The 57671-nt window shown below is 72.7% G+C and carries 24 protein-coding genes (2 of these 24 cut by a window edge); 9 read left to right on the plus strand and 15 right to left on the minus strand.

Annotated elements, in window-relative coordinates:
• Nucleotides 1-10645: the 5' portion of a non-ribosomal peptide synthetase/type I polyketide synthase gene (locus C2L58_RS31460; RefSeq protein ID WP_233226045.1), read on the minus strand. It extends 2759 nt beyond the left edge of the window; the window shows 10645 of its 13404 coding nt (coding positions 1-10645); it begins with the start codon at nt 10643-10645; its stop codon lies off the left edge, out of view.
• A 226-nt stretch (nt 10646-10871) separates the two neighbouring features.
• Here C2L58_RS31460 and C2L58_RS31465 point away from each other — a divergent pair, with 226 nt between their 5' ends.
• A complete protein-coding gene (locus C2L58_RS31465) occupies nt 10872-12299 on the plus strand; it encodes a cytochrome P450 (RefSeq protein ID WP_199191536.1) in 1428 nt (475 codons plus the stop codon).
• Nucleotides 12300-12749: 450 nt separating this feature from the next.
• On the opposite strand, the gene C2L58_RS31475 is transcribed toward C2L58_RS31465, so the two are convergent.
• Complete coding sequence (locus tag C2L58_RS31475) at nt 12750-13520, minus strand: tryptophan 2,3-dioxygenase (protein ID WP_199191537.1); 771 nt, start codon at nt 13518-13520, stop codon at nt 12750-12752.
• 250 nt (nt 13521-13770) lie between these two features.
• On the opposite strand from C2L58_RS31475, the gene C2L58_RS31480 reads away from it, so the two are divergent.
• Together C2L58_RS31480 and C2L58_RS31485 are read left to right on the plus strand one after the other, a co-directional pair.
• Nucleotides 13771-15315, plus strand: a complete 1545-nt coding sequence (locus C2L58_RS31480; RefSeq protein ID WP_103341303.1) for a tryptophan halogenase family protein — start codon at nt 13771-13773, stop codon at nt 15313-15315.
• A gap of 36 nt (nt 15316-15351) precedes the next feature.
• Entirely contained in the window at nt 15352-16737 is a 1386-nt protein-coding gene (locus C2L58_RS31485) for a cytochrome P450 (RefSeq protein ID WP_103341304.1), read from the plus strand.
• A gap of 44 nt (nt 16738-16781) precedes the next feature.
• Here C2L58_RS31485 and C2L58_RS31490 read toward each other — a convergent pair whose 3' ends face one another.
• From C2L58_RS31490 to C2L58_RS31510, 5 genes are read right to left on the minus strand one after another with little or no spacing between them, the layout of a single operon-like run.
• Nucleotides 16782-18014, minus strand: coding sequence for an MFS transporter (locus C2L58_RS31490; RefSeq protein ID WP_103341305.1), 1233 nt, complete (start codon nt 18012-18014; stop codon nt 16782-16784).
• A gap of 41 nt (nt 18015-18055) precedes the next feature.
• On the minus strand, nt 18056-19615 hold the full coding sequence (locus tag C2L58_RS31495; protein WP_103341306.1) for an AMP-binding protein: 1560 nt from the start codon (nt 19613-19615) through the stop codon (nt 18056-18058).
• Nucleotides 19616-19664: 49 nt separating this feature from the next.
• Nucleotides 19665-20642: an ACP S-malonyltransferase gene (fabD, locus tag C2L58_RS31500; protein ID WP_103341307.1), complete on the minus strand. Its 978-nt coding sequence runs from the start codon at nt 20640-20642 to the stop codon at nt 19665-19667.
• A complete protein-coding gene (locus C2L58_RS31505) occupies nt 20642-24916 on the minus strand; it encodes a beta-ketoacyl synthase N-terminal-like domain-containing protein (RefSeq protein WP_103341308.1) in 4275 nt (1424 codons plus the stop codon). Before C2L58_RS31505 ends, fabD begins: the two co-directional genes overlap by 1 nt.
• A gap of 26 nt (nt 24917-24942) precedes the next feature.
• Nucleotides 24943-35556: a non-ribosomal peptide synthetase gene (locus tag C2L58_RS31510; RefSeq protein WP_103341309.1), complete on the minus strand. Its 10614-nt coding sequence runs from the start codon at nt 35554-35556 to the stop codon at nt 24943-24945.
• Between the two features lie 149 nt (nt 35557-35705).
• Here C2L58_RS31510 and C2L58_RS51320 point away from each other — a divergent pair, with 149 nt between their 5' ends.
• Both C2L58_RS51320 and C2L58_RS31515 read left to right on the plus strand, forming a co-directional pair.
• Nucleotides 35706-36191: a cation:proton antiporter gene (locus C2L58_RS51320; protein ID WP_255410601.1), complete on the plus strand. Its 486-nt coding sequence runs from the start codon at nt 35706-35708 to the stop codon at nt 36189-36191.
• Nucleotides 36188-37012 carry a cation:proton antiporter gene (locus C2L58_RS31515; RefSeq protein ID WP_255410602.1) on the plus strand — a complete coding sequence of 275 codons (825 nt, stop codon included), beginning with the start codon at nt 36188-36190 and terminating at the stop codon, nt 37010-37012. The genes C2L58_RS51320 and C2L58_RS31515 overlap by 4 nt, the downstream gene beginning before the upstream one ends.
• 18 nt (nt 37013-37030) lie before the next feature.
• On the opposite strand, the gene C2L58_RS31520 is transcribed toward C2L58_RS31515, so the two are convergent.
• Nucleotides 37031-37570, minus strand: a complete 540-nt coding sequence (locus C2L58_RS31520; protein ID WP_103341310.1) for a flavin reductase family protein — start codon at nt 37568-37570, stop codon at nt 37031-37033.
• A gap of 285 nt (nt 37571-37855) precedes the next feature.
• On the opposite strand from C2L58_RS31520, the gene C2L58_RS31525 reads away from it, so the two are divergent.
• The 4 genes from C2L58_RS31525 (at nt 37856) to C2L58_RS31540 (ending at nt 42507) form a co-directional block, all read left to right on the plus strand.
• The gene (locus C2L58_RS31525; RefSeq protein WP_103341311.1) at nt 37856-39922 is read left to right on the plus strand and encodes an AMP-binding protein; all 2067 of its coding nucleotides are present in this window, start codon (nt 37856-37858) and stop codon (nt 39920-39922) included.
• Between the two features lie 22 nt (nt 39923-39944).
• Nucleotides 39945-40991, plus strand: coding sequence for an amidohydrolase family protein (locus C2L58_RS31530; protein ID WP_103341312.1), 1047 nt, complete (start codon nt 39945-39947; stop codon nt 40989-40991).
• A 219-nt stretch (nt 40992-41210) separates the two neighbouring features.
• The gene (locus C2L58_RS31535) at nt 41211-41837 is read left to right on the plus strand and encodes an ATP-dependent Clp protease proteolytic subunit (protein WP_103341385.1); all 627 of its coding nucleotides are present in this window, start codon (nt 41211-41213) and stop codon (nt 41835-41837) included.
• Nucleotides 41838-41952: 115 nt separating this feature from the next.
• Entirely contained in the window at nt 41953-42507 is a 555-nt protein-coding gene (locus C2L58_RS31540; protein WP_158264193.1) for an ATP-dependent Clp protease proteolytic subunit, read from the plus strand.
• A gap of 31 nt (nt 42508-42538) precedes the next feature.
• On the opposite strand, the gene C2L58_RS31545 is transcribed toward C2L58_RS31540, so the two are convergent.
• The 7 genes from C2L58_RS31545 to C2L58_RS31575 all read right to left on the minus strand — a co-directional run.
• Complete coding sequence (locus C2L58_RS31545) at nt 42539-43183, minus strand: response regulator transcription factor (protein ID WP_158264194.1); 645 nt, start codon at nt 43181-43183, stop codon at nt 42539-42541.
• Nucleotides 43184-43411: 228 nt separating this feature from the next.
• A complete protein-coding gene (locus tag C2L58_RS31550) occupies nt 43412-44476 on the minus strand; it encodes a methyltransferase (protein ID WP_103341315.1) in 1065 nt (354 codons plus the stop codon).
• 10 nt (nt 44477-44486) lie between these two features.
• Nucleotides 44487-45686 (minus strand): FAD-dependent oxidoreductase, encoded by a 1200-nt coding sequence (locus tag C2L58_RS31555; protein WP_103341316.1) that lies wholly within the window; start codon nt 45684-45686, stop codon nt 44487-44489.
• Nucleotides 45683-52816: an amino acid adenylation domain-containing protein gene (locus C2L58_RS31560; RefSeq protein WP_103341317.1), complete on the minus strand. Its 7134-nt coding sequence runs from the start codon at nt 52814-52816 to the stop codon at nt 45683-45685. Before C2L58_RS31560 ends, C2L58_RS31555 begins: the two co-directional genes overlap by 4 nt.
• Nucleotides 52817-52860: 44 nt before the next feature.
• Nucleotides 52861-54813: a 2-dehydropantoate 2-reductase N-terminal domain-containing protein gene (locus C2L58_RS31565; protein ID WP_103341318.1), complete on the minus strand. Its 1953-nt coding sequence runs from the start codon at nt 54811-54813 to the stop codon at nt 52861-52863.
• The gene (locus C2L58_RS31570) at nt 54813-56687 is read right to left on the minus strand and encodes an aminotransferase class I/II-fold pyridoxal phosphate-dependent enzyme (RefSeq protein WP_103341319.1); all 1875 of its coding nucleotides are present in this window, start codon (nt 56685-56687) and stop codon (nt 54813-54815) included. Before C2L58_RS31570 ends, C2L58_RS31565 begins: the two co-directional genes overlap by 1 nt.
• Before the next feature lie 34 nt (nt 56688-56721).
• Nucleotides 56722-57671 carry the 3' portion of a class I adenylate-forming enzyme family protein gene (locus C2L58_RS31575; protein ID WP_158264195.1) on the minus strand. The gene runs 442 nt beyond the window's last position, so the window shows 950 of its 1392 coding nt (coding positions 443-1392); its start codon lies beyond the right edge, outside the window; the stop codon is at nt 56722-56724.

Here is a 57671-nt window from a genome sequence, read left to right on the forward strand (position 1 = left end):
CGCCTCCCGTGCTGACCCGCAGCGAGACGCGGCCGTCGCGCGGGTCGACGAGCACGGTGTTCAGCAGCGCGAAGTTGGTCTCCTCCCGCACCGCCACGTCCACCAGTTCGACCTCGCCGAGGACGGCGGCGAGGTTGTGGTAGTTCACGAAGTTGAACGCGGTGTCGAAGGCGGGCTGATCCTGCCCGGCGACCAGCTCGCTGACCGGAAGACGCCGGTGGGGGTGCGCGTCGCGTTCCCACCGGATGATCCGCGCCACGGCCTCCTGCCAGCTCTGCCGCCGCGTGTCCATGCGCACGGGCACGGTGTTGATGAACAGTCCGGCGCACAGGTCGGCGCCGGCGCGGCCCGGCCGGGTGTGGGTCACGCAACCGGTCACGACGTCGTCCGCACCGGACACCACCCCCAGGGCGAGACAGTGTGCGGTCAGCAGGACCGACTTCAACGGCAGGCGGCGCAGGCGGGCGAACCGCTTGACGGACCGGTCGAGCCACAGCGGGAGGACCACGGTCCTGGCGCCGTCGTCACCGGGGCCGACGTGCGGCCGGGTCGGCAGAATCGTCGTCGGCCGGGACCCGGCGAGCGCCTGTGCCCAGAACCGCGCCGTGGCGGCGTCGTCGAGCGCCGCGCGCTCGGCGCGGGCGTGCTCGGCGAGCAGGAGCGTCGAGCACGCCTGCGTGCCGGGCGCGGTCGGGTCGCCGAGGTGGGACAGGTAGTCCCGCAGCAGTTCGCTGACGAGGTTGGCGACGCTCCACCCGTCCAGGATCGCGTGGTGGAAGTGGAACACCAGGTCGACGTGGCCATCGGGCTGGACGAAGACCCGCATCCCGTGCGGCACCGGCGGCGTGCCGGAGCCCGAGACCAGCGGATACGGCGCGTGCGCCGCGTGCGCCGTGTACTCGTCGACGTCGCCGGGGCCGTCGACCACCAGTGGGGGCTCGACGTCAAGGAAGACGAGCTGCAGCGGGGTGGACCGGCCGGTGAGGTCGAAGGTGGACCGGAGCGCGGGCTGGCGGCGCACCAGCCGGCGGTGGGCGCGGCGGAACTCGTCCTCGCGCCACGGCATCCTCAGCCGGTAGTGGAAGACGTCCTTGTACAGCGTGGAGTCCGCGCTCTGCAGGCTGTGGAACAGCATGCCCAGCTGCAGTCGCGACGCCGGGAAGGCGTCCTCGACGTCGTCGCCGATGCTCGCCCGGTCGATCAGCGGCACCAGCTCGAACGCGGCGGACACGGCGGTGTCCGCGCCGGAGGGCCACCCGCCGTGCACCACCTGTGCGGCGAGGTCGGCGATGGTGGGGCGGGTGTAGAAGCGGTCGAAGTCGAAGGGGAAACCGCGCTTCTCGGCCTCGGTCCGCATGCGCAGCACCAGGATCGAGTCGCCGCCCACGGTGAAGAAGTCGTCGCGCATCCCGAACGCGCTCGACCCGAGCAGGCCGGTCCAGATCTCGGCCAGTTCCTTCTCGACGGGGTTGCTCGGCTCGTCCGAACGGTCGTCGTGGCGGCGGAGCGCGGCCAGTGCGGACCGGTCGGCCTTCCCGCTGCGGGTCAGCGGAAGCTCGTCGAGCCACACGAACTCCGCCGGGATCATGTACCCGGGCAGCCGCTCCGCCAGGAAGTCGACGACCGCTGCCGTCGGCGGGGACCGGTCCACCGTCGCCGGCACGACGTAGGCCACCAGCCGGGTCCCGGTGCCGGTGCGCTCGTCGGTCACCACTCCGGCCGCCACCCGGGGGCACCGCGTCAGCACGCTCTCGACCTCACCGAGCGCGACCCGGTTGCCGCGGACCTTCACCTGGTCGTCCAGCCTGCCCAGGAACTGGACATTGCCGTCGGGGAGCCACCTCGCGAGGTCGCCGGTGCGGTACCGGCGTCCCTGCGGAACCGACTCGTCGACGACGAACGCCGCCGCGGTGAGGGCCGGCCTACCGAGGTAGCCGCGGCCGACGCCGACGCCCGCGATGTTGAGCTCGCCCGGTACGCCGACCGGGCACCGCCTGCCCTTCGCGTCCAGCACCACCAGGGTGGTGTTGTCGATCGGCCTGCCGATGGGCACCCGCTCGACCGGGCCGGACGGCGGAATGTCGAAACTGGACACGTCGACCGTCGCCTCGGTCGGGCCGTACAGGTTGACCAGCCGCACCCGCGCGAGTCCCGCCGCGGCGAACACCGAGCGGAACCGCTCCGCCAGCGCGGGCACCAGCGCCTCCCCGCTGCAGAAGACCCGCCGGAGGGTGCGGACCTGACCGGCTGCCCCCGGCTCCTGCTGGACGTGGTCGAGGAACGGGCCGAGCATCGCGGGCACGAAGTGGACGACGGTCACCCCGTGTCGTTCGATCGCGGCGGCCAGCTCACGCGGGTCGCGCTCGGCGCCGGCAGGCGCCACCGCCACCCGGGCACCGGCGTGCGCCCACCACATGAGCTCCCACACCGACACGTCGAACGTGGCCGGTGTCTTGTGCAGGACGACGTCGTCGACGGCCAGCGGGTACCTGCGCTGCATCCAGGTCAGGCGGTTGACGACCGAGCGGTGCTCGATCATCACGCCCTTCGGGGTGCCGGTGGAACCCGAGGTGTAGATGACGTAGGCCAGGTCGGCGGGCCGGACGAGGGCCGCTGCCGGCGCGGGGTCGCCGTACTCGCCGGACGCCGCGACCGACCGGATCCCGAGACCGGCCAGCAGGTCGTCCGACCCGGGGTCGGCGACGGCGATCCGGGCGCCGCAGTCCGCCAGCACGGTGCGCACCCGCTCGGCGGGGTGCCCGGGGTCGACCGGCACGTAGGCACCGCCGGCCGCGTGCACCGCATGCACAGCGACCAGGAATTCCGCCGACCTCGGCAGGATCACCGGCACGCACTCCTCGGGGCGCAGGCCGAGGTCGCGCAGTCGTCCGGCGAGCCGGGCGACCGCCGCGCCGAACTCCGCGTAGGTCAGCGTGTACGTCTTCCCGTCGATTCCGTCCCCGCCGATTCCGACGATGGCGGGCCGTTCCGGGCTCCGCGCGATCGCCGCCGCCAGCAGCACGTCGAGGGTCGCCGGCTCGGCCGGCTCGACCGACGGCCCGCGCTCGTACCCGGCGATCGCGGCCGCTTCGTCAGGACCGAGGGCCACCAGCTCACCCACCGGCGTGTCCGCCGACCGGAGCGCGCCGTCGAGCATCCGGACCACGTGCCCGGTCGCCGCCTCGACGGTGAAGGCGTCGTCGAAGACGTCCTCGGCGTGGAACACGTCGACGGCGAGGGATCCGTCCGCCTCGTGCTCCCGGACGACGATGTTGACGGCGTCGAGCGAGTAGCCGGACGAGAGCACGGTCGTCTCCACGTCCGTCTCGTCGTCCGAGTGTCCCGCCGGGACGGTGATGTAGGAGAAGGTGACGTCGAAGAGGTCGCGGTCGCGCACGCCGTGCTCTCGCAGGGCGGTGCGCAGGTCGCCGAGCGCGAACCGCTGGCGGGCGCCGAGGTCCCACACGTCGGCGCGGATCCGGTCGGCGAGTTCGAGCAGTGTCCGGCTCTCGTCGACGGGAACGTGCAGCGGCAGGATGTTCGTGACGTGCGACATGGTCGACAACTCGGCCGGTGTGCGACGGTTCAGCAGCGGGATGCCGAGGACGATGTCGCCGTCGCGGTGCGTTCGGCGCAGGTAGGCGGCGAGTGCGGCGGCGGTGACGGAGAAGATCGAACGGCCGGTCGCCCTGATCCGGTCCGCGGTGGCCGCCGCGACGTGGAAGGACCGCTGCCGCCTGCGGTGGCCGCGCACGGTGCCGTTGCGGGGGAACAGGGCCGGGCGCAGCGGGGCCACCGCGCTGACGAGGGCGTCCCGGTCCGCCTGCCAGTCCGGTGAGCGCCGGTACTCTTCGTCCGACCGGACGACGTCCAGACAGCTCGGGGCGCGGCCGGCGACGGCCTGCCGGTCACCGGCCCGGTAGGCCTCGCGGATGTCCCCGATCAGGATGTTGATGCCCCACGCGTCGGCGACGGCGTGGTGGAACCGGCAGTACACGATCAGCGAGTCGGTGTCGTCGATGAGGATCGTCGTCCGCGCGAGCGTGCCGTCCAGCGGTATCACGGTGTCCGTGGTGCAGGCGATCCACCGCAGGCAGGCGGCCCTCGGGTCGGCTTCCGCGAGGAACGACACGACCTCGACGTCCGGGGCGCCGGGGAGCACCCTCTGCAGCAACGCGTCACCGTGTGCGGCGAACCGCAGCCGCATCGCGTCGTGCCGCAGCGCGGTGCGCCGGATCGCCCGCTGCAGCCGCTCGACGTCGGTCGCGCCGCGCAGCCGGAAGTACCCGGTGGGCTGAGAGATCGGCAGGTCCGGATAGGCCATCGCGACGGCGACGACGTCTTCCTGGTAGCGGCTCAGCGGCGCCAGGTCGTGCTGCGTGTCCACTGTGGAATCCACCGGGTCGGCGGCCGTGTTCTCCTCCGCTGCCGCCGCGGGTGGCGGCTCCTCCCGCGGCGGCGGCGCGGGTGCCAGGAGTGTGAGCAGGTGCTCGGTCAGCGCCAGCGGAGTGCGGTACTCGAACACGGCGTTCGCGGGAACCGGGAGTTTCGTGGTCTTCCGCAGCCGGTTGCGGAACTCGACCGCCCCCAGCGAGTCGAACCCCATCTCCTTGAACCCCGTGGCGGGGCCGATCGCGTCCGGCGAGTCGTGCCTCAGCACGTCGGCGGCGACGCCGCGGACCAGCCCCAGCACCGCGGCCCGCCGCTCGTCGGCCGCCAGCGCGCCGAACCCGTCGGCGAGCGGCGGCGTTCCCGGCGTGCCGCGCCCGTTGCCGGCAACGCGCAGTGCGGGCCGGGCGAACCCGCGGAGCACCGAGGGCCCGGTCGGCGCGCCGGAGGTCGCGGTGGGCGGTTCGAGGTGGGCCGGGACGAGCAGCGACCGCCCGCTTTCCAGCGCGGCGTCGAACAACGCCAGACCGTCCGTTGTGGACATCGGGGTGAAGCCGGTGCCGTGCAGGCGTGCCCGGTTCCGGTCGTCGAGGTGCCCGGTCATCCCCGTGTCCTGCCCCCACAGCCCCCAGGCGAGCGAGGTCGCCGGCAGCCCGCGCTGGCGCCGGTGCTCGGCCAGCGCGTCGAGGAAGGTGTTGGCCGCGGCGTAGTTCGCCTGGCCCGCGGTGCCGAGGATTCCGGCCGCGGAGGAGAACAGCACGAACGCGGCCAGGTCGAGCCCCTGGGTGACCTGGTGCAAGTGCCACGCCGCGTCGACCTTCGGCCGGAACACGCGGTCCACCTTCTCCGGTGACATGGCGCCGAACACGGCGTCGTCGAGCACGCCCGCGGCGTGGACGACCGCGGTCAGCGGATGCCGCGCGGGTATCCGCGCGATCGCGGCGCCGAGCGCGTCCCGGTCGGCGGCGTCACAGGCGAGGATCGAGACACCGGCACCCGACGCCGCCAGCTCCTCGGCGAGCTGCCTGGCGGTCGCGGTGTCCGGCCCGCTGCGGCTGAGCAGGAGCAGGTGCCGGACCCCGTGCCGGGTCACGAGGTGCCGCGCGAGCAGCGCGCCGAGCACGCCGGTGCCGCCGGTGATGAGCACCGTGCCCGCCGGGTCGAGCGCCCTGGGGATGGTGACCGCGAGCTTGCCGGTGTGCCGGGCCTGGCTGAGGAACGTCAGCGCCTCCGGCATCTGGCGGACGTCGCGCACCGAGACTGGCAGCGGCCGCAGCTCGCCGCGTTCGAACAGGGCACCCAGCTCCGACAGCACCGCCCCGGTCTCGGCCGGCCCGACCTCGGTGAGGTCGAAGGGCCGGTAGGACACGCCAGGATGGCGCGCCGCGACCTCGTCCTCGGCGCGCACGTCGGTCTTGCCCAGCTCGACGAAGACACCGCCGCGCGGCAACAGGCCGAGCGACGCGTCGACGAACTCGCCGGCGAGCGAGTCGAGGACGACGTCGACGCCGGCGCCACCGGTCGTGCCGAGGAACTTCTCGCGGAACTCGAGCGTGCGCGAGTTCGCCACGTGGTCCTCGTCGAAACCCAGGCGCCACAGGGTGGGCCACTTCGCGATGCCCGAGGTGGCGAAGACCTCGGCGCCCCAGTGCCTGGCGAGCTGGATCGCCGCCATGCCGACCCCGCCGGTGGCGGCGTGCACGAGAACCCGTTGGCCCGCCGTGAGCCCCGCGAGGCCGCGCAACGAGCAGTGGGCGGTGAGGAACGCCGCCGGCACAGCCGCCGCCTGCTCGAACGTCCAGGTGGCCGGAAAGGTGGTGAAGTACCGGTGATCCCGGACGGCCAGCGGGCCGACGCCGTAGGACATGCCCATCACCCGGTTGCCCGGCCGGAGCGACGCGACGTCGTCCGCGACCTCGACGACAACCCCGGCCACCTCGTTGCCGAGGTCGACGTCCGGGTCGGGGTACAGCCCGTAGCCGATCATGACGTCCCGGAAGTTCAGCCCGACCGCGCGGACCGCGACCCGCACCTCACCCTCGCCCAGTGGCGTCGACCCGGCGGGCGAGCGCAGCAGCGACATGTTGGCCGCGTCGAGCGTGCCCTCCCCCGACGTCCTCAGCCGCCAGTCCGGCTCGTGCAGGTGCTCGACGCCGGCGATGGGAGGTGCCACGCGCGCAAGGCGTGGCACCCGGGCGACCCCGTGCCGGAACGCCAGCTGCGGTTCGCCGTGCACCAGAACGGTGGGCAGCACCTCCCGCCAGGACGACCAGTCGTCGACGTCGACGAGGACGATCCGGCCGGGGTTCTCGGTCTGCGCGCTGCGCACCAGCCCCCACACCGGCGCGTTCTCCAGGTCCACGACGTCCTCGCCCGCACCGGTCGAGACGGCCCGCCTGGTGAGGACCACCAGCGTGGCACCGTCGAGCTCCGGTTCGGTCAGCACGCGCTGGGCCACCGCGACGACGTCCGCCAGCGCCTGCCTGGCCCGCCTCGGCAGGTCCGGCCCGGCGTGCTCGTCGGAGGGCGTGCAGCGCAGCACGGTCACACCGGACGGAGCCACCGCGGGCCACTCCGCCCACGTTGCCCCGGTCTCCGGGTCCGCCGACGGGGCGACGGCTGTCCACTCGAGACCGAACAGCGAGTCCGGGGTGCGGGCGCCCGCGGCGCGGAGGCGGGTGGGTTCGATCGGCCGCAGCGTCAGGGAGTCGACGGTGCAGACGAGCCTTCCGTCGAGATCCCGGAGGGTCAGCCGGTACACGTCCGGCCCGGTCGCGACGATGCTGACCCGCAGGGCGCGGGCGCCGACCGCGTGCAGCCGGAGTCCTTCCCAGGCGAAGGGAAGCAGCACCGTGTCCGGCTCCGCCTCCGTGCCCGTGCCGGTGTCCCTGTCGGGCCCCGCGTACTGGAACGCGTGCAGTGCGGCGTCCAGCAGGGCCGGGTGGAGGGAGAAGCCGTCGTCCGTCTCGCCGGGGAGCGCGACCTCGGCGTGGACGTCGGCGCCGTGCCGCCACACCGCGCGCAGGCCCCGGAACGCGGGACCGTACTCGTAGCCACGCCGCGCGAGGCGCTCGTACCCGTCGGACACGTCGACCGGTCCGGCGCCCGCCGGTGGCCAGGCCGCCGGGGCGGTGTCGGGAACCGTCCCGTCCGGCGCCAGCACACCGTCGGCGTGCCTGGTCCACGGACGGCGGACGTCGATGCGCTCCTCGGCCTCGGTACGCGAGTAGATCCGCACCTCGCGTCCCTCGCCGGTGTCGCCGGACACGACGACGCGGACGACGACCGCGGTTCGCTCGGGGACGACCAGCGGCTCGTGCAGCACGAGGTCGGCGACCGCGGGACAGCCGGTCTGCTGGCCCACGAACATGGCGAGCTCGGCGAGGGCGGCGCCGGGCAGCAGGACGACGCCGTTCACGGCGTGGTCGGCCAGCCAGGGGTGCGTTGCCCGTGACAGCAGTCCGGTGAACTGCAGTCCGTCGTTCTCGGGGTGGTCGTGCGCGGCGGCGAGGAGCGGGTGGACGAGACCGCCGGGGACACGCCGGCCGGTGGTGTCCCCGGCGCCGGGCGACAGCCAGTAGCGCCTGCGCTCGAAGGGGTAGGACGGCAGGTCGGTGCGACGCGGCCCGTGGTCGCGGAGGCGACCGGCCAGGTCGGCCTGCCCGCCCGCGACGTGGACCTCCGCGACCGACGTGAGCAGTCGGCGGAGGCCGCCTTCGTCGCGCCGCAGCGTGCCGGTGACGACGGCCGCGCCGTCCGGGTCGAGCTCCTGGAGCGTCTCCTCCACCCCCACGGTCAGGACTGGGTGGGCACTGACCTCGACGAAGATCCGGTGGCCGCGCGCGTGCGCCACCCGCACCGCCCGCGCGAAGTCCACCGTCCCGCGCAGGTTGCGGTACCAGTACTCCGCGTCCAGTCCGGTGCCCTCGACGCGGTCCCCGGTCACCGTCGAGATGAGGTCGACCGCGCAGGCCATCGGCTCGATGCCGTCGATCGCCTCCCGCAGGGTCACCTCGAGCGCCTCGACGTGGGCGGAGTGCGAGGCGTAGTCGACCGGTACCCGGCGGGCCCGGAGAGCACGTGCCGCGCAGTGCGCCATGAACTCGTCGACGGCCGCCGCGTCGCCGGACACCACGGTCGATCCCGGCCCGTTGGTGGCGGCGATGCCGAGCCGGCCCGCCCACCGCGCGAGCAGAGGTGCCACCTCGGCGGCGCCGAGCGGTACCGAGACCATCCCGCCGGTGCCGGCGATGTCCAGGATCGCCTTGCTGCGCAAGGTGACGACCCGGGCCGCGTCGCGCAGCGAGAGGACGCCCGCGACGTAGGCGGCGGCGATCTCGCCCTGGGAGTGCCCGATCACAGCGGCCGGCTCGACGCCGAACGCCTGCCAGCAGCGCGCGAGCGACACCATGACGGCGAACAGCGCGGGTTGCACGACGTCGACCCGATCCAGGCCCGGGGCGTCCGCGCGGCCGAGGAGCACGTCGAACAGCGACCAGTCCGTGAACTCGGCGAACGCGCGGTCGCACGCCGCGATCTCGGCCGCGAACACCGGGCTGCTGTCGAGCAGTGCCACCGCCATGCCCGCCCACTGCGAACCCTGCCCGGGGAACACGAACACCACCCCCGGATCCGCCGCGGCGCTGCCGGTGACGGTGCCCGCGTCCGGCCTGCCGTCGGCGAGAGCGGCCAGCCCGTCGAGTGCCTCCGCACGGTCGCCGGTCACGAGGACCGCGCGGTGCTCGAAGCGAGTCCGGGCCGCCAGGGTGCCGGCGACGTCGGCGAGAGCGAGCCGCGGCCGCGCGGCGAGGTGGGTGCGCAGCCGGGAGGCCTGCGCGCGCAACGCCGGTTCCGTCCTGGCCGACAGGACGAGCGGCACCACCGGGGAGTCCGGCTCGATGTGCGCGGCGACGGCGTCCTCCGGTGCCTGTTCCACGATGACGTGGGCGTTGGTCCCGCTGATCCCGAACGACGACACCGCCGCCCGCCGGGGCCGGCCTGCCGACGGCCAGGTGGTGGTCTCCCCGACGACCCGGATGGTGCCGGGGGACCAGTCGACGGCACCGGTCGTGCCGGACAGGTGCAGGGTGCCCGGTACCTGTGCGTGCCGGATCGCCTCGACCACCTTGATCACACCGGCAATGCCGGACGCCGCCTGTGGGTGCCCGATGTTGGACTTGACCGAGCCCACCAGCAGCGGGTCGCCCGCCGGCCGGGCGGCGCCGTAGGTCGCCATCAGCGCACGGGCCTCGATCGGGTCACCGACCTTCGTGCCCGTGCCGTGGGCCTCGACGACATCGACGTCGGCGGGCGCGATGGCGGCGTCGGCGAGGGCGTCGAGTATCACCCGCCGCTGACCGGCCTCGTCCGGCGCCGACAGGCCGTCGGAGGCGCCGTCCTGGCCGATCGCGGTGCCGCGCAGAACCGCGAGCACGTCGTGGCCGTGGCGCCGCGCGTCCGACAGCCGCTCGAGGACGACCACCCCGGCGCCTTCCGAGACACCGAACCCGTCGGCGGCGGCGGAGAACGGCTTGCTGAGGCCGTCCGGGGCCAGCGCGCCGAGGTGCGCGAACCCGACGAAGATGCTCGGCGCGCAGACCACGTTGGCGCCGCCGGCGAGCGCGAGCGAGCATTCGCCCGCCCGCAGCGCCCGGACCGCCTGGTGCACGGCCACCAGGGACGACGAACAGGCCGTGTCCACGGTGACCGCCGGCCCTTCCAGACCCAGGGTGTAGGCGACCCGTCCCGAGGCGACGCTCGGCGCCGTGCCCGTCGTCAGGTGCCCTGCCCGGTCCGGGTCACCCGCGAACACCCTCGGGCCGTACTCCTGTGCCACGACGCCGAAGTAGACGCCCGCCCGGGTGCCCGCCAGGGTCGTCGGGTCGATGCCCGCGTGCTCGAGCGCCTCCCAGGAGACCTCGAGCAGGATGCGCTGCTGCGGGTCCATCGCCAGCGCCTCGCGGGGGCTGATGCCGAAGAACGACGGGTCGAAGTCCCCTGCCCCCTCGACAAACGACGCGCCACGCACGTAGGTCGCCCCCGGGGCGCCCGGCTCGGTGCCGGTCAGCGCCGCCAGGTCCCACCCGCGGTCGGCGGGGAAGCCGGCCGTGACGGCGTTGCCGCCGCGTACCACGAAATCCCACAGCTCGGCGGACGAGCAGATGGTGCGCGGGTAGCGGCAGCCCATGCCCACGATCGCCACCAGCTCTTCGGCCGGTTTCCCGTCGGATCTGCTGTCGGCCGGGACCGGACTCAATTCGGCTGGCACCTCACGGCCCCCCCAAGGATCTCGTTGCGGTATGCCTCGACGCGCCGTCTTCAGCGTGAGACGAAGACGTAATCTCGCAGCCGGCCCTCTCCGCACGGCATCCGTTGCGCGCGCCGCCGATGTCCTCCCGGTGCCGTGAGGATGCAATGGAGATGCATCGCGGATGGCACGCAGGTGTCGACTCACCATGACGAGCTCCGGGAGGCCTGCCCACATGCGCACACGACCGCAGAACGTCGTCACGGAGAACGCACGGCTTGTCGAGGTCGACACGTCGCACTGGTTCGACGCGCTGCTCGAACACACTCCACTGCGCCCTGGCCCGCTGGCGGCCCCGCCTGCGGGCAGCGGGCTCAAGCCGGTCATCGGCGACCGCGGCCTCCCGTTCGCCGGGCTGGGCATCAACACCGTCCGCCACGGCCCGGCCTTCCAGCTGCAGCTGATGCACCGGCACGGGCCGGTCTCCTGGTGGCAGGCGTTCGGCCGCAAGGTCGTCGCCGCGTCGGGCCCCGACGCGGCGCGCGAGGTCCTCACCAACAAGGACAAGGCGTTCGCGAGCGGCTGGCCCGCCGTCATCGGTCCCTGGTTCGACGGCGGTCTGCTCGCGATGAACGCCACTGAGCACCTGACCGACCGCAGGCTGATGCAGGCCGCCTACAACGAGGACGCGCTCGCGGGGTACCTGCGGAGAATGGCGGCCGACGCCGACGCGTACGTGGCGCGCTGGCCGGAAGGCCGTGAGTTCGCGGCCGTGCCGGCGCTGCGGACGTTGTCCGGGCAGATGACGACGATGGCGCTGCTGGGTGTGCCGTACGAGACCGAGGGCCGGAAGGTGATGGCCGCGATCGAGCAGTGCATCCGCGCGGAGACCGCCCTTGCCCGCCTCCGCGTGCCCGGCACCCGGTGGCACCGGGCCCACCGCGCGCGGCACCGGCTCCTCACCCACCTGGCCGGTGAGGTGCCTGCCGCGCGCATGCGTGCCGGCGAGGACTTCCTGTCCGTGCTGAGCCGGCTCGGCGACGCGTTCGGCACCGAGGGGATCGCCCGCCACATGCTCTTCACGCTCATCGCGTCCCACGACACGACGACGACCGCCGCCATCGCGGCGGTCTACTTCCTCGGCAAGCACCCCGAGTGGCAGCGCCGCGCCAGGGCCGAGTCGATGGCACTGGCCTCGATGCCGCCGGGCCTGGCCCGGCTGCGCGGGCTCGGCACGCTCGAACTGATCGTGAAGGAGAGCATCCGCCTGGTCTCGCCGTCGCCGATCTCGATGCGGATGACCGCCAAGGACACGGACATCCTCGGCCACTTCGTGCCGTCGGGCCACCTGGTGTCGGTGTGCACTGCCGTCAACCAGCTGCTCCCGGAGCTCTGGCCGGAGCCGCACCGGTTCGACCCGGACCGGTTCGCCGGCTCGCGGGGCGAGGACCGCGCGAACCGCCTGGCCTGGTTGCCGTTCGGCGCCGGACCGCACAAGTGCATAGGCATGCACTTCGGCATGGCGAAGGTCAAGGCCACCCTCGACGCACTGCTGCGCCGGTTCTCGTGGTCCTTCCCCGCGACCTACGAGGCTCCGTGGCGGTTCACCTCGCTGCCCGCCCCGTCGGACGGGCTGCCCGTGATCCTCCGCGAACGCGCGTGACCGGCGGCCGCCGAGTCCAGCGAGTCGAGCGCTTTCTCTGTTGTCTTCCATGACGATGTCACTGACCTCCCCTTCGAGGTCGACCTGTCCGGGAATCGATGTACGGCGCTTTCGGCACCGCCGGCATCGTGTAGCTCCAGTTCAGGCTGGGCCTCGTCGAACTCGGCGAACAGCCGGTCGAGTTCGGCGCGGCCCGGGGTCCCGAAGACACGTTCCCGGTGCTGGGAGCCGGTGGCGAACGGGAGCCGCCACGTCAGCCTCTCCGCCTCGAGCAGGTCCCGGGTCTCCTTCGCGAGCAGGTCGAGCGCCACTGTCCCCAGCCGGAGTCACCGGGTTGCCACGGTGCCGTGGTCGTGCCGTTCACCATCGGCTTCTCGACGTGGAACCAGCCGGCCGCTCTTGCCAGGAGCCACCGAATCCGTCACCGATCCCGGTCGCCGCAAGCCGTGGTCACAGCTGGGAGCGAACCGCCCAAAGCTCGGGAAAGAGGCGCGAAGTGAGGCGAGTGCGCAGGTAGTTCACTCCGGACGATCCACCGGTGCCCGGTTTGGACCCGATCTGGCGTTCTACGGTCAGCGCGTGATGTGTTCGCCACCGGCCGAATGCCTGATCGACGTCGAGGAGGGCCTCGGCCACGTGAAGCAGTTCCCAGTGCTTGGGAGACAGGTCTCGGTAGCCGTCTTGCCAGAGCTTGGCGAGCGGATCGACCCCCGACCTCTCGGCCACGGAGGTGAACGCGTCCTGCAAACTCGGTTCCGCCAGTCTCCGTGCCAGGCGTTCGCGCTCGGTGTCGGTGAGCTGCGCCCGGTCCAGAAAACTGCCGTCCTTCAGCCCGGCCAGGAACTCGATCTCGCGGTACTGCGCCGAATCGAAGCCGCTGCCGCCCTGGAGAGTGTTCCGGAAGGCGAGAAAGTCCATTGGCAGCATGGTGTCCAGCACGGCCCACTGCGAAATCAGCACGTTCTGGATCGCGACGAGCCTGCGCAGCAGGTGTTGGGCCGCGTCAAGCCGGTCGGCCAGCAGGAGGTCGCGTGTCTCCTCCAGCTCGAACAGCATCAGCTTGAACCACAGTTCGTGCACTTGGTGAACGATGACGAACAGCAGCTCGTCGTGTGCGCCCGTCTCCGGCTGGCAGTCCAGGAGCTGGTCGAGCCGCAGCACATCGCGGTAGCTGGTTCCCGCGGAGTGATCAGCACAGTTTCGCCGGTTCGGCTCGGCCACGGAAACCTCCTCGGTGGACGACGTTTCGGAAACCGTTCGCTCGCGCGCACGGCGACCACATCGGCGTCCGATGTGGCACGGGGACCAGTCAAGGTTAGGAACCGGGCCCATCGCCGACCAGTGCCCGAACGGCGCCCCCCACGTGTCCCGCCCGAGGGCACGGCGGGTACCCGAACGAGCAGTCGCGCCCGGCCGGCCCCTTGTGCTGCACTTGACCACTCAAGATCCGAAATCCATAAAGAGGTGGCCCATGCTCCACAACGTCGTCATAGTCGGTGGAGGTACCGCTGGATGGATGACTGCGACCTACCTGAAGGAAGCATTCGGCGAGCGGATCTCGGTGACCGTGGTCGAGTCCGCGCGCGTTCCGACCATCGGCGTGGGCGAGGCAACCTTCAGCACAGTCCGGCACTTCTTCGATTATCTGGGACTGGCCGAAAAGGATTGGATGCCGGCCTGCAACGCGACGTACAAGCTGGGCATCAGATTCGAGAACTGGCGTGAGCCGGGCCACGTTTTCTACCACCCGTTCGAACGGCTGCCCAAGGTGCATGGTTTCACCATGGCCGACTGGTGGCTCAAGCTCGGAGGCGAACAGTTCGACCGGGACTGCTTGGTGATCCCCGCTCTGTGCGATGCGCAGCGGGCACCCAAGTACTTGGACGGGCAGCTGTTCGAGCGCGCCCTGCACGACGGCGGTGGCCGGCCGCGCCGGAGCACGATGGCCGAGCAGGACACTCAGTTCCCGTACGCCTACCACTTCGACGCCGCCCGGTTGGCCGGGTTCCTCGCCGGCGTCGGCACCCGGCGGGGAGTCCACCGCGTGCTCGACGACGTGCTGGAAGTACGCCAGGACGAGCGCGGCTGGATCAGCCACCTGGTCACCCGCGAGCACGGCGAAATCAGCGGCGACCTGTTCGTCGACTGCACCGGGTTCCGCGGCCTGCTGATCAACAAGGCCATGCAGGTGCCCTTCCAGTCCTACCAGGAGTACCTGCCGAACAACCGGGCCGTGGCGCTGCGGGTGCCGACCGACATGGCCGAGTCCCGGATGCGCCCGTGCACCACCGCGACCGCGCAGGATTCCGGGTGGATCTGGACGATCCCGCTGACCGACCGCATCGGCACCGGGTACGTCTACGCCGAAGACTTCTGCTCGCCGGAAGAGGCCGAAAAGACTCTTCGCGAGTTCGTCGGCCCGGAAAGCGCCGACGCCGAGGCCAACCACATCGGCATGCGCATCGGCCGCAACGAGACGTCCTGGGTACGCAACTGCGTGGCGATCGGGCTGTCCAGCGGGTTCGTCGAACCGTTGGAGTCCACCGGTATCTTCTTCATCCAGTACGGTGTCGAGCAGTTGGTCAAGCACTTCCCCGACGAGAGCTGGCGACCCGAGCTGACCGCCGGCTACAACCGGGCGATCGCCCGGTGCCTGGACGGCGTCCGCGACTTCCTGGTAGTGCACTACCGGTGCGCGGCGCGGGCCGACACGGCGTACTGGAAGGCGACGAAGGAACGTCCGCTGCCGGACGGGCTGGCCGAGCGGCTGGAGTCGTGGTCGGTCCGGCTGCCCGACGAGACGTCCGTGTACCCCTACTACCACGGGTTCGAGCCCTATTCGTACAACGTGATGCTCCTCGGCCTCGGCGGCCACCTGCCCCGCAGGTCACTCCCCGCACTCGACTACATCGACGACGCAGCAGCACGTGCCGAGCTGGTGCGGGTGCGGGTGCAGGCCGCCTCGCTCGTCGACGCGCTACCGAGCCAGCACGACTACCTGAAGTCGGCATTCTGACGTTTTCGGACCTGTTCCGAAGGGGAGACGACCATCATGGCCACTCACGAATCGGACACCCGCACCCTGATCGAGGTCCCCAGGGTCCGGCGCGGCGACGGCGTCGGTGGCATGCTCGCGTTCCGCCGTGACCAGCTGTCCTTCCTCCGGCGCGGACTCGACCGCTACGGCGATGTCTTCCGCTTCCGCCTGGTCGGCATGGAGATGGTGATCGTCAACGACCCCGACCTCATCCGGCAGGTCCTCGTCGAGCGGACGGACCGGTACAACAAGGGCGCCGCGTTGTTCGAGATCGTCCGCCCGGTGCTGGGCGACGGGCTGATCGTCTCGGACGGCGAGCTGTGGCACCGGCAGCGCCGCATGATGGCCCCGACGTTCACCATGCGCACCGTGCCGCGGTTCGTGCGGACCATGACGACCGAAACCCAGCGCATGACCGACGGTTGGAGCGGCCGGGCGGATCCGGATGACCCGATCGACGTCTCCGCCGAGATCGGCCGGGTCGCGCTGCACATCGTCACCCGGTCCCTGTTCAGCGCCGACGTCGCGGCGACGATACCGGCATTCGAGCGCGCCTTCGCCACGGCGAACACGGTGATGGGTGCGTTCTTCCGGTTCCCGTTCCCGCCGCTCAAGGTGCCCACGCCAGGGCACCGGCGGCTGCTGCGGGCGACGACCGCGATGGACAAGTTCGTGTCCGGGTTCGTCGAAGCCCGACTGGCGAAGGACGCCGGCGCGGAGGAGGACGCGGATCTCCTGACCCTCCTGATGCACGCCGTGGACGAGGAAGACGGCACGAAGATGGACCTCAAGCAGCTCCACGACGAGGTCCTCAACCTGTGCATCGCGGCCTTCGAGACGACCACGAACACCCTCGCCTGGGCCTTCTACCTCCTGGCCCGGCACCCCGAGGTCGAACGGGCCCTCCACGCGGAGGTCGACGAGGTGCTGGACGGCCGGGTGCCGACGTTCGAAGACGTCCCCCGGCTCGTCTACACCCGCATGGTCATCGACGAAGTGCTCCGCATCTACTCCCCCGCCTACCAGACGATGCGGCAGGCCGCCGTCGACGACGAGCTGGGCGGCTACCGGATACCGGCGGGCACCAACGTGCTCATCAACAGCTACTTCCTGCACCGGCACCGGGACTTCTGGCCCGACCCGGAGGAGTTCCGGCCGGAGCGGTTCAGCCCGGACCACGCGGGTGAACGGCCCCGGCACGCGTACCTGCCGTTCGGAAGCGGACCCCGGATCTGCATCGGCAAGCACTTCGCGCTCGTCGAACTGGTGCTCGTGCTGGCGACCGTGGCGCGCACGCACCGCCTGGTCGCGCCGGCGGGCGCCGCCGAGGTGCGGCCCGACCCGCTGATCACGCTGCACCCGCACGGTGGGGTGCACCTCTACCCGGTCGCCCGCCGCTGACGAGGCCGGGCACCGCGGCGGCTCGCCGAGGTGCCCCGGGCTCGTCAGCCCGCCGGGTTCTCGGAGCTCGCCGGGAAGCGGGGTGCCGTCATCAGCAGCGCGCTCGCGGCCGCCAGCAGGCCCACGGAGACGATGAGGACGACGTCGTACCCGCCGGTGGCGGCGCGCAGCCAGGAGATCAGCAACGGGCTGAGCCCGGTGCCGACCACGAAGATCGCGTACAGCACGCCGAACAGCCGCCCGTAGCCGGCCAGGTCGTAGTACCGGGCGATGAGGTAGCCCATGACGTCCACCTCGCCGCCGAGTGCGACGCCGAGACCGAGTGCGGCGGCCACGGCGAGGCCGGGGCCGCCGAACAGCAGCGCGAGGAGCCCGGCCGCCGTGACGACCAGCACGCCCGCAGCGATCTTCGGCGCGAAGAAGCGGTCGACGAGCAGGCCCACCACCAGCCGGCCGACGATCAGCGCGATGCCGACGAGGCCGGCCGTGCTCGCGGCGGTGGTGGCCGGCACCCCGGCGTCACGCTGCATCGGCACCAAGTGCACCGTCAGGCCGCCGATGGCGAGCGCGAGCAGGAAGAAGATCACGGCGAGCCGCGCGAAGAGCGTGGTGCGCAGCAGCGGCAGGATCTTCGGGGCCGCCGCCTCCCGGCGGGCCGCCGGCGAGGCGAGCCGGCGCGAGTTCGGCATCAGCACGCCGACGACCACCGCGCCCACCAGCACCACGATCCCCAGCGTGCGGTACCCGGCGCGCCAGTTCTCCGCGATCTGCCCGCCGAGGACCTGGGGGGCGAAGAAGGCGACCAGGCCCGCGCCCGCGAGCGCGATGCCGAGTGCGACGCCGCGGGCCCGGTCGAACCGCTCGTTCACCGCGCGGGTGAACGACACCGGCGAGGAAGCCAGTGCCAGCACGTACATCGCGACCATCAGCAGCAGGAAGTTCGAGAAGGACGGTCCCGTCCGGGCGAGCAACAGGAAGCTGGCACCGAGTGCGAGCAGGGACACCACCGACGGGACGCGCACGCCGTAGCGGTCGATGATCGCGCCGACGAGCGGCGTCAGCAGGACGTTGATCAGCGAACCGACGAGCAGGATCGACGAAAGGCTGCTGCGGCTCCAGCCGAACTCCGCCTCGAGCTCAGGGATGAACAGCCCGAACGTGTAGAACGGCAGTGACGCGACACCGACGCCGATGCCGACCGTGGCGGCCGTGAGCGGCCGCCAGCCCTGCAGGAACTCGGCTCCGACGCTGGGCCGGGTCCCGGCTGCCTTGACCATGATTTTCCCCCTGGTAGCGGTTTTCGGTTGTGTCGAGGCACTTACACCTTGCGGGCCCCGGTGGCCCAGTACTCGTCGCGCAGCTCGCGCTTGAGCACCTTGCCGACGGTTGAGCGGGGCAGCTCGCGGACCAGGATCGACTTCGGCGCCTTGACCGGCCCGAGCCGCTCCTCGCAGGCCCGCAGGATCGCCTCGACGTCGAGGATCCGGCCCGGCTTCGGTTCCACGACCGCGGTGACCGCTTCGCCCTGCTTCTCGTCCGGCAGGCCGATCACCGCACAGTCCTTCACGTCGGGGAACGTGTGCAGGAACGCTTCCACCTCGGACGAAAACACGTTGTGCCCGCCCACGATGATCATGTCCCGCTTGCGGTCGACGACATAGAAGAAGCCGGCTTCGTCGCGCACGCCGATGTCGCCCGTGCCGTGCCAGCCGTGCGGGCGCCGGGTTTCCGCCGTCGCCTCCGGGTTTTCCCGGTACCCGGAGAAGACCAGGTCGGAGCGGACGGCGATTTCGCCGGGCCGGCCGGGCGGCAGGACGTTGCCGTCGTCGTCGATGATCTCGACGCGGGCGACGATCGTCGACCTGCCGCAGGAGGCCAGCCGGCCGCGGTCGCCACCGGGCGCCACGGCCTCGGCGATGTCCCGCGGCGTCAGCACTGTGCACGTCAGCGGTGCCTCGGACTGCGAATAGAACTGGGCCATCACGGGCCCGAACACGTCGACGGCTTCGGCGAGCCGCTCGGGGGCGACCGGCGAGGCCGACAGGAGGAAGTGCCGCAGCGAAGAGTAGTCGTGGTCGCGGACCGACGGGTGGTCCAGCAGGTCGTACAGGTCGGCGGCGGGCAGGAAGATCCGGGTCGCGCGATTGCGCTCAATCGAGGTCAGGATGTCCTCGGGCACCACTTCCCGGTGGAGGATGACCGAGCCGCCCAGGCCCAGCACGGGAAAGGCGAACGAGCCGCCCGCGTGGGCCATCGGCGTCGCGATGAGGTAGCGCGGCGGCTCGGGTTCGGGGGCGTGCGCGGTCAGCGCGACAAACATCAGGTGGGCCTGCCGGTTGTTGATCGGCAGGAGCTTCGGCTTGCCGGTGGTGCCGCCGGTGCCGGCGAACAGGATGTTTTCGCCGGAGTCCACCGGGCGCATCGGCGCCCGCGCGCCCTCGGGTGCCATCCAAGCGGCCAGTTCCGGGTCACCGGGACGGCCGAGTCCGATCGAGACCGTCGTCCGCAGCGTCGCGAGCCGGTCGATGATCGTGCCGGCCTGCTCGGCCAGGGAACCGTGGTAGATCATCCGGGTGCACCCCGCGGCGCCGAGGAAGTCGACGAGCGCGTCCACGGCGTGCGTCGCGTGGGCCGCCGTCCAGATACCACCGGCCCGGATCACCCCCACGATGCAGGCGAACGCGTGGGCGTCGTTGGGGCTCAGCACCGAAACCCGGTCACCCGGCTGGAGCCCGTCCGCCAGCAGCGCGACCGCCACCCGGTGGCTGACCGACGTGAATTCCTCGTGCGTCATCAGCACGGTGCCGTCGGGCGCGACCATGCACGGCGCCTGTGGGTCGATGCCGGAGCCTCGATCGAGGTAGTCGACGAACATCATGGGTGCGGGAACTCCAATGTCGGGCGGGCCGGAAACGGTCGAACCGGGGTCAGTGTTCCACCGGTGGGCCGGCGGTGCGAATGGTTTGGGCAATTCGGCCGACGGTCAGTTTCCCTGCCACGCCGTCGCGCAGCAGCGCCGAGATCCGCTCGTCGCGGTATTCGCGCCACGGCGCGGTACGGGGGTCTTCCGCCAGCACCTTGCCGATCAGCGAGGTCAGCACTTTGCCCCCGCCCGCTTCGACGAAGTCCGTCACGCCGGCGTCGCGCAGGTACCGGACGCCGTCGGCCCACCGGACCGGGCGGACGACCTGCGCGGCCAGCACCGCCCGGATGGCGTCTCCCCCGGACGCGTAGGGCAGGCCGGTCACATTGGCGACGACCGGCGTCCGCAACTCGTCGAAGGTGACCGAGTCCAGAACCGCGCGAAATGCCTCGGCGGCCGGTTCCATGAGCGGTGAATGGAACGCGCCGCCGACGCGCAGCGGGACGAAGCCCCGCACTCCGGCCGTCCCTTCGAAAACCGCCTTGAGCCGGTCGAGCTCGCCGGCGGGCCCGGCGAGCACGAACTGTTCCGGCGCGTTGTGGTTGGCGATGACGACCCCCGCCGCTTCGTGCGTCGCCAGCGTTTCCTCGATGACCCGTTGGGGCACGCCGACCACGGCCGCCATCCCGCCGCCGGCGCACCGGCCCATCAGCTCCGCGCGGTGCCGCACGAGCGTCAGGCCGGTCACGAAGTCGAAGGCGCCCGCCGCGAGGAGCGCGTTGTACTCGCCCAGGCTGTGCCCGGCCAGGTAGTCCGCCGCCGGGCTCGCGGCCCGGTGGTGCAGCGCGTTGACGACGTAGATCGCCGGCTGCGCGTACTCGGTCCGGCTCAGCCGCCGGCCGGGATCGGCGCGGCACAGTTCCTCGACCGAGTACCCGAGCACGTCGTCCGCCTGCCGGGTGACGTCGGGGAACTGCCCGAACAGTCCCCGGCCCATGCCTCGCCGCTGGATCCCCTGTCCGGGGAACACGACGGCGCGCATCAGCCGGCCTCGTGGTAGGTGGCCGCGCACGCCCGCTCGATCGCGGTGCGCGGCCCGTCCTCGTGCAGGAGGGTCATGTGGTTGGCCGCGTCGATGTCGACGACGCGCAGGCCCGGCAGCTCCCGTTCCCAGTCCTGCCAATAGGTGATGTGGTCGAGGGAGAAGGTTTCGCCGTCGACTTGGAAGTACGGTTCGAGCTCCCCCAGGAAGAGGCCGCGGCGGTTCCGGAAGTACGTGCAGACCGGCGCTTCGGGCTCTTCGAGCGGCCGGATCCGGTACTCGTCGATGCGGTAGGCCAGCTGGACCCGCATGTTCCGTTCGACGAAGTGCACGATCCGGTCGCGTTCCATGGCGAGCCCCCGGTCGGCCGCCAGCTCGGCCAGCCGCCGCACGAACGCCGCGTCGCCGGCCACCCCGGTGACCTCGCCGCGGTGGATCAGCCGGGGCCGGACGTCCTCGAGCCGCTTCACCCCGGGCGGCCACAGCATCGAGTTCACCACTTGGAGTGCGGCACTGCGTGCCGAGCCGGACCCGTTTTCGTTCGACTTCGCCCAGCCGGTGTTGTCCGGCGAGTCCACCATGGTCAGCGAACGCACGACCTGCCCGCGCTGCTGGAGCAGCCGGGTGATCTCGTACGCGACGAGCCCGCCGAGGCAGAACCCGCCGACGTCGTAGGGCCCCTCCGGCTGCACGGCGCGCATGATGTCCAGGTAGTACCCGGCCATTTCCGGGATGCCTTCGATCGGCTCGTCCTCCGTCATGAAGCCGCGGGCCTGGATCCCGTAGAACGGCCGGGTGATCCGCGCGGCGATCTTGCGGTAGGCCTCGACACCGGCCAGCGCGCCGTGGACCCAGAACACCGGGCGGCCTTCGCCGACGTCGTTGAGGTGCAGCAGTTCCGGGAACCGCGGTCCCGCGGCGCTCTCGCCGGCCATCGTCAACCGCGCGGCCACGTCGTCCAGGGTGTCGTACGTCTGCAGCCACTCCGGCCGGAACGCCGGGAAGGCGCCGCGGAGCCTGCTGAGCACCCCGGTCAGGAGCAGCGAGTTGAGGCCGTAGGCCGCCAGGGGTTTCGCCCGGTCGATCTCCTGCTCCGGCAGGCCCAGCACCGAAGCGACGACACCGGTGACGAAGTCCGCCGGGCCGGGCGTGACGACCACGCTCGGGCGGTGCTCCCGTGCGAAGCAAAACCGCCCTTCGAAGGGGTAGCCCGGCAGCGGAACCCGCCGCCGCTCTCCCCCTTCCAGTGAACCCCACTCGACCGGCCGGCCCGCGGTCCACTGCCCGGCCAGTGCGCTCAGGCGCGTTTCCCCGCGCTGTGCCTCGGCGACGACGACCCGGGACCGCGCGTGCGGTCTGGCGTCGAGCCACTCCCGGAGCGCGGCGGCCGCCTCGGCGGCCGTCGCGGCAATCACGGCGACCCGGCAGTCCAGCTCCTCCCGCCCGGTCCGCAGTGTGTGGGCGACGTCGGCGAAGGTCACCGGGTCCGCCTCCGCGGCCGCCAGCCGGACGGCGAGCCGCTCCACCCGCTCCCGCAGCGCTTCTTCGGTCCGGGCCGAAAGCACGAGCAGCCGCGGCCGGGCGTCCTCGACGCGGCCGGGACGGCGTTCGACGTACTGCTCGAGGACCGCGTGCGCGTTCACGCCCCCGATGCCGAAGCTGTTGATGCTCGCCCGCCGCGGCCGCGAGCGGCCGGCGTCGTCGGTGCGCTCGGGCCACGGCACCGCCGTCCCGGCGATCCGGAAGGGCGTACTGCCGAAGGAAAGTTCCGGGTGCAGGCCGCCGAAACCGGGGATGGCCGGGACGACGCCGCGCCGCAGGGCTTCGACCGTCTTCACCAGCGCCGCCAGTCCCGAGCACACTTCGGTGTGCCCGATGCACGGCTTGAGGCTGCCGAGGTAGGTGACCTCACCGTCGGCCCGGGGGCTCGCGCGCAACGCGGTGAGCTCCGCGCTGTCGGCCAGCAACGTGCTCATGCTGTGGGTTTCGATGTAGGCGACGGAACCGGGGTCGACCGCGGCGTCGGCGTAAGCGCGTGTCATGGCCGACTTCATCCCCCGGATGTTCGGCGCCGTCGGGGACACGCCCCGGCCGCCGTGGACCACGCCGGTCCCCCGCACGACGCCGTAGACGAAGTCGCCGTCCTCGATCGCCCTGGCGAGCGGCTTGATCAGCACGGCGGCGACCCCTTCGCCGCGTGCGGTGCCGTCGGCGTCCTTTTGGAACGGCCGGACGTTCCCGGTGGCGCTGAGCATCCCGCCGGCCCGCATCACCTCGAACGCGGCCGGCGACGCGGCCAGCTGCACGCCGCCGACCAGTGCTTGCTCGCACTCGCCGGCCCGGATGGCCCCGATGGCCCGGTGCAGCGCCACCAGCGACGACGAGCACGTCGTGTCGTAGTGCTCGCTCGGGCCGTGGAGGTCGAACAGGTGCGAAAGGCGTCCCGGGATCATCGCGGGCGTCAGCAGTCCCAGCATGCTCGCTTCGCCGTCGGGCGCGCCGGGCCGGTACTCGCTGTTCGTGGCGGCGACGAAGACCCCGGTCGGCCGCTCGCGCAGCTGGTCCGGCCGATAGCCGGCGTCTTCGACGGCGTTCCACGCGGTCATCACCATCAGGCGGAGCTCGGGCGGGAGCTGCCGGGCTTCCGTCATCGACATGCCGAAGAAGAGCGGGTCGAAATCGTGGACGCGGTCCAGGAACCCGGCCTGCCACGCGCTCGTGTCCGCGCCCGCCCAGTCCGCCCAGTCCGCGCGCCCGGCCGGCGGGGCGGTCAGGCGCCGTTCGCCCGCCTCGATGATCCGCCAGAACTCCTCGACGTCATCGGCCCCGGCGAAGCGCGCGGACATCCCGACGATCGCCATCCCGGCCGGCTCGGCGGCGGGGATGTCCGCGGCGGCCGGGGTTTCGACGGCGGCCACGACCCGGATTCCCGAGGCGTACTCGGTCGCGATGAATTCGCCGAGGTCCGCCAGCGTGGTGTATTCGAAGAGCAGGGTCACGTCCAGGTCGAGCGCCAGTGCGGCCCCGATCGCCCGGGCCACCTGCACCGCGTAGATGGAGTCGAGCCCGTAGTCCGCGAAGGCGCCGTGCCGGTCGATCCGGGCGGGGTCGATGCGCAGCGACTCGGCGAGGATGCCGAGCGCCACCCCCTCGACGTACTCGCGAAGCCGGTCGGGAGCCACGGATTCATCGCGTGCGCGCACGGGCTCGGCGGCGGGGGCAGCCGGTGCCGGCTCGCCGGAACCGGGCTGCCGCACGACGCCGTCGCTCACGGCCGCGATGATCTGCTGGCCGAGGTCCGCGGCTTCCGCCGCGGGCCAGGTGACCGGCTCGAACCCGGCCTCGGCCAGCACCCGCTGCCAGCCTTCGGCCGACAGGAGCGGGCTGCCCGGGATGCGCGTTCCCGCGTCCTCGTACCGCCACCACCCTTCGAGCAGCGCGAAGGTGAACTGGTTGATCAGGATGTTCGTGGTCGCTTCGTTGAGCAGCAGGAGGCCGCCCTTCCTGAGCGCGGCCTTGGTGTTGCGCAGGGTCGCGCGGATGTCGCGGGTGGCGTGCAGGACGTTGGCGGCGATGACGACGTCGTGGCCGCCGACGTCGATCCCCTGTTCCGCCACGGGTCGCTCGATGTCGAGGATCCCGTAGGTCAGGAACGGGTTGGCCGGCCCGTAGGACCGCTCGGCGTGGTCGAGGAAGGCGCGGGAGAGGTCCGTGTAGTGGTACTCGCGCACGGCGAGGCCGGCCGCGCGGACGGCGTCGAGCACGATGGCGCTCGTCGCCCCCGTGCCCGCGCCGATCTCCAGGATGCGCGGCGCGAAACCGGGTTCGTCGCCGGCGCGCGCACGCAGGTGGGCCACCAGTTCGCCGGCGAGCACGCGGTTGAAGAACACCGACTCCGGGTTGGTCTTGTACACGTTCTCGACCAGCCGCGTGGAGCCGCCGGGGAACATGACCTCCGTGGCGCGCCGGTTGCCGGTGAGGACGTCGGGGAGCGCGCGGAGCATCGTCTCCAGCAGCACGTGGATGTCGGCCAGATCGGGGTTGTCCCGCCATCGCGGTGCTTCGGCGTCCCACTCCGGCCAGAGTTCGCCGGGCGGCCGGGGCGGCCGGGACCCGGGGTCCCGCACCGGGTAGCCCGCGGCCGCCAGCACGCGGACGGACTCGGCGAACCAGGCGTCGTACCCGGGCAGCAGGCCGGCCGCTTCCGGTCCCCGTTCGAACGCGCCCAGGGAACGCAGGGCGGCCCAGAGGAAGTCGAGCAGCAGTCGTTTCATCGGGGGTTCCTCCGCAGTCCGCACGGTCAGATCGCCAGTGCCGTCAGGTCGGCGACCCGTTCGCGCAGCCGGTCCAGGTCGTCGAACCCGTCCCGCGGCGCCCGGGAGCCGGGCGCCGCGGCCGGCACCCCGTCCGGGAGCAGGAGAACCTCGTCGTCGCCCAAGGTGATCCCGCGGGTGTGCACGGCCGGGCCGAACTTCATCAGGGTCAGCCGGCTCGCCGGGCCCGCGCAGAGCCGTTCGACCGCGGCCACGAACTCGTCCGGGCTGATGAGCGGGACGGCGTTGTTCAGCAGCGTCGAGCGGCCGGCGCCGGCTGCCGCGTTGGTGAAGCAGTAGCCCAGGTTGATCACCTTGGCCACGCACCCGTGCCGGCGTTGCACCGTCGCGGCGAACGAATCCATGAACGTGCAGGCGGCCGCGTAGTTCGCCTGCTTGATGGCCTTCAGGTAGGAGTTGATGGACGAGAGGAACAGCGCCAGTTCGAGCGAATCGCCGCCCCAGGTGTCCAGCAGCCGCACGCTCGCGTCGACCTTGCTCCGCAGCACGTCGTGGAACTCCGGTTCGGTCATCCTGTCCAGGCTCGCGCCGGCGAACACCAGCCCCGACTGGACGACGCCGTGGACGGGTCCGAACCGCCGGTCGGTTTCCTCCCGCGCGGCACGGAGGGCGGCGGCGCTGGTGGCGTCCGCACGGATGTAGTGCGGCGCCGGGCCCCCGGAGCCCGCCGCGCGGCCGATCGCGGCGTCGACGCGCGCGTCACGGGGCCGCCGGCCGAGCCACACCACCTGGGCGCGGTACCGCCGGATCAGGTGTTCGCTGAGGGCCACGCCCAGCCCGCCGGCCCCGCCGGCGATGACGTAGGTGCCGCCCTCGCGGAACCTCGACGGCTCCGGCGCGCCGGCCCGGACGGGCAGCAGGCGCTGCCGGTACCACGTGCCTCCCCGGTGGATCCGCAGGTCACCGTCCGGGTCGGCGGGCAGGCTCAGCACCGCGGAGAGCGAGCCGCCGTCGTACGCCTCGACGTCCGCGACCCGGACCGTCCACAAGGGATACTCCTTCGCGGCCGAGCCCGCCAGGCCCGCGATCCCGGCGTGGGCGGGATCGAGCGGCTCGGTCTCGAACACCGCGTGCGCGCGGTGCGTGATCAGGGTCCACCCCAGCCGGCGGTCGCCGTACCCGGCGGCGAGCACCGCCTTCACCGTGCGGAAGACCTGCAGGGTGCCGGTGGACTGGGCGTCGACAAGCCGGTCGGCCGAGGACTCCGCCGCGTATTCGGGCGCCACCCAGATCAGGTGGTCGAGCACGGGCGCGGCCCGGACGGCGTCGTCGATTTCGCGTTGCGAACCGCACGCGGGCAGCACGTGGGCCGCCGGGTACCGGGCGAGGAGGACGTCCCTCGCGGCCGGGGTCGCCGCGACGACGCCGACCACGTCCGCGGTCCGCGGCCATGTCCCGGTTTCGCTCTCCCGGACCGGATCCCAGGCCGGGAGCAGGGTGACCGCCGCCGGTCCGGCGTCCGGGACGGGTCCGCCGCCGCGGACCGTGATCCCCCGGAGGGCCAGGCACACGTCGCCGTTCTCACTGGCCAGGTCGACGTCGATGCGCCCGGCGGCCGGCCCCGTCCCGCGGCGGATCCAAGCCCACATCTTCGCCGTGCACGGCCGGAGGATCTCGGCCCGCTCGATCGCGAACGTCAGGCCGCCCTCGTCCTCGCCGGTTCCGTGGAGCAGGCGCATGCCCTGCAGCGCCGAGTCCACCAGCACCGGGTGCAGGGGGAACTCGCCGGCCGTCCCGGCCACCGCATCGGGTAGTTCCAGTTGCGCGAGGACGGTTCCTTCGCCTTCGTACACCGCGACGCACCCTCGGAACGCCGGACCGTAGTCGACGCCGTGTTCCCGGTATTCCGCGTAGAAGCGTTCCGGCTCCATCGGCGTCCGCCGGAGGTCCCGGAGCAGCGTGGGCAGGTCGAGCGTCCGCCGCTCCGCGCCCTCGCCGGCCACGAGCCGGCCTTCGCAGTGCGTCACCGAAGTATCGGGCGAGTCCGTGGAGGACACCTGGAACCCGCCGTCCGCTCGCACGGCCACGTGCACCTCACGGGCGCCGCTGACGACGTCGAGCGGACGCAGGAAAGCGATGTCCCGCAAGCACACCACCTCGCCGGGCTGCGGCGCGACGGCGGCCCGAACCCATTCGAGGTACATCGCCCCGGGCACGATGGCCGTTCCCCGCACCCGGTGCTCCCGCAGGAAGAACTCGGCCCCGGTGAGCACCACGCGTTCCGGCGAACGCGGGCGGTCCGGCAGCGGGTACCGGCCCCGCTCGAAGGGGTAGCCCGGCAAGGGCACGCGCCGCCGGGGCTCGTCGCGGAACAGCTCCTCGAAGTCGGGCGTGCCCCCGTCGACGTACTCGGCAGCCAGGCGGCTCAGCTCTCCGTCCGGCGCCGGCCCGGGAGCGCGTTCGCCGGCGAGCCGGCGCCGCAGCTCGGCCAGGTCGTCCGCGACGCAGGCCCAGCGGACCTGGAAGTGTCTGCGTCCCAGGAGAAGTGTGTAGCTCACGTCGGCGAGCTCGAGGTCCGGGTGCGCTCGGCAATGCCGCGCGAGGCGGGTCATCTGCTCCCGCAGGGCTTCGTCCGTCCGCGCCGACAGCGCGATCAGCCGAGGGCCACCCCGCGTGGTCCGCCGGGGTCGGGCCGGCGCCTCCTCGATGACCGCGTGGACGTTCGTCCCGCTCGCCCCGAGGGACGTGACCGCCGCGCGGCGGCGGTCACCCGGCGGGGCCACCCAGTCCCGTCGCTCGGTGTGCACGAAGAACGGGCTGCCCGCCAGCACGACACTGGGGTTGGCCTCGCGGAAGTGCAGCAGGCCGGGAATCGTCCCGTGCTTCATCGCCAGCAGGACCTTGATGACCCCGGCCACGCCCGCCGCCTCCAGCGCGTGACCGATGTTGGCCTTGACCGAGCCCAGCGAGCAGAACTGCTCCTGGTCCGTCACCGCGCGGAAGGCGCGGGTCAGCGCGTTGAACTCCACCGGATCGCCGAGCTTCGTTCCGGTTCCGTGCGCCTCGACCAGCTGGATACCGGCGGTGTCGATCTCGAACTCCCGGTGGACCCGCCGGATCAGGCTCTCCTGGGAACTCCCGTTCGGCGCGGTGATGCCGTTGGAGGTGCCGTCCTGGTTGAGGCCGATGCCGCGGAGGACGCCGTGGACGTGGTCGCCATCGGCCTCGGCGTCCGAAAGCCGCTTCAGCACGATCACGCCGGCCCCCTCCGCCGGGACGAACCCGTCGGCGGCCGCGTCGAACGAACGGGACCGCCCCGACGGGGCGAGCATCCCCGCCCGCGAACCGGCGACGTAGACCCGGGGCGAACACTGGACGGCGACGCCCCCGGCGAGCGCGAGATCGGTCTCGCCCGTCCACAGTCCTTGGCACGCCAGGTAAACGGCGGTGAGCGAACTGGAGCACGCCGTGTTGACCGTCATCGCCGGCCCGTGCAGGTCCAGGTAGTAGGCCAGCCGGGCAGGCACCATCGAGTTCATGTTCCCCCAGTACGCCTGGGCCGGGTAGGCGAAGGGGGAAGTCAGGTCGAAGTAGTCGCCGCCACCGCTGCCGACGTAGATGCCGCAGCGTTCGCGGTCGATCGACGCGCCGGCGTGGCCCGCGTCCTCGAGCGCGTTCCACGCCTCCTGGAGGAACAGCCGCTGCTGCGGCTCCATGTAGCCGGCTTCCGCGCCGGAGATGCCGAAGAACAGCGGATCGAACTCGTCGATGCCGGTCATGAACCCGCCGTGGCGGCAGGTGGTCTGCCCGTCCGGGAGGTCCCACCGGGTCACCGGCGTGACCGGGTCGTGCCCGTCGGCCATCTGGCGCCAGAACTCGTCGAGGTCCCGGGCACCGGGAAACCGGCCGCTCATTCCGATGATGGCGATGGGTTCCCGCGGCCGAGGTGCTTCGGTGGCCGGCACCGGTTCGGTGGCCGGCACCGGTTCGGTGGCCGGCACCGGTTCGGCCACCTGGGGCCGGGCCGGGACCCGGACCACCTCGGCCCGCGGCTCCCCCTCTGCGAGCCGGTGGGCGGTGATGTCGTCGCCGTGTTCCGCCACGAGGAACTTCGTCAGCCGCCGGATCGACGGGTTGTCGAACAGGACGCTGGCGTCCAGGTCGGTGCCCAGCGACTCGTTGAGCATCCCCACCATGGCGACCCCGGTCAGGGAGTCCAGCCCGTAGTCGGCGAACGGCGCGTCGGGCTGCAGTTCGTCCCTGGTCAGTTTCAGCGACTCCATCAGGCAGCGCGCGAGGGCGTCCTCGACATACGCCGCTGTGGGAAGTTCCGGCCCGGTGGTCGCCGGCGCCGGGCGGCCCGCCCGCGCCGAGACGATCTGCATCCCCAGCTCCCGGGCCGGTCCTCCCAGGACGCCGACCGCGTCGAACCCGCTGCCGCGCAGCACCTCGCGCCACGAGTCCGCCGACAAGGCGGGCCCGCCCGGGATGCGGCGGCCGTCGGCGTGGCGGAACCAGCCGTCGAGGAACCCGAACGCGAGGTGCGCCCACCATTCGTTGGCGGTGACCTCGTTCAGCAGCAGGACTCCGCCGGGCCGCAGCAGCGCCCGGACGTGCTCGAGGGTCTCGGTGATGTCCCGGGTGGCGTGCAAGACGTTGTTGGCGACGACGACGTCGTACTCCCCGGCCGCGAAGCCCTGCGCGGCCGGGGACCGCTCCGCGTCGAAGACGCGGTAGGTCAGGTACGGGTGACGCGGAGAGAACCGCTTCTCCGCGGCGTTCAGGAACGCCTTGGATATGTCGGTGTACGCGTACTCCGATATCTCCCCTGCGACGTCGGCCAGCCGCTCGAAGATCCACTTGCTCGCGCTGCCGGTCCCGGCGCCGACCTCGAGGATCCGGAGGCCGGAACGCGCGTCGCCGCGCAGCCTGCCGACCTCGGCACGCACCTCGTCCGCCAGCGCGCAGTTGAAGTAGTCGGACGCGATGTTGCGGTTGTAGACCGCCTCGACGAGGTCGAAGGACCCGCCGGGGAACAGGACGGCCGTGGCCGTCGTCCGGCCCGCCAGGATGTCGGGCAGCGCCTCGAGCGAGCGGGTGGTCACCGTGGTCTTGGCGGCCAGCTCCGGATCGCCTTCGTGCGCGGCCGTCCACGCACGCCACTCACGCCACGCGCCGTCGACGTCCGGGTTCCGCGGGAGGTCGCCGGCACGGCTGAGTTCGCCCGCGTCCACCAGCACGTCCACCGTGTGGTCGAACCACTTCGCGTGCTCGGACGCGAGCACGCCACGCCGCCCCGGTTCCCGGAACACCCCGGCCGACCACAGCTGGGCCACCAGCAGCCGGCGCAGGATCGCGTTCATCTCGGCGGTGGTCCGCCGTCGACGCGCCAGGAACCGCTCGACGCCCTCGGCGCCGGCCGCGGCCACGAGCAGGGCCTCCGCACCAGCCGGTCCCGGCGGAGCGGCCGTCGGGGCCGGTACCGATGTCCCGGCCGGAGCGGCCGTCGGGGCCGGTACCGATGTCCCGGCCGGCGGGACCGCGGGCCGGGCCGGTGCCGGTGTCCCCGCCGGCCAGAACCGCTTCGTGTCGAACGGGTAGGTCGGCAAGCTCACCCGCCGGGGCGGGGTCGGGCCGTAGTAGCGGTCCCACTCGACGTCGATGCCACTCACCCACAGCGCGGCGACTTTTTCCCAGTCGCCGCACTCGATCCAGTCCGCGCCGAGTTCCTTGAGCTGCGGGGTCCGGGCGAAGAGCGAGACCAGTTCGTCGTCGTCCCGCCGGGCCCTGCCGCCGAAGGCCGTGCCGGGCACGTGTCCCGCCGCGGACGATTCGAGCTGCTCGGTCAGCTCGTCGAATCCGTCGACGACGAACGCGATCCGGACGGCCATCGCCCGCCGCCCCACCTGCAGCGTGTACGCCAGCGAGGCCAGGTCGCCGCCGCCGGCCCGGTACCCGGGCAGGAACGCCAGGAACTCGCGGGCGAGCGCTTCGAGCCGGCCGCCGTCCCGCGCCGAGAGGACCACCAGGTGCGGTCCCTCGACCGGGGACGCCGCCCGGGGACGCGGGTCCGTCCGTTCGAGCACCGCGTGCGCGTTGGTCCCGCCGATGCCGAACGAGCTGAGTCCCGCCCGCACCGGCTCGGCCCCGCCCGCTTCCAGCGGGAGGTTCCGGTCGGTCACGAAGAACGGCGAGTTCGCCCAGTCGATGGCCTTGTTCGGCACGGAACAGTGCAGCGTCTTCGGCACTTCGCCGTGGTGGAGGCTCAGGGCCAGCTTGATCAGGCCGGCGATCCCGGCGGCGGCGTCAAGGTGGCCGATGTTGCTCTTGACCGAGCCGATCCCGACGTAGCCCCGACGGTCCGTGTAGTGCCGGTACGCCTCGGTCAGCGCTTCGACCTCGACGGGATCGCCCAGCTTGGTGCCCGTGCCGTGCGCTTCGACGTACCGGATCGTCTCGGGGTCCACGCCCGAGGCGTCCAGGGCGGCGCGGATGACGTCGGCCTGGCCTTGCACGCTCGGGGCGTAGAACCCGGCCTTGGCGCCGCCGTCGTTGTTGACCGCCACCCCGCGGATCAGGCAGTAGACGTGGTCGCCGTCGGCGAACGCGTCGCGGGCGCGCTTGAGCACGACCACGCCGACCCCTTCGCCGCCGGTCATGCCGTCGGCCGCGTCGTCGAACGCGCGGCACCGGCCGTCGCTGGAGAAGTTCAGGCCCGGCTGGTGCACGTAACCCAACTCCATGCTGGACCCGAGGCTGGCGGCGCCGACCACGGCCTGGTCGGTTTCGCCGGAGCGCAGGCCCTGGCACGCGAGGTGGAGGCCGCTCAGCGCCGACGAGCAGTTGCTGCTCACCGCCATGCTGGGGCCGCCGAGTCCGAGCCGGCTCGAGATCATCGTGGGGATGCTGCCGCCCTGAGCCAGTAACCACGCCGCGTAGCTCTCGGTGCTGGCCAGCACCCGGGTCCCGGCGGCGTTCTCCATCAGGCTCGGCAGCAGGGCCTGGTAGAAATTGTTGCTCACCGACGTGTAGACGCTGGTGCGGGGAACGTCCTCCGGCCGGTGGCCGGCGTCCTCCAGCGCTTTCCACGCGTGCTGCAGCAGGAGCCTGCCCTGCGGGTCCATGAACTCGGCGTCGCGCGGCGAGATCCCGAAGAACGCCGGGTCGAACTCCGCCGTGCCCTCGATCCCCGGCCGATGCGGCACGTACCCGGCCCGGCCGACCAGCTCGTCGGGCACCCCGAGCGCACGCAGCTCCTCCGGCGACCAGGACGCGTTGCCCGCCTTGCCGTCCCGGAGGTCGTCCCAGAACGCCCGGTGGTCGTCGGCGCCGGGGAACCGGCAGGAGATGCCGACCACCGCCACCGCGTCGTCGAGGTACTCGCGATCGACGGCGGGCCCGTCCTCTTCGGCGGCGGCCCGCCCGGCGAAGCCGCGGGAGGCGCCCGCGGGCCCTTCCAGGTGCCGGGCCATGGCCGCGATCGACGCGTGGGCGAACAGGGCGGTCGGCCGCAGGTCGCGGCCGAACGCGCGGTTGATCTCGGCCACCACTTCGATGGCCGAGAAGGAGTCTCCGCCCGCGTCGAAAAAGCCCTCCTCGCGGTCGACGTCGTCGCGGCCGAGGACCGCGGTGAAGATCTGGCGCAGGACGCGCTCGGCCCGGGGCGAACCGGAGACGTGCCGCGCCGGTGCGGCCGGGGCCCGGTCGCCGGAGGCGCGCAGCCGCCCCCGATCGATCTTGCCGCTGGCCGTGAGCGGGAAGGAGGCGAGCACCACGTACGCACTGGGCACCATGTAAGCGGGCAAGGTCTTCTCGAGGTGCGCGCGCAGTGCCTTCTCGTCGAGGGCGCCCCCGTGGTCACCGGGCACGGTGAGGTACGCCGTGAGCCGCTCGCGCTCGACCACCACGACACTCGCGGCGACGTCGGGGTGCCCGTCGAGCGCGGCCTCGATCTCGCCGGGCTCGATCCGGTAGCCGCGGAGCTTGACCTGGTCGTCCATCCGGCCGAGGACGACCAGCTCGCCGTTCGGCAGCCGGCGCACGACGTCGCCGGTCCGGTACATCCGCCCGCCGGGCACGAACGGGTCCTCGACGAACCGTTCCGCGGTCAGCCGCGGCTTCCCGTGGTACCCCGGCGCCACGCCGTGTCCCGCGATGCACAGCTCCCCCGGCACCCCGACGGGCACCGGCTGCGCGTGCCGGTCGAGCACGTACAACCGGGTGTTCGCGACCGGCGTCCCGATGGTCACCGGCTCGTCGGGGCGAAGCCGCTTCATCGACGAGTAGAGCGTGGTTTCCGTGGGGCCGTACAGGTTCCACGCCTCACCGAGGGCCAAGAGCCGGTCCTTCAGGTGCTCCGGCAGCGCTTCCCCGGTGCAGAGCAGCTTGGCACCGCTGGGGTTGCGCCAGCCGACGCGCAGCAGCATGGCCCAGGTGACCGGCGTGGCCTGCACGACGGTCGGCCGCCACCGCGCCAGTTCCGCGGCGAGCAGGGTGGCGTCCTTGACCGTCGCCGCGTCGTGGATGCGGCACTGCCCGCCGGTGATCAGCGGCAGGAACAGCTCCAGGGCGGCGATGTCGAAGCTGTAGGTGGCGATGGCGGGCAGCCGGTCGTCCGGGGTGAGCTCGAGCGACCGCCCCACCGAGAGCAGGATGTTGGTCAGCGACCGGTGGGAAACCATCACGCCCTTGGGCTTTCCCGTGCTGCCCGAGGTGTAGATGACGTACGCCGCGGCCGGCCGCGCATCCGCGTTCCCGGGCTCGGCACCAGGGACGTCCGTGCGGTCGAGCACGTGCAGTGCGGCGCCGCGTAAGTCCACATCGGACAGTGTGGGCACGGACGCCTCGTCGCAGACGACCAGACCGGCCCCGCTGTCTTCGACCAGGTACGAGAGGCGCTCCGCCGGTAGGCCCGGGTCCAGCGGCACGTACGCCGCGCCGGTCTTCATGATCGCGAGCAGGCCGGCGACAAGGTCGAGCGACCGCGCGAAGCTCGCTCCCACGCGATCCCCGGCCCGGACTCCCCGGCGCAGCAGCGCGCCGGCCAGCGCCGAAGCGCGGTCCTCGAGCTCGCCGTAGGTCAGGGACCGTTCCCCGCAGCTCGCCGCGGCCCGGTCCGGGTGCGCGGCCGCCCGCTCGGCGAACAACTCCCAGACCGTCCGGCCCTCGGGGTACTCGGCGTCGGTGCGGTTCCACTCGTCGAGGACGAGCCGCCGCTCCGCCGGAGCCAGCATCCGCAGCCGGCCGAGCTGCGCGGGCCCGTCCCCGGCGAGAAGAGCGTCCAGCAGGACGCCGAAGTGGCCGGCCAGGCCCGCGACGGTGGCGGCGGAGAACACGCCCGGGTGGTACTTCCAGTACAGCTCGAACCCGTCACCGGGGACGACGTCCAGCGTCAGGTCGTACTCGCCCAGCTGGTGCAGACCCGCCACCGCCTGGAACGACCACGTGTCGCGCAGCTCGCCGGCCAGTGCGTCCAGTCGGCCGGCGAGCGAGAAGTTCTGGTAGTTGAAGACGGCCTGGAACACCGGTGAGCGGAGGTCGCCGCGGTCACCGGTCTCGCGCACGATGCGGGGGAACGGGTAGGACGCGTGGTCGAGGGCTTCGAACACCGTGGCCTGCAGGCGCCGGGCGAACTCCGGCACGGGCACGTCGTCGGCCGGCTTGCTCCGGATGGGCAGGACGTTGACGAAGTAGCCGACCGTCGAATCGAAGCGACCCGACGGGCGCGCGGCCACCGGCATCCCGACGACGATGTCCTCCTGCCCGGTGTACCGGTACAGCAAGGTCTTGAAGACGGCCAGGAGGAGAACGGCGGGCACGACCTCGTTCGCCGCCGCGAACGCCGTGACCGCCTCGGCCTGCTCGCGCGACAACCGGCCGGCGTGCACTTCGCCTTCGTGCGGCGCGTCGGGGGCAAGTGTCGCGTGGGTGGGCAGGCCGGTGAGCGGGACTCGCCCGGCCAGTTCCCGCCGCCAGAAGTCCCGGTCGCGGCGGGCGGACTCACCGCCGAGGAAGTCCCGCTCCCACGCGACGAACTCGCCGTAGTCCGCGGAATCGGGCCCGGCGGGCGGCTCCCCGCCTTCGACCCGCGCCTGGTAGGCGTGCAGCAGGGTGTCGAGCACGAGGCACAGCGACGGCCCGTCGAGGATGACGTGGTGCACGACCACGAGGACGTAGACCTCGGCCTCGGCGCGCGCGAGCACGGACACGCGCACCAGGGGTCCGTCCGCCAGGTCGAACGGGTGCTTGGCCAGCTTCTTCAGGTGGTCGAGCACGCCGTCGGCGGGCACGTCGGAGATGTCCGCGCGCTCCACCCGGAAGCGGCCGGCGTCGATGGGCACCAGATGCGGCCCGTCATCGTCTTCCCGCACCACGGACGCCAGGATCGGGTGCCGCGAAACCGCGTCGTGCAACGCTTCCTCGAGCAAGGTTTCGTCGACGTGCGCGCAGGACAGGCAGACCGGAACGTTGTACGAGTAGGTGTCCGGTTCCATCTTGTGCAGTGCCCACAAGCCACGCTGCCCTTCCGACAGCGGGAGCTTCGCGGGCCCGGCCAGCTCGGCGCGCAACTGCGTCGTCGACAGCTCACCGGCGTCGTACCGGCGAGCGATTTCCCGGAGATCCCTGCTGGCGTCCCGCATCCGAAGATGCTGACAGGTCGGGGAGATCGCGACACCGCCTCGCTGGCGTGCCCTTCGGAGGTGCCCATCCGGTCACCGAGCCGTTCGCGCCCTTTCGCGGGAGCGACCGCGGAAATGACAATCGAGCGGAATCGAGCGGAAGGAACCCGATGACGTTCGCGGCCGGACCCGTTCCCTCGATCGGCGCCCACCAGATGCTGGTCTTCCTGCTCCAGATCGGGGTGCTGCTGGCCGCCGCGGTGCTGCTCGGCCGGCTCGCCGGACGGCTGGCCCTGCCGGCCCTGGTCGGCGAACTGGCCGCGGGCGTCCTCTTCGGCCCCTCGTTGTTCGGGCAGCTGCCGGTTTCCCACTGGCTGCTGCCCCGGGACCCGGCGCAGACGCACCTGCTCACCGCCGTGGCGCAGCTCGGTGTGCTGCTGCTGGTCGCCATCACCGGGGCGCACGTCGACCTCGGGCTGATCCGGCGCCGGCGCGGGCAGATCGCCGTGGTCAGCCTGGGCAGCGTGCTGTTGCCCCTCGCGGCCGGCTTCGGGCTCGGCTTCCTGCTGCCGGACTCGCTGATGGCGCCACCGCCGGCCGGCACGCCTTCGCCCTGTTCGTCGGAGTCGCGGTCGCCGTCAGCGCGCTCCCGGTGATCGCCAAGACCCTGCTCGACATGCGGTTGCTGCACCGCAACGTCGGCCAGGTCATCATCGGCGCGGCGGCGATCAGCGACATCGTCGGGTGGCTGCTGCTGTCGGTCGTGTCGGCGATGGTGACCAAGGGCCTGCGGGCCGGGATGGTCCTGGAGTCCGTCGGCTACCTGGTGGCGGTGCTCGTGTTCACCCTGGTGGCGGCGCGGCCGTTGGTCCGGTCGCTCCTGCGCCCGGCCGGGCGGTCGCACCAGCCGGGTGCCGGGGTCGCCACGGCCGTGGTGCTGATCATGTTGTCCGCGGCGGGCACCCAGGCGCTGGGCATGGAACCGATCCTGGGCGCGTTCCTGTGCGGCACGGTGATCGGTTCACTCGGGGGAGCGGCCCGCGGGTTCCTCGACTCCATGCGCCCGTTCGTGATGTCCACGCTGGCGCCCTTGTTCTTCGCGACCGCGGGACTGCAGGTGGACCTGTCGGCGCTGGGCCGTCCCCCGGTGCTGCTCGCGGCGGTGGTGCTGGTAGCGGTGGCGGTGGTGAGCAAGTTCGCCGGCGGCTACCTCGGCGCCCGGATCGCCCGCCTCGGCCACCTCGACTCCGTGGCCATCGGCGCGGGCCTCAACGCCCGCGGGGTGGTGGAGATCGTGGTCGCCACCGTCGGTCTCCAGCTCGGCGTGCTGACGACCGCCACCTACACGATCGTCGTCCTGGTGGCCGTGCTGACCTCGGCGATGGCGCCCCCGCTGCTGCGCCACTCGACGCGCGGGGTTCCGGAGACCGCAGTGGAGATCGAGCGGGAGCGCGAATACACCGGCCGCCGCGACTGACGGCCGCGGCCGCCGCGGTCACGCTCCCGGCGCGGCGGCCGGCCAGGCTGCGTACCGGCGCATGCCGTACAGCAAGGGCGGCGCCTGCCGGTGCGCCATCGCCACGACTTCGCCCAGCACGATCACGTGGTCGCTCGCCGTCATGGTCTGGGTGACCGCGCATTCCGCGATGGCGTGGGCGTGCGTCACCAGGTGGGGCAGTCCCAGCCGGGACGTCGGTGCCCACGGCAGCGCGGAAAACCGTTCCGGGCGGCAGGAAGCGAAGACTTCGGCGGCGTGCCGGGCGTTGCTGTGGAGCAGGTTGACCGCGAACCGGCCCCGGTCCCGGATCACCGCGAGGGTCGCGCTGCGGTGGGAGACACAGATGAGCAGCGTCGGCGGCGCCACCCCGACGCTGCAGAGGGACGAGCAGGTGAACCCGTGCGGCCTGCCGGCGCGGTCCATCGCGGTGACCACCGCGAGCCCGGTCGGGAACGCGCTCATCAGCTCCTTGAACGCGGCCGGGTCCTGAGTGGTCACCGGGTTTTCGAGGGGACGGGCCGGTGCGGGCTCTGGCATCGGTTGGCTCCCTTGGCGTTCGTGGTCCGATCGCGGTGGCGGACGGCCGATCTCCACGATATAGCGCGGAAATGCCACCGGTAGTGCCTGTTCGGCTCCCCTGCCGTCCACGGCGGTATGGCCGTGTTTCCCGTGGTCACCGGGCATTCCGCCGTGCCCGGCCCATCGGCCGTCGCCGAACGGCTACCCCGCCGGTGACCGATCGGCCGCGCCGTCGGGGGTTGGCCGGATCCGCGCCGGGCCCGGATCCTCGGCTGACACGGGGCACGACGGACAGGAGCCCGCATGACCGACCTCGCCGCCCACCCCCCGGACGCCGCGACCGGCACCCTGGCCGAGGTGCTGCGCGACAACGCCGAGCGGGCGCCGGACGCGACCGCGTTCCGGTTCCTGCCGCCCGGCCACACCCCGGGTGAGCGTGGCGAAGCGCTCACCCGGGCGGAACTGGACCTGCGAGCCCGCACCGTCGCGGCGGCGCTGCGGCGGGCAGGTGGCGAGCGGGCGCGCGTCCTGTTGGTGCTACCGCCCGGCCCGGACTTCCTCGCCGGCTTCGCCGGCTGCCTGTACGCGGGCGCGGTGGCCGTGCCGTGCTCGCCCGAGCTCTCCGGGAACGCGGCCGACCGGTTCGTCGCGGTGGCCGCGGACGCCGAAGTGACCGTCGTGCTCACCACCGACGCGCTCGCGCCGGCGCTGCGGAACAGGTGGGACCCGGCCACCGCGCCGCCGGTGACGTGGCTCACCGTCGACGCACCGGACGAAGACCACGCGCGGCGCTGGGTGCCGCCCCGGATCGCCGACGGCGACCCGGCGCTGCTCCAGTACACCTCGGGCTCGACCGGCCGCCCGAAGGGGGTGGCGGTGTCGGTGGGCAACCTCTCCGCCCAGATCGCCAACTTCCGCGCCCTCACCGGGCTGCCACCGGGCGGGAACGTCGTCTGCTGGATGTCGCCGCTGCACGCGCTCGGCCTCGGGCAGCTGCTGCTCGCCCAGCTGGTGGGGGGTGAGGCGGTGCTGATGACCCCGGAGGACTTCGTTGCCGACCCCTTCCGGTGGCTCGCGGCGATCTCCGCGACCCCGGGGCCGGTGTTCAGCGGCGGTCCGAACTTCGCCTACGAGCAGTGCGCCAAGTCGATCGGCGAGGACCTGCGCGCCGGGCTCGACCTGTCCGGCTGGGCGGTCGCCCTCATCGGCGGCGAGCGGGTCCAGGAAGCCACGCTGGACCGGTTCGCCGGCACCTTCGGACCGGCCGGGTTCCGCCGCTCCGCGTTGTTCCCGGCCTACGGCCTCACCGAGACGATGCAGATCGTCGTCGGCAAGCGCGAACCCGACCCGCTGGGGGTCGTCGTCGACGCCGCGGAACTGGAGCGGGGACGCGGCGAACCGGTGCCGCCCGGGACGGCGGTGCGCACCCAGGAGCTCGTGGGCTGCGGGGCCGCCGGGCCGTTCGGGCGCGTGCTCGTCGTGGACCCCGGGTCCCGCACGGAGTGCGCCGCCGGCCGGGTGGGCGAGGTGTGGGTGAGCGGACCGGTCGTCTGCCAGGGGTACTGGAACCGCCCGGCGGAGACGGCCGAGACCTTCGGCGGCACGCTGGCGAACGGCGACGGCCCGTTCCTCCGGACCGGCGACCTGGCGTTCTTCCACGGGACCGACCTCGTGCTCTGCGGGCGGCTGAAGGAACTGATCGTCATCAACGGCCGCAACCTCCACCCGCAGGACGTCGAAGAGGCCGTCCGGCGGGTCGAGCCCGCGCTGGCGACCCGGCCCGGCGCGGCCTTCTCCGTCGATTCGCCGGGCGGCGAGCGGCTCGTGGTCGTGCAGGCGATGGCGCCGGGTGACACCACCGCCGGCCCGGACGCGCTCGCCGAGCGGATCCGGCTCGGGGTGACGAGCGCGCACGGCGTGGACGTGCACGACGTCGTCCTCGTCGAACCCTCGGCGATCGCGCGCACGCAGAGCGGGAAGGTCCGCCGGCGGGGCACCCGCGACTCCTACCTCGAGGGCAGCCTCGTCCCGGTGGGCCGGAGCACGGCGGCGGCGCCGGCCACGGCACCCGACGGCACCCGCTCGGCCGCGGGTGGCCTGCTGCTCGCGCTGCCGGCCGAGGCCCGGGGGCCTGCCGTCGGCACCGAACTGCGCCGGCGGATCGCGACCCTGCTCGGCGTGGCTCCGGAGACCCTGCCGGACGACGAACCGCTGATCGGTCTCGGCCTGGAGTCGGTACGGATGATCAAGCTGCGCCACGAGGTCGAGCACGGCTACGGAGTCTCCCTGCCGATGTCCGAGTTCGTGCGCGCCACCCTGGCCGGCCTGGCCGGGGCGGTGCTGCGGGAAATCACCGGTCAGCCGAGCTGACCCCGAGATCGGACTGGAGACCATGGACATCGCCGAAGAGTGGCTGCTGGCCGACTCCGCCTGGTGGGGCGCCGGGCGCCGGTTCGGCCGGTGCGCGCTGCGCCTGCGTGACGGCGTTCCGGCCGCGGCCGGGCCGGTCGCCCCCGGGGCCGTGCCGGCCGGGGCCCGGGTGCGGTACCTCGGCGGCACCGTCCTGCCGGGTCTGCGCGACGCACACGTGCACTGCGGGCTCGTGGACCTGCGAGAGGTCCGCGCAGGCGGGATCGCCGAGGTCCACGACCTCGGCAGTGCCCACGAAGTGCTCGAAGCCCACCGCCGGGCCGATCCCGCGACCCTGCCGCGGATGCGGGTCGTCGGCGCCTTCCTGACCGCCCCGGGCGGGTATCCGGGCGACCGGTCCTGGGCCGCGCCGGGCAGCTTCCGCGAAGTGCGTTCGCCCCTCGACGCCGAGGCCGCCGTCGGTGAGCAGCGGCAGGCCGGCGCGCAGGCGATCAAGGTCGCGCTGAACTCCGACGCCGGACCGGTGTTCCCCGCCGCCGTGCTCGTGGCGATCGTCGCCGCCGCGCACGCCGCCGGCCTCGACGTCGTCGCCCACGTCGAAGGCCGGGCCACCACGCGGCTCGCCTGCGAAAGCGGCGTCGACCGGCTGGCGCACACGCCCTGGACCGAACGCGTCGACGACGCCCTCGTGGCCGACCTGGCCCGGAGCACGGTGTGGGTCAGCACACTCGACATCCACGGGTACGGCGCCGACACCCGGCAGCTGCGTACCGCGACGGGCAACCTCAGGCGGTTCCTCGAACACGGCGGGGTCGTCCACTATGGAACGGACCTGGGCAACGGACCGCTGCCGCCGGGCGTCAACCCCCGCGAGGTCGCCGCGCTGCTGGCCACCGGGCTCTCCCCGGACGACGTGCTCACCGCCATGATCGGCCCGGGCGAACCCGTCCCGCCGTGCTGGGTGCCCGGCGGCCTCGACCGGGAGCCCGGGCGGTTCGCCGGCTCGCTCGCGCTCGCACAGGTGGTCGACACGGTCACGCACGGTCTCGCCACGGGCCCGCTGCGGTAGCCCTCGGTGACGGCTCTCGTCCGGTCGCGGCGGTCACCCACCCGGACGGCCGGGGTCGCGAAAGACGAGGCCAGGGCGTCCGCTCTCCGCGAACCGGCAGTGCCGGAAGTACCGGCCGGTGAGATCACGACTAGAGTGGGGTTCGCAGGCTGGAATGCGGTAAGCGAAGGAGAGCGACACATGGAGAAGTTCGAGCAGCGGCCGGCCGCGGCGCCGTTCATGGCCGGCATCGGCCACCCGACCGCGTCCACCCCGGTGAGCGGCCTTTCCTGGGGCGACTCGCTCTACGACCGCCTCCTGGCTCAGCGGATCATCGTGCTCGGCCAGGAAGTGAACGACGAAATCGGGAACAAGCTCTGCGCGCAGATGCTGTTGCTGGCCGCGGAAGATCCCAGCGCCGACATCGCGATGTACATCAACTCGCCGGGTGGTTCCATCACCGCGGGAATGGCCATTTACGACACGATGAACCTGATTTCGTGCGACGTGGCCACGTACGCCATGGGAATGGCCGCGTCGATGGGCCAGTTCCTGCTCACGGCCGGGCAGCCCGGAAAGCGTTACGCGCTGCCCAACGCGGAGATCCTCATGCACCAGCCCCTGGGTGGCGTCGGCGGCAGCGAGTCCGACATCGCGATCCAGGCCGACCGGCTGCGCCGGATGAAGAAGCGCATGGCTTCGCTCATCGCCGAGCACAGCGGGCAGTCGCCCGAGCGGGTCATGCAGGACTCCGAGCGTGACCGCTGGTTCGGCGCGGACGAAGCCAAGGAGTACGGACTCGTCGACCACGTCATCACGCGCGCGTCCGACACGTCGGCGACCAACCCCACGCAGCCCGGACGCTGAGCGAGTCACCTCCGGCGGTCCGGCCCGGCGGAGGTGACCGGCTGCGGGTCTGTCGAGACCATCGCCTGACGAGCGTCGGGAGGAGCGACGACGAATGTCTTTGCACAGCTGGGCGATGGACAAGCTGATGAGCGACATGTTCGACGACCGGACGATCATCATCAGCGGCGAGCTGGACAGAAGTGTCTCGACGGCGGTGATCTCGCAGTTGTTGCTGTTGAACGCCACCGACCCCGACGAGGACGTCAACGTCTACATCGACAGCGCAGCCGGCTCCGTCTCAGCCGGGTTTGCGATCTGCGACATGATGAACTGGATCATGCCGGAAGTTTCCACCCTGGCCATCGGCGCAGTGGGGTCGGTGGCGGCCATGGTGCTGTGCAGCGGGGCGATGGGCAAGAGGTACGCACTCCCGGGCTCGGACGTCGTCCTGCGCCTGCCCGGCCGCGAAGAAGGTCTCGCCGAGGAGCGCGTGAAGCCGTCGGCGGCTGCCCACGAGCGATGGGTCGGCGAAATGGTGCAGCTGCTCGCCGAGCGAACCGGGCAGCGCTCGGAGACCGTCGCCGCCGACCTCCGCAACCACCATCGCCTCTCGGCGGCCGGCTCGGTCGCCTACGGCATCGTGGACCAGGTGGTGGCCGGCCGAAAGTTCGCCCCCCAGTCGAACTGACGGAGCTGTCCCGAACCCCCGGCAGCTCGGATCAATCGCTCAGCAGGCCGTCACGGATGGCGTAGGCCACGGCGAGAGTCCGGTTCGGGCAGTTCAGCTTGGCCAGGAGGTTCGCCACATGACGCTTGGCTCCGTGCACCGAAATGCCGAGCCGGCGGCCGATCTGCTTGTTGCTCATCCCTTCGGCCAGCAGGCCGAGAGCTTGCCGCTCGCGCGGGGTGAGGCGGAAGTCGGTCGTTCGCGGCTGGCCCTGCCGGCGAAGCTCCGCGAAGAGCTTCCTGGCCAGCGAGGACGGCAGAGCCATGTCCCCACGCTGCAACCTCAGCAGAGTGTCCTCGAGCGTCTTCGGGTCGACCGCGGATTCCAGGAGGAATCCCTCGGCCGGCAGCGTCGCCGCTTGAGCGACCGCATCGTCGCTGATGTCCCGCAGCATGGCCACCGTTTTCACGCCGCGTCTCGCCGCTACCACGGCAACCTGCTCGAACTCGTCCAGGGCGTCGGCGGAGAGGAGAACGATGTCGAAGGTCCGGTTTTCCAGGAGGGTCACCGCCTCACGGAAACTCGCGCACCCGTGAACGGCCTTGACCGGGGAAAGGCTGCGCAGCATGTACGTGAGGCCCCACCTCGAGACGCCGTTCGGAAGCGCCACCAGTACCGAGAGTTCGACATCGCGCAATCGGGCGACACCTTCCACACCACGGTCTTGAGCCGCGGAGCTCTGTCCGTTTCTCACTTCAACAGCTCCCAGAGTCGCTTTGCCGGCTTCGCGCGGAACGCTACGACAGGCCACTGATTCCCCCATTTCCCCGGTCGGGCGCGATGCCCGCCTCCGCTGTCCGTCCTAAGAGGACGGACAGCGGAGGCGACGCCGGTCTTCGCACTGTGATACCGGCCCGGGCCTTTGTCAAGCCCGGTCCGGCGATGCCGCGGGCTTGCGGGCCCGGATGATGACGTCGAACAACCCGGGGTACTGCCGATCCACCGTCTCGAAACCCGCTTCGGTGTACCACTCCTCGAATTCCGCCGTCGTGTAGGAACGTCCTTCGGGTGAGGCGACCACGTGGACGTAGGCCGACATCCACGCGGCGTGCGCCGGGCCGGTCTCGTCGTCGTTCTGGGCGCAGGCGACGATCACCAGGTGACCGCCGGGCTCCAGCGCCCGGTAGGCCTTCTCGAACAGCCCGCGGACGCGCTCGGGGGACCAGATCTCGAGGAACCGCGAGAACACGACGCAGTCGTGCCCGTCGGGGAACTCGTCCTGCATGATGTCGGTCCCGACGGCCTGGACGCGTTCGGACAGGCCCGCTTCGGCGATCCGGTCGGTCGCCAGCTTCGCCACGTTCGGCAGGTCGAGGATGGTCGCCTTCAGCCGGGGCCACCGCTGGGCGAAGCTGATCGCGTTGGTCCCGGTTCCCCCGCCGACGTCCAGGACCTGCCGGTAGGACGAGAAGTCGACGGCGTCGGTCAGGTCCTGGACCACCGCGCGGCCGTGGTGCTCCATCATAGCGGTGAACGCCGTCTCGAGGTTCTTGTCTTCGGCGAGCAGCTCGTAGAGCGTGGTCGCGGAGGACCCGGCGAGCAGCTCGCGCTGCAGGCCCGCGTTTTCGTCGTGGGCCAGCGATTCGTAGAGCCAGCCCATCGGCCGGTACAGCATCTCCTGGGTGTAGCGGATGATGACCGGCATGAAGCCGTCCGGGTCGTCCGCGACCAGCTCGGTCGTGGCGGTGTTGTGGTAGCCGTCGCCGCTCTTGCGCACGAGTTCGAACGCGCAGCACCCCAGCAGCAGGACGTGCCCGGCACGGTCCGCCAACCCCAGCGCGTCCGCGATCTCCTCCCGGGTGCTGCCGGGCCGCTCCTTCAACAGGGTGAACAGTCCCAGGCGCATGGCCGCCTGCAGAAACGGGAACCGGAAGCTGGTGTAGACCAGCGAACGCAGCTCTTCCATCGCGCCTGCCGACACGTCGGTCATGGTGCTCCTTTCACGCTTTCGGGGATCCGGCTTCCGGCCGGAAGACCTTGGTGGTCGTGAACTCCAGCAGCGACCGGTTCCGCCGGTCGATGGCCGCCCGGGGCAGGCACCGGAAGTACGCGTTTCGCAGCGCGACCCGCAACGGCCCCTCCCACTGCTCCATCTTCGACATGGCGTACGCCAGTTCGACCATCCGGCGGGTGCGCGGCCTGCGCTCGTCCTCGTAGCCGCGCAACGCCGTCACGACGTCGTCGGCGCCTGCGAGGTGGTGGGCCAGCACCGCCGCGTCCTCCATGGCGAGACCCGCACCCTGACCGAGCGACGCCAGCACGGGGTGGGCGGCGTCGCCGAGCAGGGTCACCCGGCCGCGGCCCCACCGCTCGAGGAACGGGCGGTCCCGGGCCGGCACGACGAGGATCTCGTCCTCGGCCGTGGCCTCGATCACCCTGGCGATCTCGGGTGCCCACCCGGCAAAGGTTTCCAGCACGTCGTCGCGGCACCCGCGCCAGCCACGCGCGACCGACGGCGGCACGTTCTTGGTGCCCCACCAGTAGATGCGACCGGAGCCGATGTTCGCGACGCCGAACCGCTTGCCGCTGCCCCAGTAGTGCGCGCCGTAGGCGTGCGGGAACTTGGGGTCCGTGTGGACCGGGGTGGCGAACCAGCAGACACAGCCCGGTTCGCGGGGCGACTCCGGCCCGACGAGCCCGCGGCGCACCGCGGAGTCGAACCCGTCCGCGCCGACGAGCAGATCACCGCGCACCGAGCGACCGTCCGCGAGGTGCAGTGTCACCCCGTCGTCGTCAGCGTCGAAGCCGGTGGCCGCCGCGTCCAGCGCGATCGGGGTGTCCGCCACCGCGTCCAGGAGCACGCGTTGCAGGTCGGTGCGGTGGATGCCGTAGCTGTGCGCCCCCAGCCGCTCGGTGAGCTCCCGGAACCGCAGCGTCTTGATCGGCTTCCCCCGGGTGGTGACGAAGTGCAGGTCCGCCAGGATCGCCGCGTGTGCCCCGAAATCCGGGTCGAGACCGAGAGTGCGCAACGCGAGCACGGCGTTGGACATCAGGGACAGGGCTCCCCCGGCGGGCTTCAGCTCCTTTGCTCGCTCGTAGATCTCGACCTCGATGCCGACCTGCCGCAGGGTCGCGGCCGCGGTCAGGCCACCGATGCCGGCGCCCGCGATGATCGCCTTGACCGGCGTGTGAGTGGTCATGTGGTGACTCCTCCGACGGGGCGTGAATGCCGCAGGACGGCGGTGACGGCGCCGGCGACGGCACGCACGTTCGGCTCGTCCATCAGGGTGAGGTGATCGCCCGGGACCGGGACGACGTCGACTTTCCCGGTGGTGAAGCCGGCCCAGCCGTTGGCCGGGTCCTGGTGGGCCGTGCGCCTGCCGTGCATCGGCAGCAACGCCGCGGGCAGCGGCTGTTCGGCGCGCAGCAGGGTCAGGTCCAGATCGGCGACACCGGGCCGGTAGGCGACCAGCGCGGCCCAGTTCGCCTGGTACACCTCGAAGAGCCGGCGCACGGTGACGCGGGCCGCGGCGAGCGGCAGGATGCCCGCCGCCGTGGCGTGCTCGGCGATGAGGTCGAACTTCTCGTCGCGCGAAAGGTGAGCCGGGATCGGCTCGACGCGCGCGCTCGCGCCCGCGTCGGCCCAGATCAGCTCCCAGTAGAACCATTCCAGCAACGCGTCCGGGGCGGGGTCGGGCGCCCGTCGTTCCGGCGGCTCCGGGGCGATCGCGTCGACGATCACGAGGTGCTCGACGGTCTCCCCCGCCGCGCGCAGCTGCCGTGCCATCTCGAAGGCGACGAACCCGCCGAACGACCAGCCCGCGATCCGGTACGGCCCTTCGGGCTGGACCCGCCGCACCGCGTCCACATAGGACCGGGTCAGGTCGGCCATGGTGGCCAGCGGGCGGGTGCCCGGGGCCGCCCCAGCCGCCTGCAGGGCGTACACCGGCTGGTCGCCGGGCAGGTGCCGGGCCAGCCGCACGTAGCAGAGCACGTTGCCGCCCAACGGGTGCACCAGGTGCAGCGGCGGCCGGGCACCACCGGGCCGGATCGGCACGAGCGGGTCGAACGCGCGCGGCACGGCGCCGGCGTCGATCCGCCGGGCGAGTTCGGCGACGGTGGGCGCGGACACGAACGCCGCCAGCGGCAAGGGGACGCCGAACGCCTTCTCGATCAGCACGATCAGCCGCATCGCGGTGAGCGAAGTGCCGCCCGCGGCGAAGAAGTCCTCGTGCACACCGATCGCGGACCGGCCGAGCAGGCCCGACACGAGGTCGGCGAGCAGCCGTTCCCGCTCGTCGCGCGGTGGCGTCACCTCGGTCGTGGTTCGCTCGGCGAGCGGCATCGAGCGAAGCGCCGCGTCGTCGCGCTTGCCGCTCGGGGTGATCGGCAGGGCGGGCAGCCACGTGAAGTACGACGGCACCAGGTGCTCCGGCAGCGACGCGCGCAGCCGGGCCCGGACCTCGCCGAGGTCCACCGACCCGGAGTCACCGACCAGGAAGGCCGCGAGGAACGCGTCACCGGCGTCGCGGCGGCGGGCCACCACGGCCACCTCCCGGATGCCGGGGTGGTCTTCGGCCAGCGCCAGCACCGCGAACTCGACCTCCGCCGGCTCCACCCGGAACCCGCGCACCTTGACCTGGCTGTCCGCGCGGCCCAGGTACACGAGGGTGCCGTCGGGCAGCACGCGAGCGAGGTCGCCCACCCGGTACAACCGCATCCCGGGACGCCACGGGTGCGCCACGAACGCCTTGCCGGTCAGCTCCGGCTGCCCCCGGTAGCCGTGCGCCAGCCCGGCTCCGCCGACGTACACCTCGCCCACCGCGCCCGCGGGGACCGGGTGCCGCGCGTCGTCGAGCACGTGCACCTCGAGGTAACCGACCGGGGGGCCGATCGGCGGCAGGGCGGGGAACCCGGCCGGGTCGCCGGTCATCGTGAACTTGGTGACGAGGTGGGTTTCCGTCGGGCCGTACTGGTTCTCCAGCACCGTGCCCGGACGCTGGGCGCACAGCCAGCGGATTTCGTCCGTCACCCGCAGCTGCTCGCCCGAGGAGACGATCACCCGCAGAGCGCGCGGCCGGATGCACAGCAGCCGGGCGGTCTCGGCGAGCTGCTGCAGTGCGACGTAGGGGACGAAGATCCGTTCGACCTCTTCGCGGTCCATCAGCCGGGCGAGCGTCGCCGGGTCGCGCCGGTGCTCCGGCGTGATCAGCTGGAGCGTGCCCCCGCCGCCGAGCGTCGCGAAAATCTCCTGGAAGGCCACGTCGAAGCTCAGCGGGGCGAACTGCAGGGTCTTCCCGCCGAGCGCACTGGCGGCCGCCCCCTCCGGCCCGAGCTGCCACTCCAGGTAGTGGGCGAAGGGCCGGTGCGGCAGCTCCACCCCTTTCGGCAGGCCCGTCGAGCCGGAGGTGAACAGGATGCACGCGGTGTCCTCGAGCGAGACCTCCGGCCACGGCGAGGTGGCGGCGCCCGGCCGGTCGCCGACCGAGCCGATCGGCAGGACCAGGTCCCGGTCGTCGATCAGGTCCGCGTGCCGGTCGTGGACGAGCACGTACCGCGGGCCGGCGACCTCGATCATCAGGGTCAGCCGCTCTTTCGGGTAGCCGACGTCGAGCGGCACGCAGGCGGCGCCGGTCTTCACCACGCCCAGCACCGCGGCGATCATCTCGGGAGACCGGTCCATGGCGATCCCGACGCACCCGGTGCGGTCCACGCCGCGGGCGAGCAGCCCGCCGGCGATCCGGTCGACCTCCTCGCCGAGCCTTCGGTAGGTCCACCGCTGCTCGTCCGAGGCCACCGCGATCGCGTCGGGCACCCGCTCGATGTGGCAGGCGAGCCGGTCGAGCACGTGCCGCGGCGGCATTTCCGGTGGCGGGACGAAGCGCGGTGGCCCGGCCAGGAACCGGAAGTCCGGCGCTTCCCCGGGTGCTTCCACCGTGCGGCGCAGAATGCCCAGGTAGGTGCGCGCGATCAGGTCCACCTGCGACGGCGTGAACCCGCGGCCGGGATCGACCCGCAGCCGCGGCCGCCGGTCGACCGGGCTCGTGACGAGGTGCACGATCAGCGCGAAGTTGCTCTCCTCGAACGCCTGCACGTCGAGCAGCTCGATCTCCGGCGCGGCGAGCACCGGCGCCAGCACGTGCAGATCGACGTAGTTGAAGCCGGTCTCCAGCACCGTGTCGCCGCCGCGGTCGTCCTGGATCGCGCTCAGGGGGTAACGCCGGTACGGGTACGCCGCACGCTCCTGGCGCAGCACTTCGCGCACTACGCCGAGGCGGCTGTCCTGCTCCCCGGTGAGCCGAATCGGCATGGTGTTGAGGAACAGGCCCGTGCTGCGGTCCGCGCCGGTGACCTCCGGCCGGCCGTGGGTGAACAGACCGGTGGTGACGTCGGCCGCGCCCGCGAGCAGGCGCAGCGTCAGGCAGTGCGCGGTCAGGTAGACCGAGCGCGCCGGGACGCCGTGTTCGGCGGCGAAGCCACGCACGGCCTCGGCCAGGCCGTCGGGCAGGTCGAACCACCGCACCGGCGTCCGGGCGGCCCGGGGTGGCTCGTGCGGCGCGTACGGGTCAAGCTGCAGCAGCGTCGCGCCGTCCAGCGCCGTCCGCCAGAACTGCCGCGCCCGCTCGTCGGCCCGCGCGCGGCGCTCCTCGAGCACGTGCCAGGCGGGCGAAGGCGGCTCGCCGGCGGGCACCGGCTCGACGTCCGCGCCCAGCCCGCACAGGTAGTCCCGGCACAGCTCGGCGATCAGCGTGCCTGCGCTCCAGCCGTCGAGGAGGGCGTGGTGGAAGCTGAACACCACGTCCACTGTGGACTGACGGACGAACACGCCGAAGTGGTACAACGGCGCCTCGTGGAAGGCGTAGTCGTGGAAGCGGCGCTCCTCGATGTGCTCCCGCACGGCCGCTTCGGCCTGGTCCCCGCCCGCCGCCCGCAGGTCGGCCACCGAGAGCGCGCCCTCGACCGCGGGCCACACCACCTGCAGCGGCTCGGCGAACCCGACGAGGTCGTAGGAGGTGCGCAGCACCGGGTGCCGCCGCACCAGCCTGCCGAACGCCCAGCGCAACGCCGCCTCGTCCCAGTCGACGGCGAAGGTGTAGCGGAACACGTCGCGGTACACCGCGGAACCCTCGTCCTCGCGGCTGTGGAACAGCACGCCGAGCTGCATCGGCGTGACGGGGTACGCGTCCTGCGCGCCGGACAGGCGCGCCCGGTCCGCTTCGGGCACCAGCGCGAACGGAGCCAGTTCCGCGAGCTCGGCCGCCTCGGCCCGCGTGGCGAAGGGGGCGAGCTCCGCGATCGTCGGATGCGCCACCAGGTCCGCCAGCGTCACGGTGAGTCCGCGCCGCGCCGCACCGGCCCGCACCCGGAGCATGAGGATGGAGTCACCGCCGAGCGCGTAGTAGTCGTCGTGCACGCCGACTTCGCGGACGCGGAGAACATCGGCCCAGACCTCGGCGAGCACCGCCTCCACGTCGGTGCGCGGCGCCGGACCGGTCGCCGCCCGGCCGACGTCGGGCAGCGCCCGGCGGTCGGCCTTCCCATGGGCGGTCAGCGGGATCTTTTCCACGCGGGCGAACCGGGCGGGGACCAGGTAGCCGGGCAGCACCCGCGCGAGTCGCGCGCGCAGGTGGACCGGGTCGATCTCCTCCGAGGCGACGTAGTAGCCGACGAGGTACACGCCCAGCTCGGGCGAGCGGTGGTCGACCACCACGGCGTCGCGCACCCCGGGCAGCTCCGCGAGCCGCTGGGCGGCTTCGCCGGGCTCCACCCGGTTGCCGCGCACCTTGACCTGGTCGTCGGTGCGGCCGAGGTACTCGAACGTGCCGTCGGCGAGCCGCCGGGCGAGGTCGCCGGTGCGGTACATCCGCGCGCCCGGCACGAACGGGTCGGCGACGAACTTCTCCCGGGTCAGCTCGTCGCGGCCGAGGTAGCCCCGGGCCACGCCGACGCCCGCGACGTGCAGCTCCCCCGGCACGCCGGCCGGCTGCGGCAGGTCGTCGCGGCCGAGCACGTAGAGCCGGGTGTTGTCGATCGGGCGGCCGATCGGGACGCGCCGCACCGGCCCGGCCGGGCAGTCGAAGTACGAGACGTCGATCGTCGTCTCCGTCGGGCCGTACAGGTTCACCAGCTCGGCCGTGCCGGCGAACAGCTCGTGGAACCGGTTGACCTGCGACGGCGGCAGCGCCTCGCCGCTGCAGAACACCCGGCGCAGCGACGCCGGCCGGCCGCGGGCCGCGACCGTCTCCAGGAACGGCCCGAACAGCGACGGCACGAAGTGCACGACCGTGACCCGCTCCCGCTCGACGACGTCCAGGACGACCTCGGGGTCACCCTCGGCGCCGGGCGGGAGCAGCGCGAGCCGGGCCCCGGTGAACGACCACCAGAACAGCTCCCACACCGAGACGTCGAACGACGCGGGTGTCTTCTGCAGCAGCACGTCACCGTCCTCGATCGGGTAGCGCCGCTGCATCCAGTGCAACCGGTTGACCACCGAGCGGTGCTCGATCAGCACGCCCTTCGGCCGGCCCGTCGTCCCGGAGGTGTAGATGACGTAGGCGAGGTCGTCCGCGGTGGCTAGCGGGGCCGGCCGGGTGTCCGGGCCGTCGAGCCGGGTGCCGACGTGCCGCACCCGCGCGGTGGTCCCGGCCGGCGCCGGCCGGTCCGGCGAGGTGAGGACGACCTTGGCCCCGCTGTCGTGCAGGATGAAGCGGAGGCGTTCGACCGGGTGGGCCGGCTCGACCGGCAGGTAGCAGCCACCGGCCTTCAGCACGGCCAGCAGCGCCACCGGCAGCAGCGGGCCGCGGTCCAGCAGGACGGCGACCGCGTCGCCCGGGCCGACGCCGTCGGCCCGCAGGGCATGGGCGAGCCGGTTCGCCTCGGCGTCGAGCCGCGCGAAGGTCAGCGGGGTGGCACCACCGGCGGGCACCACCGCGACGCGGCCGGGGGTCCGGGCCGCCTGCGCTTCGAACAGCCCGTGCAGCGTCGCTTCCCCGGGGAACGCCGCCTCCGTCGCGTTGCCGCCGTACACCACTTCGTGCCGCTCGTCATCGTCCATCAGCGACAGCTCGCGCAGCGGCCGGTCCGGCTCGCGCACCATCGCCGTCACCAGGGTGCGCAGGTGCCGCGCCGGCGCTTCGACCGGGAAGTCCTCGTCGAACACGTCCAGGGCGTGACTGAGATCGACGCGGACCGGGCCCCGGTCACCGAAGTCGTTCACCACCACGGCGAGCACGTCGGAGTCGTGGGCGCGGGTGCCGCCCCGGATCTCGGCACGCAGGCCGGCGGGCGGCGGCGTTCCGGGCCACCGCACGTAGGAGAGCGTCACGTCGAACAGGTCGCGGGGCGCCCCCGCGGGCCGGTCGCGCAGGAGGTCGCCGATCGCGAGCCGCTCCCGGCGCTGCAGCTCCTGGCTCGCGGCCCGGACCAGGCCGGTCAGCTCGGCCGGCGTCGACACTCCGGCGGTGCGGACGCGCAACGGCAGCGTGTTGACGAAGTGGCCGACCGTGTGCAGGTGCGTGCCCCGCCGGTTGAGAAGCGGCACGCCGAGCACGACCTCGTCGCTCCGGTGCACCCGGCACAGGTAGGTCGCGAACGCGGCGGCGAGCACCGCGAACACCGGCTCTCCACGCCGCTCGACCTCGTCGAGCAGCTCGCGGGGCAACGTGAACGAGTACTGCGCGCTGGGCCGCGAGCCGCTGGGTGCCCGCCGGTCGAACACCGCCGGGACCACCCCGTCCAGTGCGGCGCGGAAGTACTCCCGGTCCTCGTCGTGCCGGGCGGAGGCGCGGTAACCGGCGTCGTCGGGGACGGCGGCGAGGTAGGACGGCGGTTCGGCCGGGAGGGCCCCGCCTTCGACGCGGGCCGCGTACCCGGCCTCGATCCGCGCGAAGCACAGCCCCAGGCCGAACGCGTCGGTGACGATGTGGTGGGCCTTCACGTAGAGGTGCACCGCGGCCGGGCCTTCGCGCAGCAGAACCGCTTCGACCGCGGCCGCGCGCACGTCGAGCGGCCGGTCGAAGTCCGCCGTGATCCAGTCCCGGCACGCCGCCGGGGGATCGTCGACGCCGGAGAGGTCCAGCAACCGCGCGGCCGGCGCGCCGGCGTGCGTCCACTGGTGCGGGACGCCGTCCTGCTCGCCGAAACGCAACCGGAACGCGTCGGCGTGCGCGAGCGTATCGTTCACGCTGGCACGCAAGGCTTCCAGGTCCACCGGACCCGAAAACCGCTTGCTGAGAAAGACGTTGTACTGGGGCAGGTGCGGAAATCGTTCGTGCGCGGCCCAGATGTCCCGTTGGGCCGAGGTCAGCCCGCTCTGTCGCGTAAGAATCACCAGTCAGCCCCAGCGTACGTCGGTGAGAAACCCACCGGTCGAAACTAGGGCGGCGCGGAAGGCGGATCCAGAATCCCACTTGCCTGCTGCGCCGGGTTCCAGGCTGAGCCGGCGCCGTCGAAGTCGATGACGACCTTGAGCCGGCCCCGGCGCGCCACGGCGGCCAGCTCGTAGGCCCGGGGCGCGTCGTCGAACGCGACGACGTCGGTGACCAGGTCCGGCATCAGCTCCGGCCAGTGCCCGACGTACTCCTGGGCGGCCGCCAGCGCGGCGCGCCTGCCCCGCGCCAGCCAGCCCCCGCTCAGGGTCAGCCGCTTGCGCAGCAGGAATTTCACCGACAGCGGGTAGACGTCGTCGTCGGGAATGCCCAGGTAGTGGATGCGGGCGCCGTCCGCCGCCGCGAGCACGGCGTCGGTCAGCGTGCCGACCTGGTGCCCGATCGCTTCGACGAGCACGCCGCCGACCCGGCCCGCGTGGCTCGCGGCCCACCGGTCGGTCGAGCTGCGGACCACGTGGTCGAGGCCGAACGCCCGGGCGACGTCGTCGCGGCCGGCCCGGTCGACGCCCGTCACCCTGGCCGCCCCCCGGGCTTTCGCCACGTGGCAAGCCAGCAGCCCGATCGGCCCGAGGCCGAGCACCGTCACCGGCTGCCCGCGGACGTCCCCGAGGTCGTCGAACGCGGCCAGCACGCACGCCAGCGGCTGCAGCACGACCGCCTCGGCGGGCGCCAGGCCCGGGTCGTAGGCGAACAGGTCCGATCCGTCGTTCACGACGACGCCGGCCAGCCCGGACCACCGGCTCGCCCAGCCGACCACCCGGTCGCCGACCGCGAGCTCCGGGTCCGCCGAGGCGAGCACCCGCCCGGCCACCTCGTGGAGGGGGAAGCCCGGGAGGTGCGCGGCGCTGTCCGCGGTGTCCGGGAGCGCCGGGTGGACGCGCCCGCGGACGTAGGGCAGGTCGCTGCCGCAGATCCCGCCGGCGAGCACTTCGAGCACGACCTGACCGGGCTCGAGGTGCTCGGCGCCGGGGACCGGCAGCCGCACCCGCCGGAACTCGTGCGGCGCGACGAGCACCCAGCCGCGGCAGCTCCCGGCCTCGCCGTGAAGCCGGGCGGTCACGCGGTCGACCAGGGTCCGGGTGGCCGGTGCGGGCACTCCCGCGCGGGCGGCGGCGCGCAGCACGGCGCCGCCGATCGCGTCGAGCTCGCCCGCCGTGCCCGTCCGGACGTCCCGTTCCAGGGAGCTGATCGTCCGGCCCGGCAGGGCGCCGAGGAGACCGGTGACGCGCCGGACGTCCACGCGCACCCCCAGCCCGGCCGCCGCGGCGCAGGCTTCCGCCGCGCAGTCCTTCATCAAGTCCTCGACGACAGGGTCGCGGCGAACCGCGTCGACCGGGCCCGCCACGGCGGTCGCCAGCGCCAGCGGCGCGAGGAACACCAGCTTGCGCCAGAGGACCCCGGCCGGGTCCTCGGCGGCCCGGACGCCGATCCCGGCCCGCTCCAGCTCCGCGACGAGCCCGGCGGGCGGGGCCGCCAGCTCGACCTCCGTGAACAGGGAGTCCCGGACGACCTCCCCCGCGCCCGTCCGCCGCGCCTCGACGCGGATGGCGCCGGCCACGACCCGGTCCCCGAACGCCGCTTCCAGGGCCGCCAGGTGCTCGACGCCGTTCAGCAGCGGCACGACCAGCGCACGCTCGACGCTCCCCGCGGGCACGGCCCGGAGGGCGGCGTCCAGCTGCGGCGCCTTGACCGCGATCCACAAGACGTCGACGGGGCCGTCGAGCCGTGCCACGGCGGGAACGGGCACCACGACGTCGTCCGCGCCGGCCCGGCGCACGCGGACGGAGCCGGGGTGCGCGGGCAGCGAGGTCTCCCGCACGACGAGGGTGACGTCGCTGCCCGCGCGGGCGAGCTCGGCGGCCAGTGTCAGCCCCACACCGCCGGCGCCGAGCACGGCGTGCCGGAGCCCGCGACCGGGTTCCCGGACGGCGGCCGCCATCACTTCACCTCCCGGCGCAGCGTCGCGAACACCTCGGCCATGCGGTCCAGCCCGGTGTGCAGGGTGGCCAGGTCGGTCGCGAACGAGATGCGGATGTGCCCTTCGCCGCCGGGCCCGTACTCGCGCCCGGCCCGCACGGCGACGCCGTGCTCGCCGAGCAACGCCGCGACCTCACCCGACGGACGCTCGCCCGGGTAGCGCACGAGCACGTAGAACGCGCCATCGGGACGCACCGCGGAGACTCCGGGCATGGCGTCGAGCCGGGCGAGGACGGCGTCCCGGCGCTCGGTGTACGCGGCGAGCATGCCGTCGGCCAGGCCGGGCCCGTGGCGCAGCGCGGTGAGCGCGGCCCGCTGGACGGCCGAGTTCACCGGGCCGTTCATCGTCCGGTGCACCAGCTTGATCGCCTGGGCGATTTCGGGCGGTGCGACGGCGTACCCGATCCGCCAGCCGGTCATCGCGTAGGTCTTGGACAGCGTCTGGACGTGGATCAGCCGGTCGGCGAGCGACCCGATGGCCAGCGCGCCGGTGAACTCGCAGCCGGGGTGGATCAGGTGCGCGTAGGCCTCGTCGACGAGCACCATGGCGCCGGCGTCCTCGGCGAGCCGGCCCAGCGCGGCCAGCTCGTCGGCGGAGTGCACGACTCCCGTCGGGTTGACCGGGTTGCAGAGCACGACGAGCTTCGCGCCGGGCAGTGCGCGAGCGAGCGCGTCGAAGTCGAGCCGGTGCGCGGGCGTGCCCGCGACGTGTACCGTCACGCCCCCGGCCAAGCCGACGGCGTCGGCGTAGAGCGCGTAGACCGGCTCGGGGACGACGACGCGGTCGCCGGGATCGACCACCGCCAGCACGGACGCGGTGACCGCGGCTGTTCCGCCGTGCGAAACCAGGACCTCGGCCGGGGACACCGCGCGCACCCCGGCCGCGCTCGCCTGCTCGGCGATCAGCCCGCGCAGCTCCGGATCGCCGTTCAGATCGGCGTAGTGGGTGGCGCCGTCCCGGAGCGCCTCGATCGCGGTGTCGACGATGACGGCCGGGGTGGCGAAGTCGGGTTCCCCCATGTTGACGGCGACCCCAGGGCCGACGGAGACGCTTTCGGTGGGCCGCAGGGACACGGCCCGGACCCGGCGCACCGCCGCCGAGACGGGGGTGACTCCCGGCGACGTCGCGAGCTTCGCCAGGATTTCCGCGCACGCGGTCCCCTGTTCGCGCACGAAGAAGTGGTCGCCCTCGAACGCGCGCAACGACCACGACCGGGACGTGTAGGAACGCCACTTCGCGGCCGCCTGCCCGGAAACGGCCCGATCAGCCACCCCGAACCAGGAGACGAGGTCGACCGGGACCGCGGCCCGGTCCGGCTCCGGCGGGACGTACCCGGCCAGCACCCGCAGGTCGGCCCGTAGCGCGGGAACGACCACGCTCGCGGCGGGCGAGTCGCGGAGAGTGCCCGAGATCAGGCCGGCCGCGTCGAGCGCGTCGAGCAGTTCGCTGTCGCCCAGCTCGGCGGCCTCCGCGAAGAGGGCCGACGAGACGTCGTGGGGCGGGCGGCACGCGGCGACGACGACGAACCGGGGCAGCGCACGCCCTTCGGCCGCGGCCCGGCGCGCGAGCTCGTAGGCGAGCAGGCCGCCGAAGCTGTGGCCGAAGAGCGCGTACTCGCGCTCCACGGGCAGCTCCTCGAGAAGCCCGCCCACGACGCCGTCCAGGGTGCGCTCCGGCGGGCGGCGCACCTTGCTCCCGCGTCCGGGCAGGTCGAGGGGGACGATCCGGCACGCCGGCCCGGCCAGGTCCCGCCACCGGGCGAACTGCCGGGCCGAGGCGCCCGAAGAGGCGAGGCACACGACGTCGACGGTGGTGGTGGTGTCGCGGTCGGTCATGGCACTCCCTGGAAGACGTCGAAGGCCGGCCGGGTCACTTGAACGAGCTGACCTCGGCGGCGTCGTGGAAGGTGAGGCGGCCCGGTCGTTCGTGCGGGGCCAGCAGCGAGAAGAGCCGTCGCCGCAACCCGGCCTCGTCGATCCCGCGCGGCGCCGGGGAGACGTGCAGGTCGAGGGCGATCACGTCGGCCACGGCGTCGTGGGCGGCGGTCGCGCCGGTCACCTCCGGCAGCGAGGTGGCGATCGCCCGCAGCGAAGCCAGCGACACCTTCTCCCCGCGCACCTCGACGAAGTCGGTGAGCCGCCCGGTGAGGTAGAGGTAGCCGGCTTCGTCGAGGTGGCCGAGGTCGCCGGTCGCGAGGACCGGGCCGGGCAGCAGTTCCGCGGCGGACCGTTCGCGCGGCACGCCCACCCGCTCGACGAAGAGGGTGTCCGAGTGGACCAGGACCTCCTGCTCGCGCGGGCCACGCCCGACATCGCGGAGGGAAACCCGCACGCCGTCCACCGGCACGCCGACGGAGTGGTGACGGTGCGGCGGTTCGCGGTGGGCGGCCAGCGTCGTCACGCGCGGACCGGCCTGGGTGAGCCCGTAGGTGAGGTACAGCTCCAGACCGGGGTTCCTGCCGAGCAGGTCCGCGGTCCGCGCGGGGGCGAGCGCCTGTCCGCCGACGGTCAGCGCGCGCAGGCCGGCCGGCAGCGCAGCGCCGTCGTCGAGGAGGGCCGACACCAGGATGGGGGTCAGCGAAGCGTGGGTGACGCCCTCTCGCGCAAGCGCTTCGGCGTACTCCGCGGCGTTGAACGGCGGTCCGCCCAGTACCGGCGTCGCCCCGCTGACCAGGGCGCCCATGAGCTGCCCGACCAAGGCGAACGAGTAGTACAGCGGCAGGCTGATCAGGACCCGGTCCGCCGCGGTGAGCCCGACCGCGGCCGCGTGCCGCCGCGCGTTGCGCAGCAGTGCGGAGACGTCGTGCAGACATCCGGTGG

Origin of the sequence: Amycolatopsis sp. CA-126428 (assembly GCF_002904335.1) — a bacterium.
Classification (GTDB): Bacteria; Actinomycetota; Actinomycetes; order Mycobacteriales; family Pseudonocardiaceae; genus Amycolatopsis.

Bases quoted from the DNA above. Each gene is read 5' to 3' on its own strand.
- C2L58_RS31465 (WP_199191536.1), top strand. From the start codon at position 10,872: ATGCGCACACGACCGCAGAACGTCGTCACGGAGAACGCACGGCTTGTC.
- C2L58_RS31480 (WP_103341303.1), top strand. From the start codon at position 13,771: ATGCTCCACAACGTCGTCATAGTCGGTGGAGGTACCGCTGGATGGATG.
- C2L58_RS31485 (WP_103341304.1), top strand. From the start codon at position 15,352: ATGGCCACTCACGAATCGGACACCCGCACCCTGATCGAGGTCCCCAGG.
- C2L58_RS31490 (WP_103341305.1), bottom strand. From the start codon at position 18,014: ATGGTCAAGGCAGCCGGGACCCGGCCCAGCGTCGGAGCCGAGTTCCTG.
- C2L58_RS31495 (WP_103341306.1), bottom strand. From the start codon at position 19,615: ATGATGTTCGTCGACTACCTCGATCGAGGCTCCGGCATCGACCCACAG.
- fabD (WP_103341307.1), bottom strand. From the start codon at position 20,642: ATGCGCGCCGTCGTGTTCCCCGGACAGGGGATCCAGCGGCGAGGCATG.
- C2L58_RS31505 (WP_103341308.1), bottom strand. From the start codon at position 24,916: ATGAAACGACTGCTGCTCGACTTCCTCTGGGCCGCCCTGCGTTCCCTG.
- C2L58_RS31510 (WP_103341309.1), bottom strand. From the start codon at position 35,556: ATGCGGGACGCCAGCAGGGATCTCCGGGAAATCGCTCGCCGGTACGAC.
- C2L58_RS51320 (WP_255410601.1), top strand. From the start codon at position 35,706: ATGACGTTCGCGGCCGGACCCGTTCCCTCGATCGGCGCCCACCAGATG.
- C2L58_RS31520 (WP_103341310.1), bottom strand. From the start codon at position 37,570: ATGCCAGAGCCCGCACCGGCCCGTCCCCTCGAAAACCCGGTGACCACT.
- C2L58_RS31525 (WP_103341311.1), top strand. From the start codon at position 37,856: ATGACCGACCTCGCCGCCCACCCCCCGGACGCCGCGACCGGCACCCTG.
- C2L58_RS31530 (WP_103341312.1), top strand. From the start codon at position 39,945: ATGGACATCGCCGAAGAGTGGCTGCTGGCCGACTCCGCCTGGTGGGGC.
- C2L58_RS31535 (WP_103341385.1), top strand. From the start codon at position 41,211: ATGGCCGGCATCGGCCACCCGACCGCGTCCACCCCGGTGAGCGGCCTT.
- C2L58_RS31540 (WP_158264193.1), top strand. From the start codon at position 41,953: ATGGACAAGCTGATGAGCGACATGTTCGACGACCGGACGATCATCATC.
- C2L58_RS31550 (WP_103341315.1), bottom strand. From the start codon at position 44,476: ATGACCGACGTGTCGGCAGGCGCGATGGAAGAGCTGCGTTCGCTGGTC.
- C2L58_RS31555 (WP_103341316.1), bottom strand. From the start codon at position 45,686: ATGACCACTCACACGCCGGTCAAGGCGATCATCGCGGGCGCCGGCATC.
- C2L58_RS31565 (WP_103341318.1), bottom strand. From the start codon at position 54,813: ATGGCGGCCGCCGTCCGGGAACCCGGTCGCGGGCTCCGGCACGCCGTG.
- C2L58_RS31570 (WP_103341319.1), bottom strand. From the start codon at position 56,687: ATGACCGACCGCGACACCACCACCACCGTCGACGTCGTGTGCCTCGCC.